This is a genomic window from Acidovorax sp. GW823-FHT01C06 (assembly GCF_058798375.1).
This window is the reverse complement of the sequence record NZ_JBXAKN010000016.1, coordinates 1-54,880: the sequence shown is the minus strand read 5'-3', so window position 1 is coordinate 54,880 and position 54,880 is coordinate 1. Positions and strand designations below refer to the sequence as shown.

The 54,880-nt window shown below is 66.2% G+C and carries 47 protein-coding genes, 1 tRNA gene and 1 other RNA gene; 20 read left to right on the top strand and 29 right to left on the bottom strand.

From position 1 onward, the window contains the following. Positions 1 to 142: 142 nt before the first annotated feature. Positions 143 to 1,114, bottom strand: a complete 972-nt coding sequence (locus AC1RCS_RS24310; protein ID WP_218294926.1) for a Bug family tripartite tricarboxylate transporter substrate binding protein — start codon at positions 1,112 to 1,114, stop codon at positions 143 to 145. 370 nt (positions 1,115 to 1,484) lie between these two features. Here AC1RCS_RS24310 and AC1RCS_RS24305 point away from each other — a divergent pair, with 370 nt between their 5' ends. Both AC1RCS_RS24305 and AC1RCS_RS24300 read left to right on the top strand, forming a co-directional pair. Continuing rightward, complete coding sequence (locus AC1RCS_RS24305) at positions 1,485 to 2,591, top strand: lactonase family protein (protein WP_492246448.1); 1,107 nt, start codon at positions 1,485 to 1,487, stop codon at positions 2,589 to 2,591. A gap of 81 nt (positions 2,592 to 2,672) precedes the next feature. Then, positions 2,673 to 3,665 (top strand): Bug family tripartite tricarboxylate transporter substrate binding protein, encoded by a 993-nt coding sequence (locus AC1RCS_RS24300; protein ID WP_492246449.1) that lies wholly within the window; start codon positions 2,673 to 2,675, stop codon positions 3,663 to 3,665. Between the two features lie 69 nt (positions 3,666 to 3,734). Here the strand turns inward: AC1RCS_RS24300 and AC1RCS_RS24295 are convergent, their stop codons facing one another. Together AC1RCS_RS24295 and AC1RCS_RS24290 are read right to left on the bottom strand one after the other, a co-directional pair. Further along, positions 3,735 to 4,034, bottom strand: a complete 300-nt coding sequence (locus AC1RCS_RS24295) for a helix-turn-helix domain-containing protein (RefSeq protein WP_492246450.1) — start codon at positions 4,032 to 4,034, stop codon at positions 3,735 to 3,737. A 236-nt stretch (positions 4,035 to 4,270) separates the two neighbouring features. Next, entirely contained in the window at positions 4,271 to 4,600 is a 330-nt protein-coding gene (locus AC1RCS_RS24290) for an EthD family reductase (RefSeq protein ID WP_218294930.1), read from the bottom strand. A 476-nt stretch (positions 4,601 to 5,076) separates the two neighbouring features. Here AC1RCS_RS24290 and AC1RCS_RS24285 point away from each other — a divergent pair, with 476 nt between their 5' ends. After that, positions 5,077 to 5,280 (top strand): hypothetical protein, encoded by a 204-nt coding sequence (locus tag AC1RCS_RS24285; RefSeq protein WP_492246451.1) that lies wholly within the window; start codon positions 5,077 to 5,079, stop codon positions 5,278 to 5,280. A 146-nt stretch (positions 5,281 to 5,426) separates the two neighbouring features. Next, the gene (locus AC1RCS_RS24280) at positions 5,427 to 6,764 is read left to right on the top strand and encodes an immunoglobulin domain-containing protein (protein ID WP_492246452.1); all 1,338 of its coding nucleotides are present in this window, start codon (positions 5,427 to 5,429) and stop codon (positions 6,762 to 6,764) included. Between the two features lie 569 nt (positions 6,765 to 7,333). Here the strand turns inward: AC1RCS_RS24280 and AC1RCS_RS24275 are convergent. Next, positions 7,334 to 7,410 (bottom strand) — tRNA-Arg (locus AC1RCS_RS24275). A 215-nt stretch (positions 7,411 to 7,625) separates the two neighbouring features. Here AC1RCS_RS24275 and AC1RCS_RS24270 point away from each other — a divergent pair. Continuing rightward, positions 7,626 to 9,377 carry a cation:proton antiporter domain-containing protein gene (locus AC1RCS_RS24270; protein WP_218294245.1) on the top strand — a complete coding sequence of 584 codons (1,752 nt, stop codon included), beginning with the start codon at positions 7,626 to 7,628 and terminating at the stop codon, positions 9,375 to 9,377. 64 nt (positions 9,378 to 9,441) lie between these two features. Here the strand turns inward: AC1RCS_RS24270 and AC1RCS_RS24265 are convergent, their stop codons facing one another. From AC1RCS_RS24265 to AC1RCS_RS24250, 4 genes are all read right to left on the bottom strand, one after another. After that, positions 9,442 to 11,313, bottom strand: coding sequence for a M14 family zinc carboxypeptidase (locus AC1RCS_RS24265; protein WP_370627725.1), 1,872 nt, complete (start codon positions 11,311 to 11,313; stop codon positions 9,442 to 9,444). 279 nt (positions 11,314 to 11,592) lie between these two features. Then, positions 11,593 to 12,702, bottom strand: a complete 1,110-nt coding sequence (locus AC1RCS_RS24260; RefSeq protein ID WP_218338908.1) for an endonuclease/exonuclease/phosphatase family protein — start codon at positions 12,700 to 12,702, stop codon at positions 11,593 to 11,595. Between the two features lie 54 nt (positions 12,703 to 12,756). Further along, on the bottom strand, positions 12,757 to 13,332 hold the full coding sequence (locus AC1RCS_RS24255) for a Rossmann-fold NAD(P)-binding domain-containing protein (RefSeq protein ID WP_492246453.1): 576 nt from the start codon (positions 13,330 to 13,332) through the stop codon (positions 12,757 to 12,759). 37 nt (positions 13,333 to 13,369) lie between these two features. Further along, on the bottom strand, positions 13,370 to 15,202 hold the full coding sequence (locus tag AC1RCS_RS24250; protein WP_492246454.1) for a DEAD/DEAH box helicase: 1,833 nt from the start codon (positions 15,200 to 15,202) through the stop codon (positions 13,370 to 13,372). Positions 15,203 to 15,444: 242 nt separating this feature from the next. Here AC1RCS_RS24250 and ettA point away from each other — a divergent pair, with 242 nt between their 5' ends. Both ettA and AC1RCS_RS24240 read left to right on the top strand, forming a co-directional pair. Next, on the top strand, positions 15,445 to 17,106 hold the full coding sequence (gene ettA, locus AC1RCS_RS24245; RefSeq protein ID WP_010460919.1) for an energy-dependent translational throttle protein EttA: 1,662 nt from the start codon (positions 15,445 to 15,447) through the stop codon (positions 17,104 to 17,106). 58 nt (positions 17,107 to 17,164) lie between these two features. Then, a complete protein-coding gene (locus AC1RCS_RS24240; protein WP_492246455.1) occupies positions 17,165 to 19,624 on the top strand; it encodes a DUF1631 family protein in 2,460 nt (819 codons plus the stop codon). 95 nt (positions 19,625 to 19,719) lie between these two features. Here the strand turns inward: AC1RCS_RS24240 and AC1RCS_RS24235 are convergent, their stop codons facing one another. After that, positions 19,720 to 21,042 (bottom strand): TAXI family TRAP transporter solute-binding subunit, encoded by a 1,323-nt coding sequence (locus AC1RCS_RS24235; protein ID WP_218294250.1) that lies wholly within the window; start codon positions 21,040 to 21,042, stop codon positions 19,720 to 19,722. A gap of 300 nt (positions 21,043 to 21,342) precedes the next feature. On the opposite strand from AC1RCS_RS24235, the gene AC1RCS_RS24230 reads away from it, so the two are divergent. Then, complete coding sequence (locus AC1RCS_RS24230) at positions 21,343 to 22,005, top strand: gamma-glutamylcyclotransferase (RefSeq protein ID WP_492246456.1); 663 nt, start codon at positions 21,343 to 21,345, stop codon at positions 22,003 to 22,005. 31 nt (positions 22,006 to 22,036) lie between these two features. On the opposite strand, the gene AC1RCS_RS24225 is transcribed toward AC1RCS_RS24230, so the two are convergent. The 10 genes from AC1RCS_RS24225 to AC1RCS_RS24180 form a co-directional block, all read right to left on the bottom strand. After that, positions 22,037 to 22,540, bottom strand: coding sequence for an EF-hand domain-containing protein (locus AC1RCS_RS24225; protein WP_492246457.1), 504 nt, complete (start codon positions 22,538 to 22,540; stop codon positions 22,037 to 22,039). 10 nt (positions 22,541 to 22,550) lie between these two features. Continuing rightward, complete coding sequence (locus AC1RCS_RS24220) at positions 22,551 to 23,348, bottom strand: lectin (protein WP_492246458.1); 798 nt, start codon at positions 23,346 to 23,348, stop codon at positions 22,551 to 22,553. Positions 23,349 to 23,676: 328 nt separating this feature from the next. Beyond that, positions 23,677 to 24,687, bottom strand: a complete 1,011-nt coding sequence (locus tag AC1RCS_RS24215; RefSeq protein ID WP_218338902.1) for a P1 family peptidase — start codon at positions 24,685 to 24,687, stop codon at positions 23,677 to 23,679. A gap of 65 nt (positions 24,688 to 24,752) precedes the next feature. Then, a complete protein-coding gene (locus AC1RCS_RS24210; protein ID WP_218294255.1) occupies positions 24,753 to 25,121 on the bottom strand; it encodes a copper-binding protein in 369 nt (122 codons plus the stop codon). Further along, positions 25,118 to 25,696, bottom strand: a complete 579-nt coding sequence (locus AC1RCS_RS24205; RefSeq protein WP_492246459.1) for a DUF411 domain-containing protein — start codon at positions 25,694 to 25,696, stop codon at positions 25,118 to 25,120. The genes AC1RCS_RS24210 and AC1RCS_RS24205 overlap by 4 nt, the downstream gene beginning before the upstream one ends. A gap of 26 nt (positions 25,697 to 25,722) precedes the next feature. Next, complete coding sequence (locus AC1RCS_RS24200; protein ID WP_218294257.1) at positions 25,723 to 26,220, bottom strand: cupredoxin domain-containing protein; 498 nt, start codon at positions 26,218 to 26,220, stop codon at positions 25,723 to 25,725. Between the two features lie 44 nt (positions 26,221 to 26,264). Further along, complete coding sequence (locus AC1RCS_RS24195) at positions 26,265 to 27,647, bottom strand: multicopper oxidase family protein (protein WP_492246460.1); 1,383 nt, start codon at positions 27,645 to 27,647, stop codon at positions 26,265 to 26,267. Between the two features lies 1 nt (position 27,648). Further along, entirely contained in the window at positions 27,649 to 29,109 is a 1,461-nt protein-coding gene (locus tag AC1RCS_RS24190) for a TolC family protein (protein ID WP_492246461.1), read from the bottom strand. A 552-nt stretch (positions 29,110 to 29,661) separates the two neighbouring features. Then, on the bottom strand, positions 29,662 to 30,108 hold the full coding sequence (locus tag AC1RCS_RS24185) for a hypothetical protein (protein WP_492246462.1): 447 nt from the start codon (positions 30,106 to 30,108) through the stop codon (positions 29,662 to 29,664). 114 nt (positions 30,109 to 30,222) lie between these two features. Continuing rightward, positions 30,223 to 30,846 (bottom strand): YitT family protein, encoded by a 624-nt coding sequence (locus AC1RCS_RS24180; RefSeq protein WP_492246463.1) that lies wholly within the window; start codon positions 30,844 to 30,846, stop codon positions 30,223 to 30,225. A 337-nt stretch (positions 30,847 to 31,183) separates the two neighbouring features. Here AC1RCS_RS24180 and AC1RCS_RS24175 point away from each other — a divergent pair, with 337 nt between their 5' ends. Genes AC1RCS_RS24175 through AC1RCS_RS24160 form a run of 4 tightly spaced genes read left to right on the top strand, consistent with a single transcriptional unit; the run spans position 31,184 to position 35,874 of the window. Then, on the top strand, positions 31,184 to 31,954 hold the full coding sequence (locus AC1RCS_RS24175; protein WP_218294262.1) for a DUF3348 family protein: 771 nt from the start codon (positions 31,184 to 31,186) through the stop codon (positions 31,952 to 31,954). Then, the gene (locus AC1RCS_RS24170; protein WP_492246464.1) at positions 31,951 to 34,632 is read left to right on the top strand and encodes a DUF802 domain-containing protein; all 2,682 of its coding nucleotides are present in this window, start codon (positions 31,951 to 31,953) and stop codon (positions 34,630 to 34,632) included. Before AC1RCS_RS24175 ends, AC1RCS_RS24170 begins: the two co-directional genes overlap by 4 nt. After that, positions 34,629 to 35,288, top strand: a complete 660-nt coding sequence (locus tag AC1RCS_RS24165; RefSeq protein ID WP_218294264.1) for an OmpA family protein — start codon at positions 34,629 to 34,631, stop codon at positions 35,286 to 35,288. Before AC1RCS_RS24170 ends, AC1RCS_RS24165 begins: the two co-directional genes overlap by 4 nt. Continuing rightward, the gene (locus tag AC1RCS_RS24160) at positions 35,281 to 35,874 is read left to right on the top strand and encodes a DUF2894 domain-containing protein (protein ID WP_492246465.1); all 594 of its coding nucleotides are present in this window, start codon (positions 35,281 to 35,283) and stop codon (positions 35,872 to 35,874) included. Before AC1RCS_RS24165 ends, AC1RCS_RS24160 begins: the two co-directional genes overlap by 8 nt. Positions 35,875 to 35,965: 91 nt before the next feature. On the opposite strand, the gene AC1RCS_RS24155 is transcribed toward AC1RCS_RS24160, so the two are convergent. Next, entirely contained in the window at positions 35,966 to 36,241 is a 276-nt protein-coding gene (locus AC1RCS_RS24155) for a hypothetical protein (RefSeq protein WP_218294266.1), read from the bottom strand. Positions 36,242 to 36,368: 127 nt separating this feature from the next. On the opposite strand from AC1RCS_RS24155, the gene AC1RCS_RS24150 reads away from it, so the two are divergent. Continuing rightward, positions 36,369 to 36,815, top strand: coding sequence for a response regulator (locus tag AC1RCS_RS24150; protein ID WP_218294267.1), 447 nt, complete (start codon positions 36,369 to 36,371; stop codon positions 36,813 to 36,815). Between the two features lie 3 nt (positions 36,816 to 36,818). On the opposite strand, the gene AC1RCS_RS24145 is transcribed toward AC1RCS_RS24150, so the two are convergent. Continuing rightward, positions 36,819 to 37,706 (bottom strand): DUF3703 domain-containing protein, encoded by an 888-nt coding sequence (locus tag AC1RCS_RS24145; RefSeq protein WP_492246466.1) that lies wholly within the window; start codon positions 37,704 to 37,706, stop codon positions 36,819 to 36,821. A 3-nt stretch (positions 37,707 to 37,709) separates the two neighbouring features. Then, positions 37,710 to 38,369 (bottom strand): cation efflux transmembrane domain-containing protein, encoded by a 660-nt coding sequence (locus AC1RCS_RS24140; protein ID WP_492246467.1) that lies wholly within the window; start codon positions 38,367 to 38,369, stop codon positions 37,710 to 37,712. Positions 38,370 to 38,448: 79 nt separating this feature from the next. On the opposite strand from AC1RCS_RS24140, the gene AC1RCS_RS24135 reads away from it, so the two are divergent. After that, a complete protein-coding gene (locus AC1RCS_RS24135) occupies positions 38,449 to 38,919 on the top strand; it encodes a Cd(II)/Pb(II)-responsive transcriptional regulator (protein WP_218338890.1) in 471 nt (156 codons plus the stop codon). A 284-nt stretch (positions 38,920 to 39,203) separates the two neighbouring features. On the opposite strand, the gene AC1RCS_RS24130 is transcribed toward AC1RCS_RS24135, so the two are convergent. The 7 genes from AC1RCS_RS24130 to gyrA form a co-directional block, all read right to left on the bottom strand. Next, positions 39,204 to 39,539, bottom strand: coding sequence for an integration host factor subunit beta (locus AC1RCS_RS24130; RefSeq protein WP_255590831.1), 336 nt, complete (start codon positions 39,537 to 39,539; stop codon positions 39,204 to 39,206). Positions 39,540 to 39,624: 85 nt separating this feature from the next. Next, positions 39,625 to 41,325 carry a 30S ribosomal protein S1 gene (gene rpsA / locus AC1RCS_RS24125; protein ID WP_370627717.1) on the bottom strand — a complete coding sequence of 567 codons (1,701 nt, stop codon included), beginning with the start codon at positions 41,323 to 41,325 and terminating at the stop codon, positions 39,625 to 39,627. Positions 41,326 to 41,517: 192 nt separating this feature from the next. Next, positions 41,518 to 43,548 carry a bifunctional 3-phosphoshikimate 1-carboxyvinyltransferase/cytidylate kinase gene (locus tag AC1RCS_RS24120; RefSeq protein ID WP_492246468.1) on the bottom strand — a complete coding sequence of 677 codons (2,031 nt, stop codon included), beginning with the start codon at positions 43,546 to 43,548 and terminating at the stop codon, positions 41,518 to 41,520. A gap of 132 nt (positions 43,549 to 43,680) precedes the next feature. Then, complete coding sequence (locus AC1RCS_RS24115; RefSeq protein WP_492246469.1) at positions 43,681 to 44,553, bottom strand: prephenate dehydrogenase; 873 nt, start codon at positions 44,551 to 44,553, stop codon at positions 43,681 to 43,683. Between the two features lie 12 nt (positions 44,554 to 44,565). Next, complete coding sequence (pheA, locus tag AC1RCS_RS24110; protein ID WP_218297481.1) at positions 44,566 to 45,663, bottom strand: prephenate dehydratase; 1,098 nt, start codon at positions 45,661 to 45,663, stop codon at positions 44,566 to 44,568. 132 nt (positions 45,664 to 45,795) lie between these two features. Further along, positions 45,796 to 46,905 carry a 3-phosphoserine/phosphohydroxythreonine transaminase gene (gene serC, locus AC1RCS_RS24105; protein WP_492246470.1) on the bottom strand — a complete coding sequence of 370 codons (1,110 nt, stop codon included), beginning with the start codon at positions 46,903 to 46,905 and terminating at the stop codon, positions 45,796 to 45,798. A gap of 103 nt (positions 46,906 to 47,008) precedes the next feature. Further along, complete coding sequence (gene gyrA / locus AC1RCS_RS24100; RefSeq protein WP_492246471.1) at positions 47,009 to 49,681, bottom strand: DNA gyrase subunit A; 2,673 nt, start codon at positions 49,679 to 49,681, stop codon at positions 47,009 to 47,011. 224 nt (positions 49,682 to 49,905) lie between these two features. On the opposite strand from gyrA, the gene ompA reads away from it, so the two are divergent. The 6 genes from ompA to AC1RCS_RS24070 all read left to right on the top strand — a co-directional run bounded on the left by ompA (position 49,906) and on the right by AC1RCS_RS24070 (position 54,808). Beyond that, positions 49,906 to 50,550, top strand: coding sequence for an outer membrane protein OmpA (ompA, locus tag AC1RCS_RS24095; RefSeq protein WP_218297478.1), 645 nt, complete (start codon positions 49,906 to 49,908; stop codon positions 50,548 to 50,550). 97 nt (positions 50,551 to 50,647) lie between these two features. Further along, the gene (gene ubiG, locus AC1RCS_RS24090) at positions 50,648 to 51,358 is read left to right on the top strand and encodes a bifunctional 2-polyprenyl-6-hydroxyphenol methylase/3-demethylubiquinol 3-O-methyltransferase UbiG (RefSeq protein WP_218297477.1); all 711 of its coding nucleotides are present in this window, start codon (positions 50,648 to 50,650) and stop codon (positions 51,356 to 51,358) included. A 10-nt stretch (positions 51,359 to 51,368) separates the two neighbouring features. Then, entirely contained in the window at positions 51,369 to 52,034 is a 666-nt protein-coding gene (locus AC1RCS_RS24085; protein ID WP_369643984.1) for an HAD family hydrolase, read from the top strand. 12 nt (positions 52,035 to 52,046) lie between these two features. Then, positions 52,047 to 52,433: a transfer-messenger RNA gene (gene ssrA, locus AC1RCS_RS24080) on the top strand. A gap of 218 nt (positions 52,434 to 52,651) precedes the next feature. After that, a complete protein-coding gene (locus tag AC1RCS_RS24075; protein WP_492246472.1) occupies positions 52,652 to 53,896 on the top strand; it encodes a tyrosine-type recombinase/integrase in 1,245 nt (414 codons plus the stop codon). A 219-nt stretch (positions 53,897 to 54,115) separates the two neighbouring features. Then, entirely contained in the window at positions 54,116 to 54,808 is a 693-nt protein-coding gene (locus tag AC1RCS_RS24070) for a nuclease-related domain-containing protein (protein WP_492246473.1), read from the top strand. Positions 54,809 to 54,880 lie beyond the last annotated feature (72 nt).

The window sequence follows — 54,880 nt, the reverse complement described above, 5'->3', positions numbered from 1 at the left end:
CTGGGGCGGAATTCACCCTGCTCGTCGAAGTCCGTGATGGGGAACGACAGCAGGCCGGAGCCCATGATGGATTTGAGGTCTTGCGGGGTCATGGTCATTGCAACGAGGGAGAAAGGTGAATGAAACAGGGGGTGTGAAGTGCTCAGTCGAGCTTGATGTTGGCGGCCTTGACCACGCTGGCCCAGCGCGCACGCTCCTTGACGAAGAACTGGTCCTGCTCGGCGGAGGTCATGGTCACCACCTCGGCGCCCTGGCCGGCCAGGCGCGAGCGGATCTCGGGTGCGCGGATGGCGGTGATGAGGGCCTTGTTGAGCTTTTGCACGACGGCATCCGGCGTGCCGCGCGGCAGCAGCACGCCTTGCCAGGTGCCGGACTCGTAGCCGGCCACGCCCTGCTCGGCAATGGTGGGCACGTCGCCGATCAGGGGCATGCGCGTGGACTTGGACACGCCCAGCACCTTGAGCTTGCCGCTCTGCACCTGGGGCAGGGTGGCCAGCATGCCGTTCATCAGCACCTGGGTCTGGCCGGCGACGGTGTCCTGGATGGCGGTGACGCCGCCCTTGTAGGGGATGTACTGCCAGCGCGCGCCGCTGGCGCGCTCCAGCGCCACGCCAGCCAGGTGGGGAGCGCTGCCGGTGGCCGTGACGGCAAAGTTCAGGTCGTTCTTCTTGGAGTAGGCGACCAGCTCCTTGAGGTTGCTCACGGGCACCGAAGGGTGCACCACCAGCAGGTGGGGCGAGTAGGCCAGCATGGTCACGCCACGCAGGTCCTTGGAGGGGTCGAACGACAGCTTGGTATAGACCGAGGGGCTGATGGCCAGCGCGCCCACGTCGCACAGCAGCATGGTGTAGCCGTCCGGCTCGGCCTTGGCGACGAAGTCCGCCCCCAGGTTGCCGTTGGCCCCGGGCTTGTTCTCGACGATGACGGTCTGCTTGAGCGCCTCGGACAGCGACTGGCTGATCGAGCGCGCAATGATGTCCGAGCTGCCGCCTGGAGGGTAGGGCACCACGATGCGCAGCGTCTTTGCTGGCCATTCCGCCGTCTGGGCGGTGGCGGAGGCTGCGGCCAGGGCGGCGGTACAGGCCAGGAGGATGGCGCGTCGGTTCAAGGTCATGGAATGTCTCCGTTGCATGGGTTGTTGTTAGTCATCGTACAACTAGACGCCATCCAAAACAACCGACCAGCCTGGAAATATAGGGTTTACCCTTAAAAAATCAGGGTAAGTACCAAGGTTTTGGGAGGCTGTTTCCTTATGGTGGCAGGGGTTCGGCGCACCAATCGACTGTCAAGAACTTCGGGTAATCCCTTTAGGGTGCCAGGTGGGAGTGGCTCCACAATTGCCTCTTTGTTGTATGACGACATATGACAAAAGACTCCCACCCCGCGCCCGGCAGGCCGTGAAATCGCCCGGCGGGAAACGACCACCATGGCAACGCGAGTGCGCTGTTCCCCAGCCTTCGCCGCCATCTGCCCAAGGAATACGGATGATTGCAGCACTTCGCTCCCGCCGCAGGGCCGCACGGCTGGCGCATGTGGCCGTTGCCGTGGCCGCCGCACTGGCCACGCCGGGCGCCTGGGCCGCTACCTGGGTCTATGTCTCCAACGCGGACAGCCAGGACGTGTCGGTGTTCGAACTGGACCGCAGCGCCGCCGCGCTCAAGCCGGTGGACACCACGCCGCTGGGCGGTATGGCGATGCCCATGGCCGTGAGCCCGGACAAGAAGATGCTGTACGTGGCGCTGCGCTCACAGCCGTTCAGGGTGGTGAACCTGGCGATCGATCCCGCCAGCGGCAAGCTGCGCAAGCTGGGCGAGGCGCCGCTGGCCGACAGCATGGCCAACATCGACACCGATGCCACCGGGCGCTGGCTGTTCGCGGCCTCGTACCCCGGCCACAAGATCACGGTCAACAGCATTGGCAAGGACGGCGCGGTGGGGGCGGTGCAGCAGCTCATTCCCACGGCGCCGAATGCGCATGCCATCCATGCGGATGCCGCCAACCGCCATGTGTTCGCCACCAGCCTGGGCGGAGACAACCTCTCGGCCTGGCGCTTCGATGCCGAGACGGGCAGGCTCAGCGCGCACGAGCCCGCCCTCACCACCGTCGCCCCTGACAAGTCGGGCCCGCGCCACTTCGTGTGGGACAAGGGCCAGCGCTTCATGTATGTGCTCAACGAACTGGACGCCGCCGTGCACGTGCTGGCCTACGACTCGGCGCGGGGCACGCTGCGCCCAGTGCAGCGCGCCACGGCGCTGCCCGCAGGGTTTGCGGGAAAGCCTTGGGCCGCTGACATTCACCTGTCGCCCGACGGCCGCACGCTGTATGCGTCGGAGCGCACTTCCAGCACCCTCAGCAGCTTCCGCGTCGACGCGGTCACGGGCCAGCTGCAGCCGCTGGGCCAGGTGCCCACGGAAAAGTCCCCGCGCGGCTTTGCGGTGGACTCTTCGGGCCGCTTCCTGGTCGCGGCGGGGCAGGAGTCCGACCAGGTGTCGCTGCACCCCATCGACCCCGCCACCGGCGTTCCGGGCACCCCCACGCGCGTGCCAGCGGGCAAGAACCCCAACTGGGTCGAGATCGTTGACCTGCCTTGAGACGGACTGAACCGTGGAAATGCCTGAACGGTTCTTCCATTCGGTCCCGCCATCCACCATCCACAAACCAGGAGACCCTTCATGCAACGCAGAACCCTCATCCACACAGCGGCCCTGGCTGCCGCCGTGGGCCTCATCGGCCTGCCCACCGCCGCCCAGGGCACCTGGCCCACGGGCAAGCCCATCAGCTACGTGGTGCCGTTTGCCGCTGGCGGCACCACCGACACGCTCGGCCGCCTGATCGGCCAGCAACTGGGCACCGCCCTGGGGACCACCGTGGTGGTCGAGAACAAGGGTGGCGCGGCCGGCAGCATCGGCTCGGAAGCCGCGGCGCGCGCCGCGCCCGACGGCTACACGCTGCTGGGCGGCACCGTCAGCTCCCACGCCATCAACGTCAGCCTGTACCCGAAGCTGGGCTACGACCCCATCAAGTCGTTCAGCCCCGTGGCGCTGATCGGCACCAATCCGGTGGTGCTGGTGGTGTCGGCCAACAGCCCGCACAAGACGCTCAAGGACGTGCTGGCCGTCGCCAAGGGCAAGGAGGGCGGCCTGTCGTCGGCCTCCGCCGGCACCGGCAGCTCGCAGCACCTGGCCGTGGAACTGCTGGCCTACAAGTCGGGCGTGAAGTTCACGCACATCCCGTACAAGGGCAGCGGCCCCGCCATCCAGGACGTGATCAGCGGCCAGGTCGACATGATGTTCGACACCACCGTGGTCGCCGCCCCGCACATCCAGAGTGGCAAGCTGCGCGCCATCGCGGTGACCTCGCCCAAGCGCCTGGCCTCCATGCCCGACGTGCCCACGGTGGCCGAATCGGGCGTGAATGGCCTGGCGGACTTCCAGGTGCAGTCGTGGCAGGCGATCTTCGTGCCGGCCGGCACGCCCGCGCCCACCGTCACGCGCCTGCACGACGAGATCCGCAAGATCCTGGCCCAGCCCGACATGCAAAACCGCCTGAAGGGCTTTGGCATGGAGCCGGCCGACATGACCACCGCCCAGATCGCCAGCTTCCAGAAGGCCGAGGTGGACAAGTGGGCCCAGGTGATCAAGGCCGCCAACATCAAGGTGGACTGAGCCACCCGCTGTTTCGGCAATCTCCCTGCAAGCAGTTGGCGGAAGGGTCTTCGGACCGTTCCGCTTTTTTCATGGGGCGACGCCGGATGGGGCCGCACCGGAGCGCCGGGCCAGCACGTAGTCGGGATGCTGCCCCGTGAGCAGCAGGAACATCGCGTAGACGGGCCCCTGCATGTTGCGCTCGTCGGTGGTGCTCTCCAGCGCTTGCCAGGTGCGCGACTGCACGCCCCCCCGGCTGCCGGTCTGCAGCGGATAGCCCATCAATTCCGCGGCCTGGGCCTGGCTGAGCCCGGCAGCGGCGCGGCTGGCCTTGAGCTGGTCGCCGGTGGGCGCGGGCATGTCGAGTGGGATGGGGGTGCTGGTGGTCATGGAGCTGCGGCCTGGAATGTATGTTGCTATTAAATTTATAGCTTGATGCGCAATGCAAACCTGCGCGAGGGCCTATTTTTATCCATGTGGGGCCAGGCAGCGCTGCCGGTTGCCTTCCCCGGCCTTGGACTGGCCGGCCACCGCGTGCCACGTGCTGGCCGCCGTGCCGGGGCCGGGCAGAGCGGTGTGCGCGCCTGCTGCCCAAGGCCGTGCGCGAGCGGCGGATCGACGCGCTCTCAGGCCGTTGCCACCTCGTGCGCCAGCATCTGCGCGAAGTAGGACTCGGGCGTGATGTTGGTGTAGTTGGGGATGTCCGCCGTCAGTTGCGCCGCCGTTTGCCTGGCTGCGGCCTGGGCCTGCTTCAGGTCGCTGAAGAACGCGTTGGTCAGCGCCACCACCTGGCCGGGGCGGGGCTCGCCGGGGTAGAGCACGCGGTCGCTCTCGAGCCGCACCAGGCCCAGGGGCTGAAGCGCCGCGCGGGCGATGCGCATGTGTTCGCCGTGGTAGTAGTCGTGGTTGAACGTGGCGCCTTCGCGCCAGCGGTACACCGCCGTGACCTTGATCATGCCGGCTTCTCCTCAAGTGACCAGCAGGCCGGACCGGGCCCGCTCAAGTATGTAAAGGTAGGTGGAGCGCTTCGTATCTGCAGCCGCATCAGCGACATCCAAGTACCGCATGCAGCCGGCACAGTCATCGCTCGTACCGTCGGGGCGTCCGCGGGATCATCCGTTTCGCCCGCGCTGACGGCGAAGCGTTGCAGCCCACCGCCCAGGACTCCGCTTCAGTGCGCAGACGCTACGCGGCCGGGGTACCTGGGTCTGCTGCGCACACCTTCTTCCACAATGCTGCCGCGTCCATGGCGAGGTCCGTCTCCCGCAATGGGAGCCAGCCGGGAAGGGTGAGGGTGGTTTCCAGCACGGGAAAACGTGGTTCTCGTACTGCTACTGCGCCGACCCAATAACATTTCGTATGCTTGATTTCTGTGATTGCCGGATCTTGGGCTCAGCGCATACTGTGACTTCATTCCTTTCCGGAGCCTTCCATGAGTTTTGTGATCCGCGATGCGTCGCCCAGTGAAAAGCGTGGCAACGCCATGTCCGCAGCCCTTGCCAAGGAGCAACTGGAGTATGCGGTCCAGATCGTGCGCGAGGTTCTGCCTCAGAGTGCGGGAGATGGCGCCTTGATCGGCGCAGTGTTGCAAGCCATTGCCATGAATTACGCTGCAGTTCCTCAGCCCAATCGGTAGAGGGTTCCCGCTGACAGAGGCATGGGCTGGCGGGAGAGTCCGCACAGGCAACACCTCTTGGTGTGTGCAAACGTAAGCAATCTTGCATCTGTTGCGAAATATACGTTGAATTCAATGTAACTCCATCAATGAGTTTTCAAGCGATCATGCAAATCAACATCGTAGGCAAAAAATATCCGCTAGTTAATGCACCCATGAATCGTCGAACCCTCGGGATTCTGACACTTGGCTCAGCGCTTACCGCGTGTGGTGGAAGCGATGTGGAGCTGTCTGCCCCCCAAATCACTCAACAGCCACTTGATCTTCATGTGCGTGAAGGTGATGATGGAATATTGTCTGTAGTGATTCAAAATGAAAATGGGGCAACTTATCAGTGGTTGAGAAATGGGTCTATCATCCCAGGTGCGAATGCGAGAACGTACAAGATTACCAAGGCAAGCATTCTTGATAGAAATGCGAGTTTTTCCGTCGTCATTAAAAATTCAGCTGGCTCCGTTCAATCACGCGCTGGTGTGCTAAAGATAACTCCACTCCCTCGTACTGTGGCGGAGGTCGTGCCTTCCAACTGGTCGGAGAGCTTGCCCTCTGAAGTTCTTTATCGTCGCGTGGGGGCTGCCGGGACAATATATTTTCGAGCACAGGAGGGATCTAATATTTGGTTGGAGCGCTATAGCGTCGATGGTGCGCGGGTTCCTTTCGGAGAGCAGTTGCCGCGTTTGCCTTTGACCTATACTCCCCTCTCCGTCCCGTATACATATGTGACGGTCAGGGAAACCCCCGGTGGGGACGTCTTGGTTGCCGAGGGATTTGTGCGGGGAGGGGGAATAAACTCATTTTCTGGCAACGGTGCACGTATTCGTAAGATCGATCGCTCAGGAAATGCCACTACGATTTTCGAGTCCAGTACGGTCACGCCTACCGCGATGACCCTAGATGCTGTGGGTAACGTATATTTGCTAGATTCGACGACCGGTGAAGTGGTTCGCTTGTCATCCTCGGGTAGTCCAATATATGCAGCCACTATTCCCAATAGTTCTAAATATCCTAATCTTTTCGCATTTTTCAGTGAAATGGAAATAACTGAGGATGGGACGATATATATTTATTCAAGTTGGGATCATGCGAGTGTCGTTCGCTTGCGAGGCAGTCAAGTCGTAGCAATAAATATTGAGCGCTCCATTGGCTCTACGATAACTACAAATATCGCAGGGTTGGCAACATTTGGCCGTGATGCATATGTATTGCATACTGAAACCCTGCCGGGTGGAGGGTCGTCCGAGTTGCTTCGCAAGATCGATGTGGATGGAAATGTCACAACTGCAGCAGGCACCTCAGGCGGTGTCGGCCTTGCGCAATTCGGCTCACCAGGCGTCATTGGCCTCGGATCTTCATTGGCGGGCATATCCCCAGAAGGGGAATTGCATTTGATTCAAAGCCCTGAATCTGCATTCAGGTTCTACAGCATACTCTTGCCTCGGTCATGATAGTAATCAGCAGCCGCGACCAAGGGTAAATGAACACTTGCAGGAGAATCGTTGGGGATTTTTTTCGCGAATCGCTGGGCAATGTTAGTGAGTAGGCCTGAAGTCAGACAGGAAGCGCATGAAGCAAGGCAGGCTGGGCCAGCCATCAAGCCCATATACAAACGCGAATTCCTCTATGCCGTGGAATTGCTGGTTCTTGGGCTGAGCTTCGCCATTGAACTCATCCAAGGCTTTCTACCGTTGGAAGGTGTGCTCGCTGGTCCGCTGGTTGTGATGGCGGTCAGTGCGTTGGACGGTTGCGCGACGCTGACCTGCACCGTGAGCGCTATCCGGTGCTCATCCCGATTTGGTTGCTAGCGGCTTGTGATTGTGGCGGCGTGCGGGTCTCGCGTTCGGGTATTGGCCGACTGCCTCGGGAGGATGCGATTGCGCAGCAGGATATGTGCCGGGCTAGTGTCGCGCTTTCGCTATGCTTCAACAGTGCTGTGGGCTTGCTTGCCCGGCAGCTCGAGACAAAAAACCCGCATGTTAGAAACATGCGGGTTTTGAGGCCGTCTGAAATGCTGGTTTGGCCTGCCCGGAGGGACTCGAACCCCCGACCTATAGCTTAGAAGGCTATTGCTCTATCCAGTTGAGCTACGGGCAGATAGATGGAGATGGGCTTTTGGCGCACGGGGGCCTACTTGCCTTGCGGAAATCTTCCGCAACCGCACGATTGCGCAGAGCGTGGATCATAACCCGTGGCCAGTGCTGCCCTGGACAGACCCGCCCGCGCTGATGCGGTGGTAGCAGGGGCAAGGCGGATGCGGTTATAACGAGGCCACACGCGCTCGCCATCCATTTCCTCGATCTGGCCACACCATGCCCCACAGCGTCACGCTCATACACACCATTGCTGCTGCGCTGGGGCTTGCTTTGGCGTTGGGTTTCGTGGCCGCGCGGTTGCGGCTGCCCGCGCTGGTCGGGTATCTGCTGGCGGGGGTGGTGATCGGACCTTTTACACCCGGTTTTGTGGCGGATGCAGCGATGGCCAGCCAGCTGGCAGAAATTGGTGTGATGCTGCTGATGTTTGGCGTCGGCCTGCATTTCTCCCTGGGGGATCTGCTGGCCGTGCGAAAAATCGCCGTGCCCGGGGCTGTGGTGCAGATGATGGTGGCCACCGCGCTCGGCATGGCGCTGGCCACCTGGTGGGGATGGGGGCTGGGCGGTGCCCTGGTGTTTGGCCTCGCGCTGTCGGTGGCCAGCACGGTGGTGCTTTTGCGTGCCCTTGAAAGCCTGGGTATTCTGGACAGCCACACAGGCCGCATTGCCGTGGGCTGGCTCGTGGTGGAAGACCTGGCCATGGTGCTGGTGCTGGTCTTGCTGCCGCCGCTTGCCGGCTGGCTGGGCGGCAGCGGACCCGATGGCGCCGCGGCGAAGGATGTGGATGGCGCGGCACTGTGGCAGGCCCTGGGATGGACGCTGCTGCAGGTGGGCGGCTTTGTCGCGTTGATGCTGCTGGTGGGGCGCCGCCTGTTTCCGTGGGTGCTCTGGCAGGTGGCACGCACGGGCTCGCGGGAGTTGTTCACGCTGTGCGTGGTGGCGGCCGCCGTGGGCATTGCCTTTGGCTCGGCGGCCCTGTTTGGGGTTTCGTTTGCGCTGGGGGCCTTTTTTGCCGGCATGGTGATGCGTGAATCAGAGTTCAGCCACCGGGCCGCGCAAGAATCCCTGCCGTTGCGCGACGCTTTTGCCGTGCTGTTCTTTGTCTCCGTCGGCATGCTCTTCAACCCGGCCGTGCTGTGGGACCGCCCGGTGCAGGTGCTGGCGGTGGTGGCGATCATCATGCTGGGCAAGACGCTGGCCGCGGCCGCGCTGGTCCTGGCATTTCGCTATCCGCTCAATACCGCCCTCACGGTGTCCGCGAGCCTGGCCCAGATCGGGGAGTTCTCCTTCATCCTGGTGGCGCTGGGTTCTTCGCTGGGGCTGCTGCCACCTGAAGGGGCCAGCCTCGTGCTGGCGGGGGCACTGATTTCGATGGCGCTCAACCCCATGCTGTTCCACGCCATTGCTCCCTTGCAGACCTGGCTGCGCGCTCGCTCGGAGCTGGCGCGGCGGCTGGAGCAGCGGGACGATCCGCTCGCGGAGCTCCCCATGAGCACCGACGCCCGGTATCTCGCTCGGCAGGTGGTGCTGGTGGGCTATGGCAGGGTGGGGCGCCGCGTGGCACAGGTGCTGGTTGCCAATGACATTCCGTTCGTCGTGGCGGAGCAGAACCGTGAACTGGTGGAGTCATTGCGGGAAGCGGGCATTGCGGCGGTCTTTGGCGACGCCGTGGACCCCGCGGTGCTGATCCAGGCCCACATCGCACGGGCCGCGATGCTGGTGATCGCAACACCGGACACGCTCAATGTGCGCCAGATCATCACTACCGCGCGCACTCTCAATCCCCACATCGAAACCGTGGTGCGCAGCCATAGCGGGGACGAGGCCCGCAGGCTGGCGCAGGAATGCGACAGCACGGTGTTTCTGGCCGACGAGGCACTGGCGCAGGCCATGGCCCGCCATGTGCTGGAACGCACGGAGGCCCGCCTCGCACGCCACACCAGCCCGGCATCGCTGCACAGCCGGGTCTAGCTTGGTCTTTGAGGCCTGTAGCGCTTTAGTGGAAAGCGCTGAATGCTATGAATTGCATAGCAAATCAGTCGGTTTCTTCAAATACCAGTGCTGGAGGCGCCATGATGCGCGCCGTGTTCCCCAGCTCTTCGATCAGGTGGTTGGCGAAATAGCTGTTTTGCGTGTCCGGCTCCAGCGCGGCAAGGGCCAGGTTGGCGCGGGGCTGGTTCAGCGGCACGTAGAAGCTGCCCGCGGGCACGTCGATGGCGCTGCGCACGGGCGACACCTGTACACGCACGATTCCTGTGCCACCCGCGATGGTGCCGATCACATCCTGGCGGTCGCCTGCCTCGCGGGCGGTTTCACGGTAGATGTCGGCCAGCGCGGAGCCCGGCTCGGCCACGCGCATGACCTGCAGGCCCAGCAGCCTCAGGCGCTCGACGGCGGCGGTGGAGCTGGCCGAAAGCCAGTAGCCGCAGGGCCGGGCCCGGGTCTTGGTCGGGCGCAAGGTGAGGGAGGAGTTCCAGTCCACGCGGATGGGGCGGTCTGCTCCTGTCTCCGGGTCGAGGAAGTCCAGCTCCCGCTGGGTGGGCGTGGCGGCGGCCTCGATCACGGCCTGGTCGCGGCAGGCGAGGGCACTCACATCCCGCGCGACAAAGGAGCGGACCTGCTCCAGGTTGCCGGCGCGCTCGGCCGTGCTGCGCAGCGCGCTGGCGATGGCCGTGACCTGCGAATGCACGCGGCGCTGGATGTGCATGCGCCCGATGCCCACGCCCCGTGTTTCGATCAGCAGGCTCACCGTGTTCTTCAGGCCGTTCACGTTGCGGCCCGTGTCGGGCTGTGTGCCGCCCATGGAGATGCGCTTGTCCTCCGGATTGGTCGAGGTGGTGTAGTACCAGTCGCTCGTGAGGCCCTGCGCCTTGAGCGCTGCCACCATCGGCTGGTGGTACCACTCCTGCGAGGCCTTGGTCAGGAACTCGGGGTAGTTGGCGGTGGTGGTGTATTGCAGCAGTGCGTCGTAGCGCTGGATGGCATTGAATTTTTGCAGGTAGCGGCCCACCACGGTGTATTCGTGGGCGTCCACGACGAGGATGGGGCGGTAGTCATTGACCACCTTGGCCAGCGCGCGGGCCTCCGGGGTGTTGAGCAGCAGGTGGTCGCGGTTCATGTCCACGCCATTGGCCGTGACACGCGTACCCACGGCCGCGCCGTCGGGATTGGCCCGGGGCACCACCACCACATTGATGCGGTCGAGCAGGGGCTCGAGCAGCCCCTGCACCAGTTCGCGGCTGATCACCAGCAGGGCCTCGCTGCCCGCAGGTTCATCGCCATGCTGTTGCCCGACCAGAACGACCGTCGGCCGGCCGCTCGTGTCCAGGTTGGCGGGTTCGGTGCCAGCGGCACGGGTGACCAGCAGCCCCTGGATGGGCTCCCCGCGTTGGGACGTGCCCAGATGGAGCAACCTGGTGCGCGTGGGGCCGCGGGGGGCCGGTTCAGCCAGCGAGAGCAGCCATTGGCCGAGTTCGGCATTGGTGGTGAAAGCCCGGCGGTCCGGGCCCAGGCCAGGCGTGCTGTAGGCCACGGCGGGGTCGGGGAAGCGGGCTGCCACGGCTGCGCCATAGGGCGGTGCCATGGGGCCTTCGTTTTGGACCACCAGCGCGGCGGGTGGTGGCAGGGGGCTGGCGATGGCCCCCTGACGTTGCGCCTGCGATGCCTGGCCCAGCGGCGTGGGCACCACGGTGCCCTGCTGCACACGCGGCAGCGGGGCCGGTGCGGTGGTCCTGGCGGCAGGGGTGGACGGCCAGGGGGGCAGGGGCGTGCTGGAGCAGGCCGTCAGCAGCACGGCGACCAGCAGCGCCGACGCGCGCAAGGGCATCCGCCTTGTCGAAAAGGCGGGCGCAACCAGGGCGGCAGGGGCGTCCGTTGGGTGGCGGAGAAAAGGGGAATGCATGGTCATGGTGGTTTCTGCCATTGGGAGCCTCGCGGGCGGCTTGTTACGGTGATGTTACCTGCCCGCCCCCGCAGTACCGTGTCAGCGTACATCCCGTTGCAAACACAGGGTTGACACCCGGATTGCCGCTTTTCCACGCAGTTTCACCGGCGACTCTCGAAGGCGCCTTGCCGCAAGCTTGGGTGATCGCGGCCCCTGGGGGCTCAGCGCCACCCCCTGCGAGCGGGCACGTGCCATCCCGCAACCGCCGAATGCGCGCCGGGCCGCGGCGTGCCGTGCCCGCGCTTACATGCCCGGGCCGGAAGCGAGCGGGCTGGATGGAGACTCCGCCGCCGCATGCGCGGCCGCTGGCGCCCCGGGTGCAGCCGTGGTCGCCGGCATCATTTTCAGCCGCAGCAGCGCGCGCACGAACCCGTGGTCCGAACGGGTGCGGTCGCGCCCTTCATGCAGGTGGTCATTGAAATAGTCCACCCGCCGCACGTCGCCGATGCTGTTTCGACCGTTGTGCACGAACTCCTCGCTCACCAGGATCTGGTCGAGCACGCTGGGCGAGCCCTGGTGGATGTGCGAGTACGCCACATCCTTCTTCAGCGCCGCGTCGCCCTGCAGGTCGTAGGCATTGAACAGGGCCACATCGCGGGCGGAGCGGTCGTAGGCGATCTCGTTCGTGGCGCAGATGAGCTGCGTTGTCACGCTGTCGGGCGTGTCGTTGAAATCTCCCATCACCACCAGCGGCACGCTGGTGCGGTGCAGCAGATCGATCACCAGGCAGCGCAGCGCCATGGCCTCGGCGCCCCGCATGATCAAGGAACGCAGGGAGGCCAATGCCATCACCTTGCGGTCGTCCCGGTCTTCCGTCGGGTTGCCCTGCGCATCCTGCAGGAATTTGGGGCGCTTGGACTTGAGGTGCGCGGTCAGCACATTCAGGCGCTGACCATGCTTCATGCGCAGCGTCAGGACCAGTGGCGGCCGCTCAAAGCGCGCATGTACCGCCAGCCCTGGTACATCCACGTGAAAGCCCGGCGGGAATTCCGGGAACGACTGCAAGGCTTCCACCTTGAGCCTCGTGGCGATGCCCACGCGTGGCGTGCCCTGTGCACCGCCATGCGTGGCGTCGTTCTCCGCCCCGGGCACGGCCACGAAGTCGTAGCGCAGGCCGCTGCGGCCGATGGCCCCCTTGAAGGCCGCGTCGTCCCATACCTCCTGCACCGCCAGCACATCGGCATTGAGCATGCGGAAGCGGTCGCCCAGCCAGGTGAGCTTGCGATCAAACTCGGCCTGGGTGTACGGATCCTGGTTCTCATAGAACAGGCGGCCCGGGTTGGCCAGGTTGAGCACGTTGCAGGTGGCCACCATCAGGGTGGCCAGGGGCTGGGGTGGGTCGTTGGGGCGCATGGGCAGAGCATCGCACAAGGATGCCGCGGCTGCGGTCCGCACCGGCTGGCAGGGTCAGAAGGCCCGCAGCGCGTCGCCCGCCAGCACATGCAGTCCGGCAGGGCCTGACCGCACGGCCCGCACGAGCGCCCGCGCCACATCGGTGCCCGGACGGGCGCGGTACTTGGCGGGAATGACCGGATCCAGCCACCTGAACAACTTGATGGAGATGGATTCGGTGGGGCGCTCTGCCTGTTGCAGGGCCTGGCGTTCCCCGATGAGCAGGGAAGGGCGCGCGATCACCAGCGTGGCAAAGTCCAGGCTCTGAAGGTCGCGCTCGACCTCGCCCTTGACGCGGTTGTAGAAGATGCCCGACTGCGCGTTGGCGCCCATGGCGGTGACCACGCCGCAGCGGGTGGCGCCGGCGGCACGCGCTGCGCGGGCGGTGGCCAGCACGGCGTCATGGTCCACGGCGCGAAAAGCGCTCTGGCTGCCCGCGGCAGCCATGGTGGTGCCCAGCGTGATGTAGACCTCGTCAATGGGCGGCAGGGCGGGCAGGGCGGCAAAGTCCACCGCGTGCAAGTGCAGGCGGGGGTGGCTCGTGGCTGGCGCGCGCCGTCCCGTGGCGTGCAGCACATGCACGGCTGCCACGCGGGGGGCGCCTGGAGCGCCCCCTGCCTCATCCGTCTCAGCGGTTAAAAGACCCGCGAGAACCGCCTGGCCCACGAGACCCGTTGCCCCGGCCACCAGAACCACCCGTGCCTCCGCCATAGCCGCCACCTCCACCGTTGCCGCCACGATAACCGCCACCACCACGGCGACCGCCGCCGCCCATGCTGTCCACGCTGGTGCGCATCGGATCAGGCTGGCCGCCCGCGCCGCCGCCGGCATGGCCGGAACTGCGGTGGCCCGGGTTGGCGTGGCCCATGTGCGTGCCCAGGTGGGCATTGGCGCGTGGAGGTTGCGAGTCGTCATAGCGGTTGCCGCCTTCGTAGCCGCCGCCACCACCACCGCCGCCGGAGCGGCCGCGTGCAGGGGCCTGGCCACCAGCGCGTGCGCCGCCGCCCTGGCCGCCACCACCGCCGGCACGGGCGCCGCGCGGGCTGTTGCTGCCACCGCCGCCGCCTGCTGCTGCGCCACCACCGGCGCGGCCGCCACGGCCGCCGCCATTGCCACCGCCGGCTGGGCGGGGGCCACGGTCACCGCCGCCGCCGCCGCCGCCAGCACCCTGGCCTGCCTTGTTGGTGCGGATGCGTTCCATCATTTCGCTGCGCGCCGCCTTGGCGGCGGCCTGCATCACTTCGCGGCTCGGGGGCTTGCCGGCGCCACCCCAGATGGTCTGGCGGCCCATGGCGATGGGCTCGGCCTTCTCGCCTGGCTCGGGCCCAAAGCCTTCGATGATCTGCACCGGGATCTGCTGCTTGGTGAAGCGCTCGATGTCCATCATGAAGCCCTCTTCGTCCATGCAGACCAGGCTCACGGCTTCGCCGGTGGCGCCAGCTCGGCCCGTGCGGCCGATGCGGTGCACGTAGTCTTCCGAGACGTTGGGGATTTCATAGTTGACGACGTGGGGCAGGTCGTCGATGTCGATGCCGCGCGCGGCAATGTCGGTGGCCACCAGGGCGCGGATATCACCGCTCTTGAAGCCGGCCAGGGCCTGCGTGCGGGCGCTCTGGCTCTTGTTGCCGTGCAGGGCCATGGCCTGCACGCCGTTCTTGGTCAGGAACTCGGCCACGTTGTTGGCGCCGAACTTGGTGCGCGTGAACACCAGCACCTGGCTCCAGTTGTGCTGCTGGATGATGTGCAGCAGCACCTGCTTCTTCTTGCCGCGGCCCACGGGGTGGATCACTTGCGAGATGCGCTGCACGGTCGTGTTGCGCGGCGTGACCTGGATGCTCTGCGGGTTCTTGAGCAGCGTGCCCGCCAGCTCGCGGATCTCGTCGCTGAACGTGGCGGAGAACAGCAGGCTCTGCTTGTCCTTGGGCACCAGGGCCAGCACTTTCTTCACGTCGTGGATGAAGCCCATGTCCAGCATGCGGTCGGCTTCATCAAGCACTAGGACCTGCACGGTCGACAGGTCCAGGAAACCCTGCTGCTGCAGGTCCAGCAGGCGGCCCGGGGTGGCCACCAGGATGTCCACGCCGCGCTTGATGCGGTCGATCTGCGGGTTCATGCCCACGCCGCCGAAGACCACGGTGGAGTTGATGTCGAGGTACTTGCCGTATTCGCGCACGGACTCTTCCACCTGGGCGGCGAGTTCGCGGGTGGGGGTCAGCACCAGGGCGCGGATGCCCTTGCCGCCGAACTTGTTCTTGGGTGCGGCGCTTTGCGAGAGGCGGTGCAGCATGGGCAGGGTGAACGCGGCGGTCTTGCCGGTGCCAGTCTGCGCGCCGGCCAGAAGGTCGTGGCCTTCCAGAACGGCGGGGATGGCCTGGGCCTGGATGGGCGTGGGGGTTTCATAGCCCGTTTCGTGCACGGCCTTCAGGATGGCAGGAGCCAGGTTCAGTTCGTCAAATGTCATGTCGTTGATTGCGCCCGTCCGGGGCGCTGGGTATCAACCTGTCGTGCAACCGGGGGGTTGCCGAGCCAGTCTCAGGCTGATGAGGTTCAGGATTGGGAGCCCGGAAGCGTTGCTTCTTTCGTCCCCAGCAGTGTGCTGATGTGACGGGCAACTGGAGCCCGCTACGGTGGGTATTGTCGCATGGCCCGATAATCTCGGTTTGCACGCAGAATTTCTGCTCACTTTTGCAGGTTTGACATTCAATGGCCCAATACGTTTTCTCCATGAACCGCGTCGGCAAGATCGTGCCGCCCAAGCGGCAGATCTTGAAAGACATCTCCCTGAGCTTCTTCCCAGGCGCCAAGATCGGCGTGCTGGGAACTAACGGTTCGGGCAAGTCCACCCTCCTGAAAATCATGGCGGGCCTGGACAAGGAAATCGAGGGCGAAGCCATTCCGATGGCGGGCCTGAACATCGGCTACCTGCCCCAGGAGCCCCAGCTGGATCCCACGCAAACCGTGCGGGAGAGCGTGGAAGCGGGCATGGGCAAGCTATTTGCCGCCAAGGCCCGCCTGGAGGAGGTCTACACCGCCTACGGCGCCGAAGACGCCGACTTTGATGCGCTGGCCGCCGAACAGGCCGAGCTGGAGGCCATCATCGCCACCGCCGGCACCGACTCCGAGCACCAGCTTGAAATTGCCGCCGACGCGCTGCGCCTGCCCCCGTGGGATGCCAACATCGGCGTGCTTTCTGGTGGTGAGAAGCGCCGCGTGGCCCTGTGCCGCCTGCTGCTCTCCAAGCCCGACATGCTGCTGCTCGACGAACCCACCAACCACTTGGACGCGGAATCCGTGGACTGGCTGGAGCAGTTCCTGCAGCGCTACTCCGGCACCGTGGTGGCCATCACCCATGATCGCTACTTCCTGGACAACGCGGCCGAGTGGATCCTGGAACTGGACCGTGGCTCCGGCATTCCCTACAAGGGCAATTACTCCGACTGGCTCACGCAAAAGGGCGCACGCCTGGAAGCCGAGCAAAAGGGCGAAGAAGCCCGTGCCAAGGCCCTGAAGAAGGAACTGGAATGGTCGCGCCAGAACCCCAAGGCCCGCCAGGCCAAGAGCAAGGCCCGCCTGGCCCGCTTCGAGGAATTGAGCGACTACGAATACCAGAAGCGCAACGAAACGAACGAAATCTTCATTCCCGTGGCCGACCGCCTAGGCAGCCAGGTGATCGAGTTCAAGAACGTCACCAAGTCCTTTGGCGACCGGGTGCTGATCGACAACCTGAGCTTCAACATTCCCGCGGGCGCCATCGTCGGCATCATCGGCCCCAATGGCGCAGGTAAATCCACGCTGTTCAAGCTGATTGCCGGCAAGGAAAAGCCGGATTCGGGCGAAGTCGTCATTGGCTCCACCGTCAAGATGGCCTTCGTGGACCAGCACCGCGATGACCTGTCCAACGACAAGACGGTGTGGGAAGACGTGTCCGGCGGACTTGACATTCTCAATGTCGGCAAGTTCCAGATGGCGAGCCGCGCCTACTGTGGCCGGTTCAACTTCAATGGCGGCGACCAGCAAAAGAAGGTCGGCATGCTTTCCGGCGGCGAACGCGGCCGCCTGCACCTGGCCAAGACGCTGATTGCTGGCGGCAACGTGCTGATGCTCGATGAGCCGTCCAACGATCTGGACGTGGAAACTTTGCGGGCTCTGGAAGATGCGCTGCTGGAATTCGCCGGCACGATGTTGGTAATCAGCCACGATCGCTGGTTCCTGGACCGGATCGCCACGCACATCCTGGCCGCCGAAGGTGACAGCCAGTGGACGTTCTTTGACGGCAATTACCAGGAATACGAGGCGGACAAGAAGAAACGCCTGGGTGAAGAGGGTGCAAAGCCCAAGCGGATGCGTTTCAAAGCCCTCAAATAAGGCGTCAGGTCAAGTAGCATTGCATCTGGAAACTTGTCGTCCGATTCCTTCCCCCACCATGTCCCAGACTGCGTCTCGCTCGAGAACCGTTTTCCGTGCCTGTGTCGTCAACGCCGTGCGCGGGGGCGAGGCGCTGATGCAGCAACTGGTCAAGGTCACGCAGGCGGCCTTGACGGAGGAAGAGTCGGCCAACCGCAACATCCAGCAGCGCAACCTGGTCAGCGACAGCCTGCGGCTGCTGAACCAGCATGAGGCTGCGCTGGTCAAGGGCTACCCCATGGCCTTGCTGGAGATCTTCGCCGAAGGGCCGGGCATCGCCAAAGGCCGCAGTTCGGCGGAAGACACGGGCATGGACTTCGGCGAACTCTCGCTCATGGATGAGAGCGAGATGCAGGCGCAGGTGGAACTCTCCAAGGCGCAGCAGTCGGCACTGCACGCCACCGACGCGGTGCTGGCTGAACTCAATACCCTGGTCAGTTCGGCGCAAGGCCTGCGCAGCGTGCAGCCCGAGCGCAACCCCTTGCGCCCTGAAAGCTACATCCGCGCCCTCCAGCAGGTCGTGGGCGACACCGGTGTCTCGCCCGAGGTGCGCCAGCTGTGGATGCAGCACATGCGCGATCTGCTGGGCAAGCTCCTGGTCGATGAGTACAAGAAAACCGCTGCGAGCCTGAGAGAGCACGGTGTGCAGCCGGTCGGCTATGCGGTGCTGGGCACGCCTTCCGGAAACTCGGGGCGCGGCGGAGGATACGGCGGCCCTGGCATGAACACCGGCATGGGGACGGGCTATGGCGGGGGGTATTCCGGCTACGGAAACTCCATGGCAGCACCGATGGGAGACTATGGCACCACCGGCTATGGCCGGGGAATCGGCCCGTCGACCGGCTGGAGCGGCGATTCCATGCAGTCGCCCATGGCGCCCGCCGCGGAAGAGGCCCTGTTGACCGTGGGCATCCTGCGCCAGATGCTGGCGGGTGGCGACCCCTTCGATCCGCGTGCGTACGGGGCGGGGATGCCCTCGCAGCCGGTGGCGCTGCAGCCTGCGTGGGTGGCGGCGCCTCAAGTGGGGGGCGCCGTGGCCGGAGCACAGGCGATGCCCCATGGCGGTGGCTATTTCCCTGCGGGTGCCGCGGCGGAGGCCATCGAGGACATGGCCCAGCTTGAACGCCTGGTGGGCCGCCTTGCAAGTGGCAGCCAGTCGGCTTCGCTGTCGGCCCCGCTGTCGGGATGGCGGGGCCCCGGGGTGGCGCCGGTGGTCTATGCGGCCATGCCGATGGAGGCCGCCACGCAGTCCACGGCCATGGCCATCGAAGTGGTCGGCCGCATGATGGAGAACATTGCGCAAGACTCCCGCCTGCTGCCGCAGGTCCAGCAGGCCGTGAAGAGTCTGGAGCCTGCGCTCAAGCAACTGGTGCGGCACGATGGGCGGTTCTTCTCCGACGGAACCCATCCCGCCCGGCGCCTGCTCGACGAGCTGACGCAGCGCAGCCTCGCTTTCACCGCGGAATCCACGCCCGGGTTCAGCCGCTTCATGCGCCTGCTCAATGGGGCGGTGGAGCACCTCACCACCAACGAAATCAAGGATGCGGGGCCCTTCGACACGGTGCTCAAGGCCCTGCAATCCGCCTGGGAGGCGCAGGAGCAGAAGATCAAGGCCCACCAGGAGGCGCAGCAGAAAGCCCTGTTGCATGCCGAACAGCGCGAAATGCTGGCCGAGAAGATTGCGGCGGACATCCGCAAGCTGCCGGATCTGGAGAATGTCCCTGCCGACGTGCTCGATTTTGCGGCAGGTCCCTGGGCCGATGTGATCGCGCTGGCGCAGGTATTGAAGGCGGACGACAGCCGGGATGAAGATCCTGGTGGCTATCTGGCGCTGGTTCCAGTGCTGCTGTGGAGTTCGCAGCCAGACCTGACGCGCAAGGAGCCTGACCGCCTGAATGAGGCGATTCCCGGGTTGCTGGCCAAGCTGCGCAAAGGTCTCAAGACCGTCAACTACCCTGCCGTCCAGACCAGCGCCTTCTTGCAGCGGCTGGTGGGCCTGCACCAGTCTGCCTTTGAAAAGCCTGCGCCCGCCCCCGTGGCGGCAGCGCCTCAGGCAGAGCCAGAGCCGGAGGCCGATGCTCCGCCGCCGGCGCCGCAGCCTGCCGAAGCCGCATCCTCCGCCCCGGCACCGGAGGACAGCGCACAGGCGCCTGTCGAGGCAGCCCCCGATCCCTATGCCGATTTCGTGATCGGTGCCTGGGTCGAACTCATCACCAATGGCCGGCTGGTGCGCACCCAGCTCACCTGGGCCAGTCCGCATGGCACGCTGTTCCTGTTCACGGCGCCCGATGCGAGCACGCAGTCCATGACGCGGCGCATGCGCGACAAGCTGGCCGCGGAGGGTTCGTTGCGCGTCGTGCCAACCCTGCCGGCCACCACCCGTGCCCTGGATGCCGTCGCCGCAGGAGCGGCCCGCAAGGGTTCGGGCGGATCCGGGTCGACGTCGGGCTCCAGGTCTTCCTCTTCCAAGACGCGCTAGAAACCAACCGGCCCCGGTTCCGGCGGCATTCCAGGCACTGGCCCAGCGGCTGCGCCGGGGCTCCTTTCCCCGCCACACGGGTCAAGTCCCGGGGGTCATGCGCGCAGCAGCTTCTTGCGCACCAGGTGAATATGGTTGCGCAGCGCGTACAGCTCGTCGGCGTAGGACAGCGGCACGCTCACCTTTTCGGCCTGTGCCTCCAGCGTGTTCAGGGCCTTGAGGAGTTCGGCCGAATCCGCCTTGCCCGCTTCCATGTCGTTCTCGATCTCGCGAAGCCGGCCATACCAGCGGAACACGCGTGAACGCACCCGGAACTGGTACAGCGGCGGCACGATGCGCGACAGTGGCAGCATGATCGCCAGCAGGATGCCCAGCACGAGCCACATGCGCTCAATCAGATTGGCCATCCAGAACGGCAGGTAGCGCTGCAGCATGGGGACGGGCTCGTTCATGGCACGGTCGCCTTCCTTGGCGATGGGCAGCTCGCTGCTGCGCGAGTTGGGGAACTCCCGTGCGCGGTTGAACCAGCCCGAGCCGCCGTGCAGCTTCTGCGCGTTCTGTGCGAACAGGGTCAGCAAAGCGGGGTGCGTGCCCTCGCGCGCCAGCAGCGAGGTGGTGGAGGCGACCAGGCGCACGTCCCGTGTGGGCACATTGGCGGCCAGGTCCACCACGCCACGTGGCAGGGTCACCGGCGTCAGGAACGGAAAGCGCCTCGCATAGGCCTCATGCTGGGCGAAGTCGAGCAGTTGCACGCCTGGCGTCTGCAGCAGCATCTGCACCATCAGCGATTCAGGGGCGGAGGCAAAAACCAGCGCATCGAGCTTGCCCGCCAGAAAATCCATGGTGGCAGGTGTCTGCTCCAGCCGCGACATCTTCACCGCGCCAGGCTCCACCTTGTTCGCGTCGAGCAGGCGTTCCATCAGCTTGGGCACGCCACTGCCTTCGGACCCCACATTCACACGCCAGCCGCGCAGCTGGCGCAGGCTGTCGAGCCTGGGTACGTTGTAGGCACGCTCGGCGGATTCCGTCCGGTAGAACAGCCACACGGGCTCTACAAACAGGCTGCCCAGCGATACCAGCGCGTCCGCATCATCGGGCTGCAGTTCGGCCGTGCCGCCCTGCACGAATGCCACGTCGGCCTTCCCCTCGCGCAGCAGCTGGAGGTTGTGCGAGGACCCGTCGCTGGGCAGCAGCACGACCTCGATGCCGTCCACCGCCAGCGCTTTCTGGTAACGCTTGCCAAACTCTTCATACGCACTCTGACCGGGGCCGGTGGCCAGCGTCACCGTCTTGGGCGGGTTGGGGTTGAGCCACCAGTACGCCACCATCAGCAGCCCCACCGCCAGAAAGGCAAGCGGGCCGGCCGACACGATCAGGTCGCGCAGGGAAAGCAGGGTGTTGCGAAAGGCCTGGGACATGTGATCGGTGTGGGGTGCAAAGGGTGGACGGCGGGGGCTGCGAGAAGGGAGCGGGTACGGGTATCACGCCGGAGGCGGTTGAATCAGGGCGGATGGCCGGCCGCGGTGCTGGCGATGCTCCCTGCGGGGCAGGGGCACGCTGATTATCCGTGCATGCGCGGCCGCGCCAGGGGAGCAAACGTATCCGTTGGTGCGGTATGTGCCAGGCCTCGCCCCTGCGGCCCCGTGCGCAGGACGGGGGCAGCATGGCAAACTGTCTGCTGCTTCATCTTCCGTGCCCACCCTGGCGCCGTCGCTCCCATGACGATCCTGACCCGCGAGAACCTCGGCAACGGCAGCTTTCGCAGCCACCTGGCCATGCCGGAACATGCCTCATGGACGGATGCACGGCTCGATCAGTCCTTTGCAGAGACCTGGGCCCAGCGCCCCGGCGGCCCTGTCTGGGTCTTCGGGTATGGCTCGCTCATCTGGAACCCGCTCATGGTCTTCGAAGAACAGCGCACGGCCACGCTGCGGGGCTGGCACCGCAGCTTCTGCCTGCGCTCCATCTCGGGGCGGGGCAGTCCCGGGCAGCCTGGCCGCGTGCTCTCCCTGCTGTCCGGCGGCGAGGTCCAGGGGGTGGCGCTGAGGCTTGCCGCACCCACGGCCCGCGACGAAGTCCGCCTGCTGTGGACGCGCGAGATGACGGGCGGCAGCTATGTGCCGCGGTGGTTGCCGGTGCAGCTGGCCGGGGGCGGTAAGGTCCATGCCATTACTTTCGTGGCCAACACCGAGCACCCACAGCACGAGCAGGACGCGTCAGCCTCCACCGTGGCACGGCTGGTCGCCCGCGCCCGTGGCGTGTTTGGCCCCAATATTGACTACGTGCTGGCGCTTGATCGTGCGCTGCGGGAGCACGGGCTGCATGATCCCTACATCGAGGCGATCATGGCCAGGATGCGGGAAGCGTCCGAGGCGCCGTAGCCCAGGCCGCATCCCGGGGCTCCCACGGCATCTACGGCTTGCTGCTGCGCCGCTGGCGCTCGTAGGCCACGCATTCCTGCAGCGACAGCTCGTCATTCTGGTCCGTGTCCGCGGCTTCGAAGTAGGCCATGCGGGTTTCCACAACCTCCTTGAACGAAAGCCTGCCGTCACCGTCCTTGTCGGTGGCCGCCAGCCGCTTCAACCGGCCCTTGCCCATGCGGGGCACGTTCGCCAGGCCGGAGAGCGAGACATAGCCGTCCGCGTCAGGGCCCAGGCTGTGCCAGCTGCGCACGATGTCCTGGTGAAACTCATCCAGCGAGACGCTGCCATCGTGGTTGAGATCGGCGGAGGAGCAGATGGCCTGGAGCCGGTTGGCGAGGGGCTTGGGTGCGGGTTTCTGGCCGGCAGCGGCAGGCCTGGGCGGCGTGGCGGGCGAGGACACGGGGGTGTCGGCTGCGTGGCCCGCTGCCACCAGCGCCAGCGTGCAGGCGGCAGCGCCAAGAAGGCGAAGGGCGGGATTCGTCATCGTCGTCATCTCGGGCTCCTTACCACCACCAGCGCTGGCTGGGGCTGCGGTTGCATGGCCACACCATGGTGGGCGCTCCCTGGCGGACCCGGCCGTCTTCCACGTCCAGGCACTTGCCATTGAGCTGGCTCACGATCTGCCCACCCCGTGTGGACCAGCTCTGGCTGCGGGAGCCGGAGCACGACCACAGCACCACGCGCGCACCGTCGCGTGGATCGCCACGGTCCACATCCACGCACAGGTCACGCACGCGGATTTCGCCGCTCCGGCCCACGCTGAAGCGCTGGGATGCCGTGCCGTTGCAGTCATACACCTGCAGCGGGGTGCCAGGCCGGATGTTGCCCTTGGTCACGTCCAGGCACAGGCGGCCGTCCACACGGATCTCCCCGCCACGGCCACCGTAGTCGGGATAGTCCGGGTACTCGGGCCTCCGGTCGTCGTCATGCCGGTTGTGGTTGGCCAGCAGGGCAATGCCTGCGATGGCGGCGACGGCAGCCACGGCCGCGCCGGCATTGGAGCCGCTCTGGCTGTTGCCGGACGCGTAGGCCCGGGTGACCTTGAAGCGGCCGCCGCAGCCGCCGTTGGTCCACAGCTCGCGGCGGGTCAGGTCATAGCCCCAGGTTCTGTTGAAGCGGCAGGCGCCTTGCGTCTGTTCGCTCAGGTCCACCTGGGTGGTGTCGTCCGGCAGGCGGTAGGAGGCATAGCCTCCGTTCGACTGCAGGTCCACGAACTGGTCCTGGGCCATCGTGGCCTGGGCGTTCACCAGGAGAGGCAGGCACAGCAGCCAGGCGCGCCGTAGACGGGTCGGGTCTTTCATGGGTTCTCCTCGTTGCAATCGGAACTGTGGTGCTCGAAGCCCGCCGCGCGGCCGGGCCGCACTGCACGGCTGCCGGAAGCCCGGCGCATGGGGGCCGTCCGGCGTATGCATCATAGGGGCTTCCGGGGGGCTGCCGTGTCGGCTGTTCCAGCCGCCGTGCCTGGAATCCTCTGGCGAGGGGCGCCGTTGCGCCGGGCCGGCGGGGGGCAATGCGCACGCCTTCTTCGGCGCTGGCCTGCCGTGCGGTGGCCCGCGCGGGAAGCCCCAGCGGCAGTGCCTGCATCGGCGTCAACCGGGCAGGCGTGGCCGGCCAGGGATCAGGGAAGCGTCATCCCAGGTCGCCCGCCCAGGGCAGGTGCAGTCCCTCCGCCGTGGTGATCGCGCGTGCTGCCCGTGCCGCCCGCGCCGTGGCGATGGCCGTGGCTTCCGCGGCCATGGTGGCCAGGACCATCATGCCCAGGCTCTTGTTGGCGCGGCCGGTGCCCAGGCTGAAGATCGTGTCGCCATCCGACATGGTGTGCACGGGGTTGATGCTGCGGGCCAGTCCGTCATGGGCGGCAACGGCCAGGCGATGGGCCTGGACCTTGGTGATGGCGGCGTCGGTGGCGACCACGCCGATGGTGGTGTTGGTGCCCGCCAGCAGCGGCTGTGGCGGGTCGCCGCGCAGCAGGGCGCGGCGGGTGTCGCGCAGGCGCAGGCCGTCGTCGGTGCGGGCGCCGGCGATCACCTGGGCGGTGTCCGGGTCCACCACGTCGCCCAGCGCATTGCAGGCAATGAGGGCCCCCACGGTCACGCCATCGACCGTGACCGAGGCGGTGCCGATGCCGCCCTTCATGGCGCGCTGGATGCCGAAGATCTTGCCCAGGGCCGCGCCGGTGCCAGCGCCCACATTGCCTTCCGCGGGGTCTGCGGTGGAGGCCGCATCGCACGCCGCATACCCCGCCGCGGCATCCGGGCGGATGCGCATGTCTCCCACCAGCAGATCGAACAGCACGGCGGCGGGCACGATGGGCAGGCGGCCCACCGCCACGTCGAAGCCGATGCCGCGCTCTTCGAGCCAGCGCACGGCGCCGGTGGCGGCATCCAGCCCCCAGGCACTGCCCCCGGCCAGCATGATGGCGTGCACCTTGTCCACCAGATTCGACGGGTCGAGCAGATCCGTCTCGCGCGTGCCGGGCGCGGCGCCGCGCACGTCCACGCCTGCCACCGCGCCCTCGCGGGTGATGATGACGGTGCAGCCCGTGGGGCGACGGGTTTCTGTGAAGTGGCCGACTTCGATGCCGGCCACGCGGGTGATGCTGCCGGCGCTGCCGGCCAGGACGTGGGGGGATGAACTCATGGCTTTGATTATGTGCCCGGGCACCGCGCTGTCCTTGCGCGGTGTCAGGGCTCCGGGCGATCCTGTCAGGGCGCTTTTTCGAGGCGCGTGACGTGGTAGGCCCCGCCCACCTGTTCGGCCCTGAAACGCACCTTGTCGCCGGGTTTCAGGTCGCCCACCACGCTGGCGTCCTGCACGCGAAAGACCATGGTCATGGGTGGCATGTCCAGGTTTTTGATCTCTCCGTGGCGAAGGGTGACGCGCAGCGTGCGCGCGTCCCAGCGGGTGATCTCGCCTTCGCTGAGCGCATCCTGGCCACCGGCGTGCGCGGACGCTGCTTGGGCGGGGGCGGCCGCAGGCACCTGGGCCACGGCGTGCTGCGCCGCTGCAGCCAGCGCGAGCGCGGCCAGGACCGGAAGGAGGGTGGAAGCGGTGATGGCTTGCAAGGATTTCATGGGGTGCCTTTCGCTGTGGTGGCGTGGTAGCTGTTGAAGACGCGGGTGGTGCCGTCGCGGGCGACCAGCAGCACGTCGTAAGGGTCGCGGCGGTTGCCATAGGCGGCGCCATCCATGCCGGGCGAGCCGATGGGCATGCCCGGCACGGCCAGCCCCAGGGCCGGGGGCTTTTGCCGCAGCAAAGTGCGGACATCGCTGGCGGGAACGTGCCCCTCGATGAGGTAGCCGCCCACCAGCGCGGTGTGGCACGAGCCCAGCTTTGGCGGCAGGCCGAGGCGGGCGCGCACGGCGTTGTTGCCGGTCTCGTGCACCGTCAGCTTGAAGCCGCTGGCTTGCATGTGGTCCACCCAGTCCTTGCAGCAGCCGCAGCTGGGGTCTTTCCACACTTCCACCGGGGTGGCGGTGCCCGTAGCGGCCCGGGCCAGCCCCGGCAGCGTGGCGGTTGCCAGCGCGGTACCCAGCAGGGGCAGCGTGGTGGCCAGCCATTGGCGGCGGCTGGACTGGCCTGCGGATGTTGTCGTGCCCGTGGCTTGGGGCAGGGCGGCGCCGTGCGCGGCCGTGGTGTATCGGTTCATGGGTTCTCCTGGGGTGCGGGGCGGTATCACGGCTTGCGGGGCAGCACGGTGATGGTGCCGGTCATGCCCGCCTGGTAGTGGCCCGCGATGAGGCAGGCAAAGTCGAACTGGCCCGCGCGGTTGAACTGCCACACGATGTCGCCTTTCTTGCCCGCGCCCACATGGGCCATGTAGGGCTCGTCGTGCTCCATGCCGGGGTGTTTGGCCATCATCTCGGCGTGGGCGTCCAGGTCGGCCTTGGTGCCGATCACGACCTCGTGCAGCACCTGGCCCTTGTTCTCGGCGCGCAGCCGCACGGTTTCACCCTCGCGCACTTCGATGTGGCTGGGGGTAAAGCGCATGTCGTCCGTCATGCGCAGGGTGATGGTGCGGGCCACGGCCTGGGTGTCGCCCGCGATGCCCCATGCCTTCTGTTCCTTCACCGCCGCTGCGCGGGCACCGGGGTGCGGCATGTTTTCATGGGAAAAACTGCTGGTTGCAGATGCCAGTAAAGCGATGGCTGCTATGGATTTGATAGTATTCATGATGGATGATTCCTTTTCAATGGGGATGGTGCTGGCCGTGGATGTCAGTGCCGATGTCCGCTGGCCGCGGGCTTGCGCGCGGAGGCTGCGCCGGTTGCTGTGCCTGGCGTGTCGCTGCGGGGCGGGTGCGGGGTGCTGGCCGCGAGGCCCTTCCATTCCTGGGCCTGGGTGCCGGGCGGCTGCTGGTAGTCGCCCGGGTCCCGGTAGTCGCCCGCCGCCTGGCCGGCGCGCACCTTGAAGGTGGTGAACATGCCGCCCATCTCCAGCGGGCCATAGGGGCCGGTGCCGGTCATCATGGGGAAGGTGTTGTCGGGCAGGGGCATTTCCATCGCACCCATGTCGGCCATGCCGCGCTCGCCCATCACCATGTAGTCGGGCACGATCTTCTGGATCTTGCCGACAAGGCCCTCGTGCTGAACGCCGATCATGGTGGGCACGTCGTGCCCCATGGCACCCATGGTGTGGTGGCTCTTGTGGCAGTGCAATGCCCAGTCGCCGGGCTCGTCGGCGATGAGTTCGATCTGGCGCATCTGGCCCACGGCCACGTCGGTGGTCACCTCGGGCCAGCGCGCGCTTTTGGGCACGGGGCCGCCGTCGGTGCCGGTCACCTCGAACTCGTGGCCGTGGAGGTGGATGGGGTGGTTGGTCATGGTGAGGTTGCCCACGCGGATGCGCACGCGCTCGCCCTGGCGCGCCACCAGCGGGCTGATGGCGGGGAACACCCGGCTGTTCCAGCACCAGATGTTGTGGTCCAGCATGGTGTTGACCTTGGGCGTGCGGCTGCCAGGCTCCACGTCGAACGCGTTGAGCAGGAAGGCGTAGTCGCGCTGCACGGGGGCGATGTGCGGGTGCGCCGCCTTCGGGTGCGTGATCCACAGACCCATCATGCCCATGGCCATCTGCACCATTTCGTCCGCATGCGGGTGGTACATGAAGGTGCCCGGGCGGCGTGCCGTGAATTCGTAGACAAAGGTCTTGCCCGGCTGGATGGCGTTCTGGTTGAGCCCGCCCACGCCGTCCATGCCGTTGGGCAGGCGCTGGCCGTGCCAGTGGATGGTGGTGTGCTCGGGCAGCCGGTTGGTGACGAAGATGCGCACGCGGTCGCCCTCCACCACCTCGATGGTGGGGCCGGGGCTCTGCCCGTTGTAGCCCCACATGTTGACGACGAAGCCCGGCGCGACCTCGCGCACCACGGGTTCGGCCACCAGGTGGAACTCCTTGACGCCCGCGTTCATGCGCCAGGGGGTGGTCCAGCCGTTGAGGGTGACCACGGGGTTGTAGGGGCGGCCCGTGGGCGGGTGCAGCGGCGCGGACGTATCGGCGCTGCCTTGCATGGCGGGCTCGGGCAAGGCGGCCAGGGCCACGCGGCTGACGGAAACAGCGGCCACGGCCGTGGCGGCGCCGGAGAAGAAATGGCGTCTTTGCATGTCAGTGGCCTTGTGGGGATGAGGAGGGGGCAGCGCTGGCTGCCAGGTCTTGCAGCGCGCCCGGCGACGTGCCGGTGAGGGTGAGCTGCAGGTCGGTCTCGGCCAGCCAGAAATCGCGCTGGGCTTCGATGGCGTTGGCCACCGACTGCGTGCTGGCGCGCGCCTCGGCCAGCAATTCCCAAACGCTGGCGAGCATGCCGTTGTAGCGCAGGGTGGTCTCCTGGGTGATGAGCTGGCGCAGGGGCACCACCTCGTCGCGCTGCTGGCGCGCCAGGTCGAGCGCGGTGCGGTAGGTGAGCCACGCGGCGCGCACTTCGCCACGGGCGCGCACGGCGGTCTCCTGCAGCTGGGCAGCGCTTTGCTCCACCTGGGCCTGGGCCCGGGTGCGGGCGGCACCGCCCCAGTCGAACAGGGGAAGGGGCGCATCGATCTCCCAGCCGCGCGTGATCTCGCGGTGGCCGGAGCCGCGCTCGGCGGCGGTGTTGCGGCTGTAGGCCAGGCCCACGTCGCCAAACACGGCCCCCGCGCGGCTCCAGCCCTGGCGGACCGCCTGGGTGTCGAGCTGGCGGCGTGCGGCCTGCACATCCAGCCGCTCGCGCAATGCGATGGATTCGATGCCGTCCGCGGGCAAGGCGCCGTCTGGAAGGGGTGGAAGCGCGTCCGCCAGGCGGTACTGCGCCTGCAGTCCCCACAGGCCCATGCGGCGGTTGAGCTGTTCGCGCTCGGTGGCGGCGGCAAGCCGGGCGCGGGAACGCAGGCGGATGGCCTCTTGCAGCACCGCCTGTTCACGGGCGTGCTGCAGGCGGCTCCAGTTGCCTACGCGCGCCATGCGGCGGGCCAGTTCGGCCCCGGCTTCTGCGGCTTGCACCATGCGGTCGTGCGTGGCGCTGACCTGTTCGGCAGCCACGGCGCGCAGCCAGGCGCGCCGTGTGTCGGCGGCCAGCGCCACCACCTCCTGCGCGGCTTGCAGCGTGGCGATCTGCATGCGCTCTTCCTGGCGCTGGCTGCGCCATGGCAGGGTGATGAGATCCAGCAGGCTGAAGGCCAGGGTGCGCTCGATTTCACGCTCCTGGCTGTTGGTGAAGCGCCCCAGGGCCAGGTGTGGGTTGGGCAGCGTGATGGCCTGCACGCGTTCGGCATCCGCCACGCCCAGGGCAGCCAGCCGCGCCTGCAGGCCGGGGTTGTTGAGCAAGGCGATGCGCACGGCGGCATCCTGCGTGAGGGGCTGGGCCAGCCACCCCTGCAAGGACTGCTCCGCCTTGGCCCGGGCTGCCGCGTCGTTGGCGGGCAGGGCCGCGGCCTGCGTGCTGCCCGTTCGGCCCGCGGTGAGCGCGGCCACGTCGCCCCGCAGGCCGTCGGGCGAGACGCTGGCGCAGCCCGCGAGCACGGCCGCAGCGGCCAGCACGGACAGGCGTGCGGGACGGCGGCGTGCCGTTGAAGAAAGGAACTGCGGCGCGCTCATGGCCGGCTCCCGGGCGCGTGGTGGTGGCCATGCGGGGAGGGTTGCGGGGTTGCGGAACCGCCCTGGCTTCCGTGGAGGCCGTGGGAGTCGCCGCGTCTGGCGCGGGGCCCCTGTGGCGTCGGGGCGCTGGGGGTGGGAGGCTGGGCGCCCTGCCGGGCCTCCCAGGCCAGGATGTCGGCATGGCCGCGGGGGAAGGCGGCCACCGCCCTGTGCGCATCACGCCATGCATGGGGTGCGGGCGCCTCCTGCGCCAGCGCAGGCTGGGGCCCGGTGGCGCGGTGGACCAGCGCCGCCGTGGGCGCATCGGGGTCCGCCGCAGGGAAGGGCAGGGATCCCGTGCCCGGGGATGCGGTGCCGTTGGCGAGTGAAAGTGCCGGTGCGAGCAGCACCAGGCAGGCTGCTCGCCGGAGCGGCGGTAAAGACAGGAAAAGTGAAATGGGGGCGCGCATGGCGATCTCCAGACAACAGACGAACAGGGCATGGCGCTGCCGCCCCGCCACCCGATGGCGGGTGGCTGTGGGGCTCGGGCAGACGCACTTCGGGCGTCAGAGGTCAGGCGATGGGTGGCTTGATGGCCAGTGCCGCGGGAGCACTGTCAAACTGCGCGGAGGCGACGGGCAGCATGGCGCCCGTGGGGGGGTGATCCGGTGCTCGCGCCATGGGCGCATCCAGCATCGCGGAATGGCAGATCTCGCACGCCGAGCAGGCGGCAGAGTGGTGCTCGTGCGCCGCGCAGCCGGCACTGGTGCCGTCGCACCCGGCGGAGGCAGCGGCCAGCATGGCATGGCCAGGGGCGTGGGCAGGGTCCTGTCCGTCCCCGCCCTCTCCGGCAGGCAGGCCCTGGTGGTGCTCCTGCCCCGCCGTGCCGATGGAGTCGCCGCCAGCGGCATGGTGATGGGAATGTTCCTGCGGGTGCGACGTGCCCGCGGGGAGCAGCGGCGGCAAGACGCCCGCGGCCATGGCCGTGCCGGTGAGGCCCCGGAGGACCAGCACCAACATCAACACGAAATAGAGGCCGCGACGCATCCACCAATGATACGGCGGCGGGCCCCAAGGTTCCCGGCGCCTTTCCATATTGTCATCTGGCGGCCATCGCCGGGCCGCCCAGGCCGCTCATACCGCCATGTAGCGCCCCGGGCGGTGGTTCATGGCCAGCACCAGGTTCAGCGCCACGGCCCCGGCGATGGACCAGGCGACGCGAAGGGGTTCCACCGTCCACAGCGCCAGCAGCACGATGCCGCAATCCACGGCCATCTGGATCTTGCCCGCGCGCCAGCCGTAGCGTTCCTGCAGGTAGAGCGCGGCGATCCCCACGCCGCCCAGGCTGCACCGGTGGCGAAACAGCACCAGGAACCCCGTGCCCGTGATAAGCCCCCCCGCGATGGCCGCATACGGCGGCTGCAGCTGCGCAAACTGCAGGAACTGCGCCTGCAGTTCGGTCAGCAGCGACAGCAGCAGCACGGCGGCAAAGGTCTTGACCGTGAACGCACGCCCCAGCTTGCGCAGGGCCAGCCAGTAGAAGGGCAGGTTGAGGATGAAGAAAATCTTGCCGAAACCGATGCCCGTGGCGTAGTGCAACAGGAAGGCAAGGCCTGCCGTGCCCCCGGTGAGCAATCCCGCATTGGTGAAAAACGCCACGCCCACGGAGATCAGCAGCACCCCCGTGAAGATGGCCACCGCGTCTTCCGTGAGCGTGTGGGGCGCTGCGGCGGCAGCGGGCGTGGGGGTGGAGGGCATGGGAGGAACAGCGGGAGAACTCGGCATGGTGCGCAGCGACGGGCCGTGGGGGGAGGGACAACCGCCGGATTGGACCATGCAATCCCCGTGCCCGGCTTGAGCGGCGTCAAGGCTTGCGCGCGCGGGGAAGGAGGTGGGGAGGCGCTCCCGCCGGCACGGGCCCCTGGCCAGGTTTTTGCCTTGGACCAGATGTAACACCTGCAACCTCGGGCCCGGCGCGGCAGGGCGGCCCGCGGTTCCTGCGAAAATAGCTGGTTTTGCCCACTGGGGACCGGTTCCCTGATGCCCCCGCCCTCCGGGAGGGCGGCAAGAAGCGCAGTGAAATGGTTTTCCAGGGATGTATCCGCACCACAGACTCAGCAGCTCAGGACTGGTTGTCCTGCTCCAGCAATGGATGCAGGCCGATGCGGGTGCGGCCGCGCGCGCCGACGTGGCGCAGGAGCTGGGCCAATGGCTGAGCACGGTGGACGCCGTCACGCTGAGCCGTTCGCTGCATGCCATCGACGCCTTCCCGCAGGGGGAGGTTGCGGGGGCGGACGGGGCGGACCTGCAGGCACTGCAAGCGCTGTTTCAGCGCACCCAGGCAGAGCTGACGGCGCTGGCGTCGTCCAAGCCCGCGCCCGCCAAGCCGGCCCGCGAGCGCGCCGACAACACGCGCGCCCAGGCGCCGGACCCGCAGGCCGAGGCCGAGTACGGCTTTCATGCGCCGCGCTACCTGGGCCTGCAAAAGCAGATGGATGCGAAGTTGCTGGGCTTGCGCGCGCAGGTGCGCCACGGGGTGTCGCAAGGCTCCCGGGGCCTCAGGCAACTGGCGGCACTCGATGCCGTGATGGAACAACTGAGCTTTGTGCGCGAACAGCGCCTGTGGGCATCCCTGTCCGCGCACCTGGACCGGCGCCTGGTGCAATTGCGCCGCGCCCACCAGGAGCGGCTTTCGGCCCAGGGGCTGCCGGATGACCCGCAGCGCTGGCGCCTGCCCGGCGGGTGGCTGCACGCGTTCGAGCGCGACATGCAGGCGCTGCTTCTGGCCGAGATGCATGTGCGGCTGCAACCGATCCTGGGCCTGCTGGAAGCAGCCCGCAACGAGAACTTGGAACGACACGAATGAACAAGAGTGTGATGGCCGCCGTATTTGCCCTGGGCCTGGCGGCAGTGGGATGGGTCGGTTGGGGATTCGTGGGGTCGAGCCCGCTGGCACTGGCGATGACGGTGGTGATCGGCGCGGTCTATGTGCTGGGTGCGCTGGAGCTGGTGCAGTTTCGCCGCGGCACCGTGGCATTGACCACGGCGCTGGCGGATGGCGCGCAGCAGCCCCTGGTGGACCTGGGCTCCTGGCTCGACCGCCTGCCCGCCGCGCTGCGCCACCCGGTGCGCCAGCGCATCGAGGGGGAGCGTGCCGTGCTCCCGGGGCCGGCCCTCACGCCGTATCTGGTGGGACTGCTGGTCATGCTGGGCATGCTCGGGACCTTCCTCGGGATGGTGGTCACCTTCAAGGGCGCGGTGTTTGCCCTGGAGACCTCGGGCAGCCTGGAGGGCATCCGCGCCGCCCTGGCCGAGCCCATCAAGGGCCTGGGCCTGTCGTTCGGCACCTCGGTGGCGGGCGTGGCGGCCTCGGCCATGCTGGGGCTCATGTCCGCGATCGCCCGTCGTGAGCGGCTGGTGGCCGTGCGGCAGCTCGATGCGCACATTCCCACCGTGTTCCGCCCGTTCTCGGCGAGCCATCGCCGCGAGGAGACCTTCCAGGCGCTGCAGGCCCAGGCACAGGCCATGCCGCTGATCGCCGAGCGCCTTCAGGGCCTGGTGGAAGGGCTGGAACGCCGCCACGACAAGCTGGCCGCGCAATTGCTGGCGCAGCAGAAGGATTTCCATGGTGAGGCGTCGTCGGCCTACACCCAGCTGGCGGGCGCCGTGGGCGCATCGCTGCACGACAGCCTGGGCGCCAGCGCCCGCGTGGCCGGCGAAACGCTGCGGCCCGTGGTCGAGCAGGCCATGGCCGAACTGGCGCAGGAATCGCAACGCGCGCACCAGCGGCTGACCGAAGCCACGGTGGCCCAGATGCAGGCGCTGTCGGCCCAGTGGGAGGGCACGGCCCGCCAGGTCTCGGACACCTGGACATCGGCCCTGGACAAGCACACGCAAGTGCAGGACCGCCTGATGGGCGGGTTCGATGGGGCGCTGCAGTCGGTGACCCAGTCGTTCGAGCAACGCTCCGCGGCGCTGCACGCGGCGCTGCAGGACACGGCGGCGCAGTCGCACGCCGCCCAGAAGGCGGCCGACGAACAGCGCCTGGCGGGGTGGACCCGGTCGATGGAGGGCATGGGCCAGACGCTGGCGGCGCAGTGGGAGCGGGCGGGCACACGCGCCGTGGAGCAGCAGCAGGGCATGCGCGACGCGCTGGAGGGCGCCACGGCGCGCCTGGACCAGTCCCTGCTGGCGGCCACCCAGGCTTTCGAGCAGCGCTCCACGGCCCTGGTCGCGTCGCTGCAGGACACGGTGGCGCACACCCACGCGGCCCAGGCAGCGGCCGACGAGCAGCGCATCGCCGGCTGGCGCGCATCGATGGAAGACACAGCCCGCTCACTCGCCGCCCAATGGGAGCGCGCGGGCGAGCAGGCCGCAGCCCAGCAGCAGGGCGTGGCGCAGGCGCTCGCAGGTGCTGCCGCGCAGCTGGGCGAGTCGCTGCAATCGGCCACGCAGTCGTTCGACCAGCGCTCCAGCGCGCTGCTGTCGTCGTTGCAGGACACGGTGGCGCAGTCCCACACCGCACAGATGTCGGCCGACCAGGCGCGCCTGGCCGGCTGGAACGCGTCCATGGAGGGTGTTGCGCAGTCGCTGACGGCCGAATGGCAACGCGTGAGCACCCAGACGCTGGAGCGCCAGCAGGCCGTGTGCGATGCCCTCGAGACCGCGGTGACCGGGCTCACCGGCCGCATGGGCGAGCAGGTGGCCAAGACCCTGGACGGCACCGCGCGACTGATGGACCAGTCCGAAGCCTTGCTGCGCACCCGCACCGACGCGGAGGCCCAGTGGCTGCAGGCGCAGGGCGACCGCATGGATGCGCTGGCAGGCGTGTGGCGCACCGAGCTGGCGGCGCTGCGCGATGCCGAGGCTGAGCGCGGGCGTGCGGCGGTCGACCGCCTGGAGGCCTTGCAGGAGGCCGTGGCCCAGCACCTGGCCACGCTGGGGTCGGCGCTGGAAGCACCGCTCACGCGCCTGCTGCAGACGGCGTCCGACGTGCCGCAGGCGGCTGCGGAGGTCATCGCCCAGCTGCGCCATGAGATGACGCAGCTGAGCGAGCGCGACAACGTGGCGCTGGCCGAGCGCACGGCCATGATGGAGCAGCTGGGTACGCTGCTCCAGTCCGTCAACGAGGCCGCTGTAGAGCAGCGCGGTGCCATCGAATCCCTGGTGGGCACGGCCGCTTCGGTGCTGGAGCAGGCGGCATCGCAGTTTGCACAGGCGCTGGACAGCCAGGTCGGCAAGGCGGACGAAGCGGCCACCCACGTGGCCGCCAGCGCGGTGGAGCTGTCGAGCCTGGGCGAGGCCTTTGGCCACGGCGTGGGGCTGTTCACCGCCAGCAACGAAAAGCTCATGGACAGCCTGCAGCGCATCGAAGGCGCCCTCGGCCAGTCCCTGTCGCGCAGTGACGAGCAACTGGCCTACTACGTGGCGCAGGCACGCGAAGTGATCGACCTGAGCATCGCGTCGCAGCAGGGCATTGTGGAAGACCTGCGCCGGCTCAAGGGCAGGGCGGTGGCCGCTGCCGAACCAGAGGTGGCCGGATGATGGGCCTGGACGACGCCCTCGACGAGGGGACCGAGCAGACCGCGCCGGTATGGGCCGTGTTCGGCGATCTCATGGCCGGCTTGCTGGGCGCCTTCGTGCTGATCCTGGTGGGCGTGCTGGTGGTGCAGATCGATCTGGTGGCCAGCCTCAGGCAGGAGGTGGAAAAGCGCCAGCAGGAAGAGCAGCGCCGCATGGCCCTGGAGAAGGCGCTGGCCATCCCCTTGGCCAGCGGCCGTGTGACGGTGAATGACGGCCGCATCGGGATCAGCGGCAGCGTGCTGTTCGCCACGGGCTCCGACGAGTTGCGGCCCGAAGGCCGCCAGCTTCTCAGAAGCCTCGTGCAGCCCCTGCAGGTGTACCTGCGCGAACGCGACGAGATGCTGATGGTGAGCGGGTTCACCGACAACACCACACTGCTGCGCGGCAGCCAGCAGCGCTTTGCCGACAACCTCGAGCTGTCCGCCCAGCGGGCGCTGACGGTCGCGCGGGCGCTGATCGACGAAGGCATGCCGTCGTCGCAGGTGTTCGCCGCAGCGTTCGGCGCGGAGCAGCCGGTGGCCTCCAACGCGGATGAAAAAGGCCGCGCGCAGAACCGCCGCGTGGAAATGGCTCCCGTGCCCAAGGCATCGGGTGCAAAGCCTGCGCGGCATGAGTGAACCCACGCTCGAATCCCTGCGCGCCGAGGGTGCGGACCGCCACGACCCCGTGCGCTACCGCTACCTGGAGGTGCTGGCCGCGCGCCTGCCCGCACAGCCCCCCGCGGTGCAGCAGATACTGGAACAGCGGCTGCGGCGGGCCGTTGGGGCCTATGCGGACGGAGCCCGCGCGGCCGGCGGGCCGGCCCCCGGCGCGGTCGAGCCACCGGCGGCATCACCCCTGGCCCGGCTCAACCGCGACCTGGACGCACGGGCGCAGGCCGATGCGGAACGGGTGCGCATCGAAGGCGGTGCCAGCGCGTCGGACATGAAGAGCGTGCGCCAGTTCAGCGAGGTGTGGTCCCGCATTGCCGCAGAGCAGCAGGTGGTGCAGGCGCTGGACCGTGGACCGGAGAACGCGGGGCCGCTCAACCCGCACAAGCTCATGCTGCGGTCGCTCAGCCTGATGCGGGGCCTCTCGCCCGACTACCTGCGGCGCTTCCTGTCTCAGATGGACTCGCTCCTGTGGCTGGAACAGGCGAATGCAGCACGCCCGAGAAACCTGGGCCCCGCAGCCCGCGGGGGGCGAAGCCGGCCCAGGGCATAAGAAGTCCCTGTCGAATCCGGCGGGCCCTGTCCAGGGAGGGCCTGGCGCCGCACCGGCCGCCCCAGGGTTGCCTGGCCTGCGCCCATGCCCCTCACTGGGGCTTGGCCGCGATGTGGCGTTGCAGCAGCGCGTTGGACTGGTCGAGTGCCTCGGCGGTGTCGCTCAATTGCTGCTCGAGCTGATCCGTGCGCTCCACCGCCGCCTGCAGGTCGCCTTGCAGGGCGTCGGTGGGAATTTGTGTCGTGAGCACCGCGTGCACGACATCGAGCTCGTTGGCCGTGGCCTTGATCTGCTCGGCCGTTTCCAGGTTGCGGTTCAGTACCTCATCGATCTCGGAGGGCTGGGGCTGCTTCGTTGCGCTGGGCATAGGTAAGTCTCGCTGAGTATGAAGAATCAACTTCTGCCATCGGGGACGCGGCGCCATCGCCTACAGGCCGGGAGGTCGGATCAGGCGACATTGTAGGCAGCATCACAACAGAAAACGCAGCTCCCAGATGCCCCTCAACACCATCCTTGTCGAAGACAGCAAAACCATCCAGGAAACTCTGGTGCCCGCGCTGGAGGAACTGGCGGACGCGCGCGTCCTCGCCATCGCCGAAACCGCCAGCGACGCCACGGAGGCCGTCGCGCACTGGCGGGAAGACTGGCAGCTCATGGTGGTGGACCTGTTCCTGCGCGAAGGCTCCGGGATCGAGGTGCTGCAGGCCCTGCAGCGCGGGGACCGGCTGCGCGCAACGCCTGGCGCGCGGCAGGGCAGGCCCGGACAGCATGTCTACGTGTTGTCCAACTATGCGACGGCGGACATGCGCCGCCGGTGCGAGGAGTTGGGCGCCGATGGGGTATTCGACAAGTCCACCGAGCTGGACGCCTTTTTCGAGCGTTGCAGCGAGCTGCCGCGCCGCGCAGGCACCGGCAGTTCCGCCGCAGCGGATCGCCGGTAGCCCTCAGCTACCGGGGGCCGGGCCGGGATCGCTGACTGTGCCATCCTCCAGCGCCCGTTCGATGAGCGCAGCCACTGCGGGGTCCGGTGCCATGGGCCGGAAGGCGCTGACGTGCGCGCGTCCGATGTTCCCGGCGGGCAGGCGGGCCAGCAGGTGGCCCAGTGGTACCAGCGCGAGCCGCGCCATCTGGCCGGCGGCCTCGTGCGAATCCCGCAGCTGCAGCGCGTAGCGCAGCATCGCCCAGTGCGATCTCCAGTGCAGGGGCAGGGAAGGCTGGCCCAGCACATGCGCTGCCTCCAGCCACCGCCAGCGCACCGCCGGGGGGGCCTCCGGCTGGCCCGCAAAACCGGCGAGCAGATGCTCGAACGCTCGGCGTTTGTGTTGCGCACAGGAGGGCGCTGCATGTTCTGCCGCCCGCAGCCCCGCGTGCTGTTCCGCCAGCTCGCGCCAGCGGCGCTGGCGATGCCGGTAGAACACCTGGGCGAATGCCGTGCTCACCGGCGTCATCAGCCAGGGCAGGTGGCGGGCCACGACCTTCACGTCGTCGGTATACAGGGTCGTGCCGTCCGGCAGGGGCTCGAGCGTGATGCGGTGGTCCCAGCGGCGCATGAGCAGGCCGTCGCCGTTGTCGCGCAGCGTGGGCCAGCCGCCTGCCTGCGGTGGCGGCTCGATGGAAATGCGCACGGTCTGGGGGCCCATGGGCAGCACGCCCAGCAGCCGCATGTCCAGCGCGAACTCGCCCTGTTCCCAGTGCGCGGGCCATCGCGCGCCTTGCACGGGCCGGAACCGCATGAGGGGCGCGGTGATGTGGCGAAAGACGGCGGTGCTTTGCAGCTGCGTGGCCACCCACTCGGGCGGCGCGTTCAAGCGGGTGGACAGGTGCACGCGCATGGCTCAGTGCCCTTGCGGCTGCGGGCGGGCAGCACCACCCGCCAGTTCCTGGCGTGCCTGGCGGATCACGCTCCAGCCCCCGGTGATGGCCAGCCATGCCATGACGGCAGCCACCGCCAGGTCCGGCCAGGCCGTGCCCGTGCCGAACACCCCCAGCGCCGCGCCCATCACCGCGAGGTTGCCCAGCACGTCATTGCGCGTGCACAGCCACACGCTGCGCATGTTGGCATCGCCTTCGCGGTAGGCGTACAGCAGCACCGCCACGCCCAGGTTCGCGGCCAGGGCCAGCAAGCCCACGCTGCCCATCGTCAGGGGTTCGGGCGCAATTCCCTGCCAGGCGCCCCAGGCCACGCGTCCCACCACCACGAGGCCGAACACCAGCATGCTGGCCCCCTTGACCAGCGCGGCGCGTGCGCGCCATGCCAGGGCCATGGCCAGCACCCACAGCGAGAGTGCGTAGTTGGCCGCATCGCCCAGGAAGTCGATGGCGTCGGCCAGCAGCGATGCCGAACCGGACTGCAGGCCCGCTCCGATTTCGAGCAGGAACATAGCGGCATTGACGATGAGCGCCACCCAGAGGATGCGGCGGTAGCGCGGGTCCGCGCTGGTGGGGGCACCGTGGTCTTGGCCGTCGTTGGAATGGTGATGGCAATGTGCGGACATGGCGGTTCTTCTTTCTCCCGGGAGGGTTTTCAATGTGATGGCATCATTGGAAACCTTGAAGTCACTTGAAGGTCAAGCGATGGCACAGCCGGTTGCACAAACCCCCCAGTACCGCATCGGCGAGGCAGCCCGGCAATCGGGCGTGTCCGCCGCGAACATCCGCTACTACGAAAAGGAAGGGCTGCTCGCGCCCGGTGTCCGGGAGGACAACAGCTATCGCCTGTACAGCGCGGACGATGTGCACCGCCTGCGCTTCATCCGCCTGTGCCGCGCGATGGACATGTCGCTGGACGAGGTGCGCACCCTGCTGGCGCTGGACTGGACCCGCAAGCAGGACTGCGAAGCCGCGCGCGACACGCTGGATGAGCACCTTCAGCATGTGCGTGGCCGCCTGGCGGAACTGCTCACGCTGGAGGCCGACCTGCTCGCGCTGCGCAACCGCTGCGACGGGTCGGACACGCACTGCCACATCATCGAGGCCCTGCATGCGCGCGCCGATGAGCAGTCTGCCGTGGCTGCCTCGGCCGGCGTGGGAAAGCGCCATGTGTGAGATTTATCGGCCAGGTGCCGTTCACCGTGCATCGACGGCCTGGCCGCGCTGTCTGCGGGCTCGTCCGGCCCGAAAACAGGAGCTTGGCCGGCACGCGTTCTTGGGTGAGAGCGTGCGACCCGGAGTCAGTTCGTCAGTTTGAGAGAGCCAAAGTACTTGCCAGGTTCTCCGCGCACGCAGTGCACGGATTCGGAACTTGGACTGGCTCGCGATCAATGCGGCTCTTGGAGATTGGTATCAAATAGAAATAGGCGCTGCGGCCGTCTGCCAATCGCTGGCAGCTATCATTTTTGAATGGATGTGTTGCTTGCCGTGCCGGAGTTTTCTTCCATTTCGGCGGTGCGCTTGTCCACGGCTTCGCGCAGGGCCTTGCCGGGCTTGAAATGGGGTACGCGCTTTTCGGGGATGGCCACGGCCTCGCCGCTGCGCGGATTGCGGCCCATGCGGGGCGGGCGGTGGTTCACCGAGAAGCTGCCAAAGCCCCGGATCTCGATGCGGTGCCCACGCACCAGGGCCTCGCCCACGGCGTCCAGAATGGTCTTGACGGCGTATTCGGCATCGCGGTGTGTCAGCTGGCCGAAACGGGCGGCCAGTTCTTCGACGAGGTCTGAGCGGGTCATGGAATCTTGGGACATAGGCAGTCTTGGCTGAAAAAAGAGCGGGCGCCGAGGCGCCCGCTGTCTGACCGTTTAACGGGTCAGCGCTTTACTTTTCCGAGTTGTCCAGCTTGGCGCGCAGCAGGGCGCCCAGGCTGGTCGTGCCGGCGCTTTCGCGGCTCGATTGCTGGCTCAGGTTGGCCATGGCGCCTTGTTCGTCGGCCATGTCCTTCTGCTTGATCGACAGCTGGATGTTGCGGGTCTTGCGATCCACGTTGACCACCACAGCGGTGACTTCGTCGCCTTCCTTGAGCACGTTGCGGGCATCTTCCACGCGGTCGCGGGAGATTTCCGAAGCGCGCAGGTAGCCCACGATGTCTTCGCCGAGGTCGATTTCAGCGCCACGGGCGTCCACGGTCTTGACCTTGCCGGTCACCGTCTGGCCCTTGTCGTTCACGGTCACGAAGGTCGTGAATGGGTCGCCGTCGAGCTGCTTGATGCCCAGCGAGATGCGCTCGCGGTCCACGTCCACGGCCAGCACGATGGCTTCCACTTCCTGGCCCTTCTTGTAGTTGCGAACAGCGGCTTCGCCGGGTTCGTTCCACGAGAGGTCGGACAGGTGCACCAGGCCGTCGATGCCGGCAGCCAGGCCCACGAACACGCCGAAGTCGGTGATCGACTTGATCGGACCCTTGACGCGGTCGCCGCGCTTGGTGTCCTGTGCGAATTCCTGCCATGGGTTGGCCTTGCACTGCTTCATGCCCAGGCTGATGCGGCGCTTGTCTTCGTCGATTTCCAGGACCATGACTTCGACTTCGTCGCCCAGCGAAACCAGCTTGGCGGGAGCGATGTTCTTGTTGGTCCAGTCCATTTCGGAGACGTGTACCAGGCCTTCGATGCCGGGTTCGAGTTCCACGAATGCGCCGTAGTCGGCGATGTTCGTGATCTTGCCGAACAGGCGCGTGCCTTGTGGGTAGCGGCGGTTCACGCCCATCCATGGGTCGTCGCCCATTTGCTTCAGACCCAGCGAGACACGGTTCTTCTCGGTGTCGAACTTCAGGATCTTGGCCGTGATTTCCTGGCCAGCCGTCACCACTTCCGATGGGTGACGCACGCGGCGCCATGCCATGTCGGTGATGTGCAGCAGGCCGTCGATGCCGCCCAGGTCCACGAACGCACCGTATTCGGTGATGTTCTTGACCACGCCTTGAACGATGGAGCCTTCCTTCAGGGTTTCCATCAGCTTGGCGCGCTCTTCGCCCATGGAGGCTTCCACCACGGCGCGGCGGCTCAGCACCACGTTGTTGCGCTTGCGGTCGAGCTTGATGACCTTGAATTCCATGGTCTTGTTTTCGTACGGCGTCAGATCCTTGATCGGACGCGTATCGATCAGCGAACCGGGCAGGAACGCGCGGATGCCGTTGACCAGGACAGTCAGGCCGCCCTTGACCTTGCCGGACGTGGTGCCGGTGACGAATTCGCCGGATTCCAGGGCCTTTTCCAGGCTCATCCAGGAAGCCAGACGCTTGGCGGTGTCGCGCGACAGGATGGTGTCGCCGTAGCCGTTTTCGATGGAGCCAATGGCCACCGACACGAAGTCACCCACTTGGACTTCGACTTCGCCCTTGTCGTTCTTGAACTCTTCCAGCGGCACGTAGGCTTCGGACTTGAGGCCGGCGTTGACCACGACGAAGTTGTGCTCGACGCGCACGACTTCAGCGGTGATCACTTCGCCTGGGCGCATTTCCGTACGCTGCAGGGATTCTTCAAAAAGGGCGGCAAAAGATTCGGACATGTGTTTCCTTGCCACAAACAGGATTCCAGTAGCACCATTGCTACTGTTTTTATAGCTGCTTGCGGTGGTTTTTTGCGGTAGAACCGCGGGTTAGGTTAACGATCCACACAGCCTGTGCGCTGGCGCGCGAGAGGGGCTGCGTGGGCCTGTTGCAAGGCCTTTCGGCTTTGCCTGAGGGACCCGGATTTTAGCCAGGGCCCCGCGCCGTCAGCCCTGCGCAGAGGCTGCGAAGGGCTGACGCTCCTGCCACCAGGCCAACACCTGCTCGACGGCTTCATCAATCGTCAAGTTGGAGTTGTCCAGGACCAGAGCGTCCTGCGCGGGCTTGAGGGGTGCGACGCTGCGGGAACTGTCCCGGGCGTCGCGTGCCTCCAGATCCGCGCGAAGGTCTTCGATATTAGCTGAAAAACCCTTTGAAATCAACTGTTTATAACGGCGCTCGGCGCGGCAGGCGGCGCTGGCCGTCAGATACACCTTGAGCGGGGCGTCCGGGAAGATCACCGTGCCCATGTCGCGGCCGTCCGCCACCAGGCCCGGCAGGCGCCGGAAGCTGTGCTGCAGGTCCACCAGGGCCGCCCGCACGGCGGGCAGGGCGGAGACGCGGGAGGCGTTCATGCCGGCCTCTTCGGTGCGGATGGCTTCGGTCACGTCGTCGCTGCCCAGCCACACCCGGCCGCCCTCGAAGCGCACGGGCAGCGTCTGGGCCATGGCGGCAATGCGGGGCTCGTCCTCCGGCTGGATGGCCAGGCCGGCACGCAGGGCGGCCAGGGCCGTGATGCGGTACATCGCCCCCGAGTCCAGGAAGCGGTAGCCCAGGCGCTGCGCGACGGCAGCGGCCACCGTGCCCTTGCCCGAGGCGGTGGGACCGTCGATGCAGATCACCGGGATGTGGTCCGTGGCTGCCTGCGTGACCGAGAACAGGGCTTCGAAATAGTCCGGGAAGGTCTTGGCCACGCACTTGGGGTCTTCGATGCGCACGGGCAGGCTTGCCGAGTTGAAGGCGGCCAGTGAAAAGCACATGGCCACGCGGTGATCGTCATAGGTGTGGATGCTGGCGGCCTTCCACGCCTGCACCTGCGCCGGCGGCGTGACGCGGATGAAGTCCGCACCTTCTTCCACCGTGGCGCCGAGCTTGCGCAGCTCGGTGGCCATCGCCGCGATGCGGTCGGTTTCCTTCACGCGCCAGCTGGCGATGTTGCGCAGGGTGGTGGTGCCTTCGGCATACAGCGCCATCACGGCCAGAGTCATGGCGGCATCGGGGATGTGGTTGCAGTCCAGGTCGATGGCCCTGAGCGGCCACGCGCCGCGCTGGATCTCCAGCCAGTTGGGGCCGCCCGTGACCACCGCGCCCATGGCGCGCGCGGCTTCCACGAAGCGGATGTCACCCTGGATGGAATCCAGCCCCACGCCCTGGATCTTGATGCCTTTTGGGTCATTGGCGCTTGCTGCGATTGCGCCAAGTGCTATGAAATAGCTAGCGGAAGAGGCGTCGGCCTCTACGTGGATGCTGCCCGGCGACTGGTAGCGGCTGCCGGCGGGGATGGTGAAACGCTGCCAGTCTCGGTGTTCGACCACGATGCCGAACCGCGCCAGCAGCTGCAGCGTGATGGCGATGTAGGGCCTGGAGATCAGTTCGCCCATGACCTCGATCACGATGGCCTGCGCGCCGGCGGCCAGCGGCAGCGCCATGAGCAGGGCGGTGAGGAACTGGCTCGACACATCGCCGCGCACGCGGATGGGCGCCGCCAGCGCCAGGGCAGGCACGCCGTTCGCATCGGCGATGCGCAGCGGTGGGTAGCCGTCATTGCCCAGGTAGTCGATCTGGCAGCCCAGTTGGCGCAGCGCGTCCACCAGGTCGCCGATGGGGCGTTCGTGCATGCGCGGGACGCCGGACAGCTCGAATTCGCCACCCAGCAGTGCCAGCGCAGCCGTCAGGGGCCGCATGGCGGTGCCGGCATTGCCCATGAAGAGCTTGGCGGGCGATTGGGGCGCCCGCCCGCCCAGGCCCGTGATGTGCACGGTGCTGCCGTTTTCGTCGACGGTGCAGCCGATCTGGCGCAGCGCGTCGAGCATCACGCGGGTGTCGTCGGATGCCAGCAGGTCGTGCACGGTGGTGGTGCCGTTGCTGAGCGCCGCCAGCAGCAGCACCCGGTTGGAGATGCTCTTGGAACCGGGCAGGTGGACTTCGCCCGCCGCGGTTTGCAGGGGAGGCAGGTCAAGGAATGCGGTGCTGTACATCGGTGTGTTTTGTCGGTTAGGCCAATGGCCTGTGCACCGGCGTGTCCTAGGCCAGTGCCACCGTGGAACTGGCGTTGCCAGGCCACGGGTGGCGTCCCCCTTGGGGGAAGGCGCCGCAGGCGACTCAGGGGGTTATTTTCTCTTCGCGCCCATGCGCCAGTGCGCGCGGGTCTCGCTGGCCAGCGTCAGCATGTCTTCCAGCGCCTGGGCGTCACCTTTTTCCATGGCCTGCTCGATGGTGTGCAGCGCCTGCTGGAAGAGCTTGGACTGGGCGATCAGCTCTTCCCGGTTGGACAGCAGGATGTCGCGCCAGACCTTCGGATCGCTGGCCGCGATGCGGGTGAAGTCCCGGAACCCCGGGCCCGCCAGCGACAGGAATTCGTCGCCGGTCGACTGGCCCGTGATGCTGTTCATCATCGCAAAGGCCAGCACGTGAGGCAGGTGGCTGACCGCGGCAAAGGCGGCGTCATGCGACTCGGGCGACATGCTGGTCACGCGGCAACCCAGCGCGGTCCAGATGTCGTCGGCCCTTTGCAGCTGTACGGTGAGCGTGCGCTCGATGGGCGTGAGGATGACCTGGCGGCCACTGTAGAGGTCGGCCTCGGCGTGTTCCACGCCCGACACTTCGCGCCCCGTGATCGGGTGCGCCGGCACGAACGAGCCCACCTGGTCGCGCAGGGCGCGGCGTGCGGCCTGGACCACATCGGCCTTGGTCGAGCCCACGTCCATGATCAGCATCTGGGGCGTGACGAGGTGTTTGATGGCCTTGAGCGTGGCCTCGGTGGCGGCGACGGGCACGGCCAGCAGCACGATGTCGGCGCCGGCCACCGCGAGCAGCGCCGAGGGCGCCTCCACATCGATCACGCCCAGCTGGCGCGCGCGGTCGGTGGTGGAGGGCGACTTGCTGTAGCCCACCACGCGCTTGACGAGGCTGGCCTTCTTCATGGCCAGGGCGAACGAGCCGCCCATGAGTCCGCAGCCGATCAGTCCCAATTGTTCGAACATGGCGGTGGCTCCTCAGGACGACACGGGGTAAGTGCCCAGGACCTTGTAGAACGCGCACAGGCTGCGCAGTTCTTCCAGGGCCCGTGCCACATGGGGCTGGGCGGGATGGCCGTCGAGGTCGATGTAGAAGTAATACTCCCACTGGCCGGTGCGGGCAGGGCGGGACTCGAAGCGCGTCATGGACACGCCATGGGTCTTGAGCGGCACCAGCAGGTCGTGCACCGCGCCGGGCTGGTTGGGCACCGAGACCACCAGGCTGGTGCAGTCCTTGCCCGAGGGCGGTGGCGTCTGCAGGGTGTGCGGCAGGCAGATGATGGCAAAGCGCGTGCGGTTGTAGGCGTCGTCCTGGATGGCGTGGGCCACGATGTGCAGCCCGAACTGCTGGGCCGCGCGTTCGCTCGACAGGCCGGCCCAGGCCGGGTTGGTGGTGGCCAGTCGGGCGCCCTCGGCATTGCTCGACACGGGGCGGCGCTCGGCATGGGGCAGGTGCTTGGTCAGCCAGGCCTGGCATTGGGCCAGCGCCTGCGGATGCGCCAGCACCACCTCGATGCCATCGAGCGAGTTCGTGGTGCGCAGCAGGTTGTGGCGCACCAGCAGGCTCACTTCGCCCACCACATGGGTGGGGGTGTGCAGGAACAGGTCGAGCGACCGCGTGACTACGCCTTCGGTGGAGTTCTCCACGCCCACCACGCCGTACTGGGCGCTGCCAGCCGCGGTGGCGTGGAACACCTCGTCGAAGTTGGCGCAGTACATCAGGTCGGCCGCGCCGCCGAAGAATTCAATGGCCGCCTGCTCGCAGAACGTGCCTTCGGGGCCCAGCACGGCCACGCGCTGGGGCGATTCGAGCGCCAGGCAGGCCGACATGATCTCGCGCCAGATGGCGGCCACGTGCGGGCCCTTGAGCGGGCCGGGGTTGGCGGTCTGGATCTTCTCGATGACCTGCGCCACGCGGTCGGGGCGGAAGAAGGGCGTGCCTTCGCGCTTCTTGACTTCCCCCACCTGCTCGGCCACCAGCGCCCGCTGGTTCAGCAGCGTGAGCAGTTGCTGGTCGATGGAGTCGATCTGCACGCGCAGGCTGGCGAGGTCGGGTGAGGCTTGCGGAGTGTTCATGAATGGGGATGTCTGTGCGGGGCTGCTCGTCAACCGGTGTGCCACCGGCGTTCAGAAGGTGCAAAGGAATCCGGTGTGTCCGAGGGCGCTTTCGTGGGGCGTACGGGCATGCCGGGTTCGTTTTGCGCCTTCTCAGGCGTGTTTTTGTTCAAATTCTCGCATGTAGTCCACCAGCGCCTGCACGCCGGCCAATGGCATGGCGTTGTAGACGCTGGCGCGCATGCCGCCCACGGACTTGTGGCCCTTGAGTTGCAGCAGGCCGCGTTCCTTGGCCCCGGCCAGGAAGGCGTCGTTGCGGCTTTCGTCGCGCAGGAAGAACGGGATGTTCATGCGCGAGCGGCAGTTGGCGGCGACCTTGTTCACATACAACTGCGAGCTGTCGATGGCGTTGTAGAGGAGGTCGGCCTTGGCGATGTTGCGCTGCTCCATGGCGGCCACGCCGGTCAGGCTGCCTTCGGTCTGGCGCTTGAGCCACTGGAAGGTCAGGCCTGCGATGTAGATGCCCCAGGTCGGTGGCGTGTTGTACATCGACTGGTTGTCGGCCACGGTCTTGTAGTCGAAGGCGCTCGGGCAGGCGGGCAGGGCGTGGCCGAGCAGGTCTTCGCGCACCACGACGAGGGTCAGCCCGGCGGGACCGAGGTTCTTCTGGGCGCCGCCGAAGGCCAGGCCCACGCGCGACCAGTCCACGGGGCGCGACGCCACATGCGACGAGAAATCGATGACCAGGGGGGCATCGCTGCCCAGGGCCTTGAGGTCCGGCAGTTGGTGGAATTCGATGCCGTTGATGGTCTCGTTGCTGCAGATGTGCAGGTAGCTGGCGCCACGGCTCAGCGTCCAGGTAGCGGGGTCGGGCAGGGTGGTGAAGCCCGTGTCCTCGGCCGAGCCGACGATGTTCACCTCGGAGGCGTACTTGCGGGCTTCCTTCTGGGACTTCTGGCTCCAGCTGCCGGTCAGCACGAAATCGACCACACCGGCGCGGGAGAGGTTCAGCGGCACGATGGCGTTTTCGGCCAGGCCGCCGCCCTGCATGAACAAAATCTTGAAGTTGGAAGGCACGGCCAGCAGTGCACGCAGGTCGGCTTCAGCCTGTTCATAGATGGAGAGGAATTCCTTGCCGCGGTGGCTCATCTCCATCACGCCCATGCCGCTGCCATGCCAGTCGAGCATTTCGGCAGCGGCTTGCTCCAGCACCTCGGCGGGAATGGCGGCCGGGCCGGCCGAGAAGTTATAGGGACGGTTCATGATCAATCCATCAAAAACACTGCCGGCGCTTGATGGGTAAGCGCTGGCAGCTTCACTTTTCATAGCAATGGCGCGGTCTGTGTACGGCGCCTCGCGGCAAGGGTCAGGCGTCGGGCGTGGGCGGCGTTCCGGGGTCTGGGGGGCTGCCGCCGTCCGAGCTGCCTTCGCCGTCAGACTCGGGGTCGGCCACGTTGGCGTCGTTTTCCACGATGCGCTGCAGGCCGCTGAGCTTGGAGCCTTCGTCCAGCGCGATCAGTGTCACGCCCTGCGTGGCCCGGCCGAGTTCACGGATCTCGGACACGCGAGTGCGCACCAGCACGCCCTTGTCGGTGATCAGCATGATCTCGTCATCCGCGTGCACCAGCGTCGCGGCGACGACCTTGCCGTTGCGCTCGCTCTGCTGGATGGCGATCATGCCCTTGGTGCCGCGGCCGTGGCGCGTGTATTCGACGATGCTGGTGCGCTTGCCGTAGCCGTTTTCGGTGGCGGTGAGCACGCTTTGCGTTTCGTCTTCGGCCACCAGCATGGCGATCACGCTCTGGCCGTCTTCCAGCATCATGCCGCGCACGCCGCGGGCCTGGCGGCCCAGCGGGCGCACGTCGTTCTCGTCGAAGCGCACGGCCTTGCCGCCGTCGCTGAACAGCATCACGTCGTGCTGGCCGTCGGTAAGGGCGGCGCCGATCAGGTAGTCGCCGTCGTCCAGGTTCACGGCGATGATGCCGCCCTTGCGCGGGTTGCTGAATTCATCCAGCGCCGTTTTCTTGACGGTGCCCATGCTGGTGCCCATGAAGACATAGCGGTCCGCCGGGAAGGTGCGCATGTCGCCCGTGAGCGGCAGCACGACGTTGATCTTCTCTCCGTCCTGCAGGGGGAACATGTTGACGATGGGGCGGCCGCGCGAGCCGCGCGAGCCTGCCGGCACTTCCCAGACCTTGAGCCAGTACAGGCGGCCGCGGTTGGAGAAGCACAGGATGTAGTCGTGCGTGTTGGCGATGAAGAGCTGGTCGATCCAGTCGTCTTCCTTGGTCGCCGTGGCCTGCTTGCCGCGCCCGCCACGCTTCTGGGCGCGGTATTCGGACAGGGGCTGGCTCTTGATGTAGCCGGTGTGGCTGAGCGTGACCACCATGTCGGTGGGGGTGATCAGGTCCTCGGTGGAGAGGTCCTGCGCGCTGTACTCCACGATGCTGCGGCGTGCGCCCAGCTTGTGCTGGCCGAATTCCTGCTTGATGGAAGCGAGTTCGTCGCCGATGATGACCGATACGCGCTCGGGCTTGGCCAGGATGTCCAGCAGGTCTTCGATGACCGCCATGACTTCCTTGTACTCGGCCACGATCTTGTCCTGCTCCAGGCCGGTCAGGCGCTGCAGGCGCATCTGCAGGATTTCCTGGGCCTGCGTTTCCGACAGGCGGTACAGGCCGTCCTGGCCCATGCCGAATTCCTTCTCCAGGCCGTCCGGGCGGTAGTCGTCGGCGTTGATCACGCCGCCATCGGCGCGCGTGCGGGTGAGCATCTCGCGCACCAGCTTGCTGTCCCAGGGGCGGGCCATCAGCTCGGCCTTGGCCACGGGAGGCGTGGGCGCGTTGCGGATGATGGCGATGAAGTCGTCGATGTTGGCCAGCGCCACGGCCAGGCCTTCGAGCACGTGGCCGCGGTCGCGCGCCTTGCGCAGCTCGAACACCGTGCGGCGGGTGACCACCTCGCGGCGGTGCTGCAGAAAGACGCTGATCAGGTCGCGCAGGTTGCACAGGCGGGGCTGGCCGTCGATCAGCGCCACCATGTTCATGCCGAAGGTGTCCTGCAGCTGCGTCTGCTTGTACAGGTTGTTGAGCACCACCTCGGGCACTTCGCCGCGCTTGAGCTCGATCACCAGGCGCATGCCCGACTTGTCGGATTCGTCCTGGATGTGGCTGATGCCCTCGATCTTCTTCTCGTGCACCAGTTCGGCCATGCGCTCCTGCAGCGTCTTCTTGTTGACCTGGTAGGGCAGCTCGTCCACGATGATCGCCTGGCGCTGCCCGCGATCGATGTCCTCGAAGTGGCATTTGGCGCGCATGATCACGCGCCCGCGCCCTGTGCGGTAGCCGTCCTTCACGCCATTGATGCCGTAGATGATGCCGGCGGTGGGGAAGTCGGGCGCCGGAATGATCTCCATCAACTCGTCGATGGACACGTCCGGATTGCGCAGCATGTGCAGGCAGGCATCCACCACCTCGTTGAGGTTGTGGGGCGGAATATTCGTGGCCATGCCCACGGCAATACCGGCCGAGCCATTGACCAGCAGGTTGGGGAGTTTGCTGGGCAATACCAGCGGCTCCTTTTCGCTGCCGTCGTAATTGGGCCCGAAATCGACGGTTTCCTTGTCGATGTCGCCCAGCATTTCATGGGCGATCTTGGCCAGCCGGATTTCGGTATACCGCATTGCCGCAGCGTTATCGCCGTCCACGGACCCGAAATTGCCCTGGCCATCCACCAGCATGTGGCGCAGCGAAAAATCCTGCGCCATCCGCACGATGGTGTCGTAAACGGCGGAATCACCATGCGGGTGGTATTTGCCGATCACGTCTCCCACGATACGGGCCGACTTTTTATAAGGCCGGTTCCAGTCGTTGTTGAGCTCGTGCATCGCAAAAAGTACGCGGCGGTGTACAGGCTTCAGCCCATCGCGCGCATCGGGCAGGGCCCGGCCCACGATCACGCTCATCGCGTAATCGAGGTAACTGCGCCGCATCTCTTCTTCGAGGCTGATCGGCAGGGTTTCTTTGGCAAACTGGGTCATTGGGGACGGCGGTGGCGGCGAAGGAGAACCATTTTAGAGGTAAGACCGTGTAGCGACCACGCAACATATCGAAGCAATTCCGGTTTTGTCCTACGGGCCCTGGGTAGCCTCCACCGCTTTTGCCCTGTTACGTATGGCACAATCGTTTGAACGCTTCGGGTGGTGGTCACCCCAAGCGTCCTGATTCGCAGCGCGGCTGCGGCTTTTTCCCCAAGAGGAGAACCATGAAGAAACTGAACAAAGTGGCGATGTTGTTTGCCTCTGCAGCGCTCGCAACCGCCGCTGGCGCACAAACCGTTGACAACTGGAGAGATGCTTCTGGCCAACTGGTCTGGAAGAACGGCACCAACGAATACTGCTGGCGCAATGCCAACTGGACGCCTGCCACTGCTGCTCCTGGCTGCGATGGCGCGATTGTCGCCCCCGCTCCAGCTGCCGCTGCTGCTCCAGCCGCCGCCCCAGCACCCGCTGCCGCTCCAGCACCCGCACCAGCTCCAGCACCTGCTGTCGCTACCAAGGTGACCTATGCCGCTGACGCATTCTTCGACTTCGACAAGTCGGTGCTGAAGCCAGAAGGCAAGGCCAAGCTGGATGATCTGGTTTCCAAGGTCAAGGACATCAACCTGGAAGTGATCATTGCCGTGGGTCACACCGACTCCGTGGGCTCTGATGCATACAACCAGAAGCTGTCGGTTCGCCGTTCCGAAGCCGTGAAGGCTTATCTGGTGTCCAAGGGTATCGAAAAGAACCGCGTCTACACCGAAGGCAAGGGCGAAAAGCAACCCGTCGCCGACAACAAGACCGCCGAAGGCCGTGCGAAGAACCGTCGCGTGGAAATCGAAGTGGTCGGTACCCGCGCTTCCAAGTAATCTTCGGATTGCTTCACAAAAAAGCCCCGGCAACGGGGCTTTTTTGCGTCTGGGGGTTTTATCCTCCATTTTCCTTCCTTCATGGACAATCTCTGGCATGAGTGAAACCGTCAATGCAGATCCGGCCGAACTGGCCAAGTTTTCCGAATTGGCCCATCGCTGGTGGGACCCTGAAAGTGAATTCCGTCCCTTGCACCAGATCAATCCTTTGCGGCTTGACTGGATTCAGGGGCAGTGCGACCTGTCGGGCAAGCGCGTTCTGGATGTCGGCTGTGGCGGCGGCATCCTGGCCGATTCCATGGCCCGCAAGGGCGCGGAGGTGACGGGCATCGATCTGGCCTCCAAGGCCCTGCGCGTGGCGCAATTGCATGCGCTGGAAGCTCAGACCACCAATATCCAGTACCGGGAAATCAGCGTGGAAGCCTTGGCCAAGGAGCAACCTGCCAGCTTCGATGTCGTCACATGCATGGAAATGCTCGAGCACGTACCTGATCCAGGATCGGTGGTGAGGGCATGCTCAGAGCTCGTGAAACCGGGAGGCTGGGTGTTTTTCTCCACCATCCACCGCAATGCCAAGGCTTTCATGCTGGCCATCGTAGGGGCTGAATATGTGCTGAACATGCTGCCGCGGGGAACGCATGAGTACGCCAAGATGATTCGGCCCAGCGAACTGGCCGCAAGTTGCCGAAGCGCGGGCCTGCATGTACAAAATACCCGGGGCCTGGAATACAACCCCCTCACGCGGCGCTATTGGCTGAGTGCGGACACCAGCGTGAACTATCTTGTGGCCACGCGGCGCACTGCCTGAGGGCGCACCCATGTTTCACAATATTCGTGCGGTGTTGTTTGATTTGGACGGAACGCTGATCGACAGTGCCCCGGACTTGGGCGCCGCTGCCGACAAGATGCGCACTGACCGCGGATTGCCGTCGCTGCCGCTGGAGCGTTACCGCCCCATGGCGGGTGCCGGCGCGCGCGGCATGCTGGGCGAAGCCTTCGGTATGGCTCCCGACCATCCGGATTTCATGACCATGCGCGAGGAGTTCTTTGTGAACTATGAGTCGCGCATGACGGAGCGCACCAGCATCTTTGACGGCGTTCCAGAACTCGTATCCCAGATACTGCAACGCAACATGGCATGGGGCGTGGTTACCAACAAGGCAGCCCGCTTCACGGACCCGCTGACCCGCTCCATTCCCCTGTTCGTCACTGCGCGGGCGGTCGTCAGCGGGGACACCACTCCCCATGCGAAGCCGCATCCTGCTCCTTTGCTCGAGGCGGCAGCGCGCCTGAAAGTGGAGCCCGGGCAGTGCATCTATGTTGGCGATGACGAGCGTGACATCGTGGCAGGTTTGGCCGCAGGAATGGGGACCGTGGCCGCAACCTATGGCTACCTGGGTGCAAAAACCAATCCGATGGAGTGGGGCGCCCATGCCGCAATTAAATCTCCCTTCGAGCTCTTGCAATTGCTGGGGAACGCCTAAAATAGAAGCTCTGGGGCTGTCCTGGTTTCGACGTGGGTTCGGAATCGGTGTGGTGCATGTCGAGCTTGAGTCACGCTCGTAAATCTCGATTTAAAAAACTAACTGCAAACGACGAACGTTTCGCACTCGCTGCTTAATTGCCAGTGAGCCTTGCAACAGTTGGCCGATGGGCTGGGCAAGGGGGTTCTGAGCAATCAGTGCCTCCCGGCTGCAAGGATAATTACATGGGCTGGTCCTGATCCGGGTACCTTGGATTGGGGCGAGAAAATAGGGTGCTGGCGGCCTGTGTAGCGTGCGACTGCGCGGCACAGGCAGCGAGATTCAAATCAGACCGCTAAACATGTAGATCTGCCCGATGAAGGCTTGCGGACGCGGGTTCAATTCCCGCCAGCTCCACCATTACGACGTCCAAGGGCGTTCGCCAACATCCGGTGAACGCCCTTTTTCTTTGGTAAATCAATGGGTTACGGTGTGGAGACGTCCGGGGCGGTCTCCTGACAGTCAGGCTGAGGCGGGGGAACAGACGGGGGAACAAAATCCGAAAAGGGTAGACTGGCGGCATTTGTTCCCCCGTTTCCGTGGGGAAATCCGAGCTAAACCTCTGGAGGTGTTCCCCCATGTTGACCGATGCACAGTGTCGTAACGCCGTCTGTTCCCCCACATCGAAGCGGGAGCGTTTGTCGGACTCGGGAGGACTGTATCTGGAGGTTGCTCCCGGGGGATCGAGGCGCTGGTTCTGGAAGTATCGGCATGAGGGCAAGGAAGGGCGTATGGCTCTGGGCAGCTATCCCTCGGTCAGCCTGACGGCAGCTCGCAAGGCTCGTGATACCGCCAGGCTGCAGAAATCGACAGGAATAAATCCTGTGCATGCCAGAAAGGTGGAAAGGCTGAAGGCTTCTGCCAGTGCCGGTGATACCTTCAAAGCTGTCGCTCTGGAGTGGTACAACAAACAGAAGCCTCTATGGAGTGATTCTCATGCTGAGCGCTCTCTGCGCCAGTTCGAACGTGATCTCTTTCCGTGGCTAGGGGAGCGTCGTCTGGCTGAGATTGAGCCGGTGGAACTGCTGGCAACCCTGCGCAAAGTCGAAGAGCGCGGGGCTGTAGAGACGGCCGATCGTGGATTGATGTTGGCTCGCCAGGTCTGGCGCTATGGCGTCGCGACAGGCAGGGTAGGGCGGGATATCACGGGAGACCTCAAAGGCGCGTTGTCTCCGTATCGCGGCAAACACTTTGCCGCTATCACCGACCCAGTCAAGCTAGCTCAGTTGTTGCGGGCCATCCAAGCCTACAAGGGCGGGCCTATTGTGCGGGCAGCATTGAAATTGGCGCCCTTGCTGTTTCAGCGACCCGGCGAATTGCGCGGTGCGGCTTGGGCCGAAGTGGACCTGGATGCTGCCCTCTGGACGATTCCGGCTGCCCGGATGAAGCGGGGTAAAGACGGGAAGGAAAACGGGGATCCACATCTGGTGCCTCTTTCAACTCAGGCCGTGAAAGTGCTGCGAGAACTGCATCCGTTGACAGGTCACGGCGCACTGGTGTTTCCCGGTGAGCGCAACCACAGTCGACCTATTTCAGAGAATTCAGTGCGCACCGCGCTCATCACCATGGGCTATACGCCGGAGATTCAGACATGGCATGGCTTTCGTGCAACGGCGCGAACCATGCTGGCGGAGCGATTGGATGTTGACCCGCTGGTGATAGAGGCGCAGCTGGCTCATGCTGTGAAGGATGCCAATGGGCGAGCCTATAACCGGACGCAGTACTTAGCCCACCGAACGAGAATGATGCAGCGGTGGGCAGACTATTTGGATAGGCTGAGGGATGGAAAAGAGGCGGGCAAAGCGTCTTCCAAAATTGCCTGATATGTCCTTGGTAGTGCATTTGCCAGATGTGCTGTTGAGCTGGGCTTGGTCGGTGCGGTGGCCTGCCAAGCATCGATAGGCGGTTCTTGTCCAACTGACGTGGAGACCTACCGGCTAAGGGCGTGAGCTGAGCGGTGCCGGCTTCGCCGCGGGAGCGGGTAATTTTTGCGTCCCGATGCAGAGTCACATCCCACATATGAGAGGACTTTAGTGGCACAGATGATTCCGTCAGTTGGGCCAGCCGAAACTGACAGCGCGGCTGAACGACGTATCTACCATTTGCTCAAGAAGGGGTTGTCTAACGATTTCGTCGTCATTCACAGCCTTCCCTGGTTGTGCTCATCAGTCAGGGCGATTGACCGCGACTATCCTCCCACTGGCGAAATCGACTTCCTCATCGTGCACGAGGCTTTCGGCATTCTGGCTGTGGAAGTTAAGGGTGGAGTGCACCGCACTGAAGGGGCGACTTTTGTGCACGTTAAGTCAGGTCGCAGCAGTCATCCCGTCAGGCAAGCGCGAAAAAATGCCCATGGGCTTGCTCGATGGCTTGGCCACGATCCCTGCCTGCGTTTTCGCATCGGCTACGGGTTCATCTTTCCGGACAGCAGCTTCGGCGATCAAGTGATCGACGCTGCCATGGTTGATGTGTCCGTGTCTTCGCGTGAGTCAATCTTCGTTGACAGGAATGGCATGGCCGACTTGGGCCTGCACATTCAGCGCATCATGCGGTTTTGGCAGGCTGCAAATAGTTCTGGCCCACTAGGTAGCGCGAGGAAGGCCAAGCTTGTTCAAACGCTTTGCCCTGAATTCGATGGCACACCGAGTTGGGCGTCACGTGTCGAGTATGACAACCGCATGTGGCTACGCTTAACCGAAGAGCAATCAAGAGTCGTCGACACCGCAGAGGCATGAATCGCCCCGGGTTTTCTAGACACCTCTGAGCCTCAAACCTGAGGCCCAATAGGAGGTGCCATGAGTAAGCAA

Bases quoted from the DNA above. Each gene is read 5' to 3' on its own strand.
- AC1RCS_RS24310 (WP_218294926.1), bottom strand. From the start codon at position 1,114: ATGACCTTGAACCGACGCGCCATCCTCCTGGCCTGTACCGCCGCCCTG.
- AC1RCS_RS24305 (WP_492246448.1), top strand. From the start codon at position 1,485: ATGATTGCAGCACTTCGCTCCCGCCGCAGGGCCGCACGGCTGGCGCAT.
- AC1RCS_RS24300 (WP_492246449.1), top strand. From the start codon at position 2,673: ATGCAACGCAGAACCCTCATCCACACAGCGGCCCTGGCTGCCGCCGTG.
- AC1RCS_RS24295 (WP_492246450.1), bottom strand. From the start codon at position 4,034: ATGACCACCAGCACCCCCATCCCACTCGACATGCCCGCGCCCACCGGC.
- AC1RCS_RS24290 (WP_218294930.1), bottom strand. From the start codon at position 4,600: ATGATCAAGGTCACGGCGGTGTACCGCTGGCGCGAAGGCGCCACGTTC.
- AC1RCS_RS24285 (WP_492246451.1), top strand. From the start codon at position 5,077: ATGAGTTTTGTGATCCGCGATGCGTCGCCCAGTGAAAAGCGTGGCAAC.
- AC1RCS_RS24280 (WP_492246452.1), top strand. From the start codon at position 5,427: ATGCAAATCAACATCGTAGGCAAAAAATATCCGCTAGTTAATGCACCC.
- AC1RCS_RS24270 (WP_218294245.1), top strand. From the start codon at position 7,626: ATGCCCCACAGCGTCACGCTCATACACACCATTGCTGCTGCGCTGGGG.
- AC1RCS_RS24265 (WP_370627725.1), bottom strand. From the start codon at position 11,313: ATGACCATGCATTCCCCTTTTCTCCGCCACCCAACGGACGCCCCTGCC.
- AC1RCS_RS24260 (WP_218338908.1), bottom strand. From the start codon at position 12,702: ATGCGCCCCAACGACCCACCCCAGCCCCTGGCCACCCTGATGGTGGCC.
- AC1RCS_RS24250 (WP_492246454.1), bottom strand. From the start codon at position 15,202: ATGACATTTGACGAACTGAACCTGGCTCCTGCCATCCTGAAGGCCGTG.
- ettA (WP_010460919.1), top strand. From the start codon at position 15,445: ATGGCCCAATACGTTTTCTCCATGAACCGCGTCGGCAAGATCGTGCCG.
- AC1RCS_RS24240 (WP_492246455.1), top strand. From the start codon at position 17,165: ATGTCCCAGACTGCGTCTCGCTCGAGAACCGTTTTCCGTGCCTGTGTC.
- AC1RCS_RS24235 (WP_218294250.1), bottom strand. From the start codon at position 21,042: ATGTCCCAGGCCTTTCGCAACACCCTGCTTTCCCTGCGCGACCTGATC.
- AC1RCS_RS24230 (WP_492246456.1), top strand. From the start codon at position 21,343: ATGACGATCCTGACCCGCGAGAACCTCGGCAACGGCAGCTTTCGCAGC.
- AC1RCS_RS24225 (WP_492246457.1), bottom strand. From the start codon at position 22,540: ATGACGACGATGACGAATCCCGCCCTTCGCCTTCTTGGCGCTGCCGCC.
- AC1RCS_RS24220 (WP_492246458.1), bottom strand. From the start codon at position 23,348: ATGAAAGACCCGACCCGTCTACGGCGCGCCTGGCTGCTGTGCCTGCCT.
- AC1RCS_RS24215 (WP_218338902.1), bottom strand. From the start codon at position 24,687: ATGAGTTCATCCCCCCACGTCCTGGCCGGCAGCGCCGGCAGCATCACC.
- AC1RCS_RS24210 (WP_218294255.1), bottom strand. From the start codon at position 25,121: ATGAAATCCTTGCAAGCCATCACCGCTTCCACCCTCCTTCCGGTCCTG.
- AC1RCS_RS24205 (WP_492246459.1), bottom strand. From the start codon at position 25,696: ATGAACCGATACACCACGGCCGCGCACGGCGCCGCCCTGCCCCAAGCC.
- AC1RCS_RS24200 (WP_218294257.1), bottom strand. From the start codon at position 26,220: ATGAATACTATCAAATCCATAGCAGCCATCGCTTTACTGGCATCTGCA.
- AC1RCS_RS24195 (WP_492246460.1), bottom strand. From the start codon at position 27,647: ATGCAAAGACGCCATTTCTTCTCCGGCGCCGCCACGGCCGTGGCCGCT.
- AC1RCS_RS24190 (WP_492246461.1), bottom strand. From the start codon at position 29,109: ATGAGCGCGCCGCAGTTCCTTTCTTCAACGGCACGCCGCCGTCCCGCA.
- AC1RCS_RS24185 (WP_492246462.1), bottom strand. From the start codon at position 30,108: ATGTTGGTGCTGGTCCTCCGGGGCCTCACCGGCACGGCCATGGCCGCG.
- AC1RCS_RS24180 (WP_492246463.1), bottom strand. From the start codon at position 30,846: ATGCCCTCCACCCCCACGCCCGCTGCCGCCGCAGCGCCCCACACGCTC.
- AC1RCS_RS24175 (WP_218294262.1), top strand. From the start codon at position 31,184: ATGTATCCGCACCACAGACTCAGCAGCTCAGGACTGGTTGTCCTGCTC.
- AC1RCS_RS24170 (WP_492246464.1), top strand. From the start codon at position 31,951: ATGAACAAGAGTGTGATGGCCGCCGTATTTGCCCTGGGCCTGGCGGCA.
- AC1RCS_RS24165 (WP_218294264.1), top strand. From the start codon at position 34,629: ATGATGGGCCTGGACGACGCCCTCGACGAGGGGACCGAGCAGACCGCG.
- AC1RCS_RS24160 (WP_492246465.1), top strand. From the start codon at position 35,281: ATGAGTGAACCCACGCTCGAATCCCTGCGCGCCGAGGGTGCGGACCGC.
- AC1RCS_RS24155 (WP_218294266.1), bottom strand. From the start codon at position 36,241: ATGCCCAGCGCAACGAAGCAGCCCCAGCCCTCCGAGATCGATGAGGTA.
- AC1RCS_RS24150 (WP_218294267.1), top strand. From the start codon at position 36,369: ATGCCCCTCAACACCATCCTTGTCGAAGACAGCAAAACCATCCAGGAA.
- AC1RCS_RS24145 (WP_492246466.1), bottom strand. From the start codon at position 37,706: ATGCGCGTGCACCTGTCCACCCGCTTGAACGCGCCGCCCGAGTGGGTG.
- AC1RCS_RS24140 (WP_492246467.1), bottom strand. From the start codon at position 38,369: ATGTCCGCACATTGCCATCACCATTCCAACGACGGCCAAGACCACGGT.
- AC1RCS_RS24135 (WP_218338890.1), top strand. From the start codon at position 38,449: ATGGCACAGCCGGTTGCACAAACCCCCCAGTACCGCATCGGCGAGGCA.
- AC1RCS_RS24130 (WP_255590831.1), bottom strand. From the start codon at position 39,539: ATGACCCGCTCAGACCTCGTCGAAGAACTGGCCGCCCGTTTCGGCCAG.
- AC1RCS_RS24120 (WP_492246468.1), bottom strand. From the start codon at position 43,548: ATGTACAGCACCGCATTCCTTGACCTGCCTCCCCTGCAAACCGCGGCG.
- AC1RCS_RS24115 (WP_492246469.1), bottom strand. From the start codon at position 44,553: ATGTTCGAACAATTGGGACTGATCGGCTGCGGACTCATGGGCGGCTCG.
- pheA (WP_218297481.1), bottom strand. From the start codon at position 45,663: ATGAACACTCCGCAAGCCTCACCCGACCTCGCCAGCCTGCGCGTGCAG.
- serC (WP_492246470.1), bottom strand. From the start codon at position 46,905: ATGAACCGTCCCTATAACTTCTCGGCCGGCCCGGCCGCCATTCCCGCC.
- gyrA (WP_492246471.1), bottom strand. From the start codon at position 49,681: ATGACCCAGTTTGCCAAAGAAACCCTGCCGATCAGCCTCGAAGAAGAG.
- ompA (WP_218297478.1), top strand. From the start codon at position 49,906: ATGAAGAAACTGAACAAAGTGGCGATGTTGTTTGCCTCTGCAGCGCTC.
- ubiG (WP_218297477.1), top strand. From the start codon at position 50,648: ATGAGTGAAACCGTCAATGCAGATCCGGCCGAACTGGCCAAGTTTTCC.
- AC1RCS_RS24085 (WP_369643984.1), top strand. From the start codon at position 51,369: ATGTTTCACAATATTCGTGCGGTGTTGTTTGATTTGGACGGAACGCTG.
- AC1RCS_RS24075 (WP_492246472.1), top strand. From the start codon at position 52,652: ATGTTGACCGATGCACAGTGTCGTAACGCCGTCTGTTCCCCCACATCG.
- AC1RCS_RS24070 (WP_492246473.1), top strand. From the start codon at position 54,116: ATGATTCCGTCAGTTGGGCCAGCCGAAACTGACAGCGCGGCTGAACGA.